The sequence below is a fragment of the Micromonospora sp. NPDC049903 genome (assembly GCF_044460945.1).
Lineage (GTDB): Bacteria > Actinomycetota > Actinomycetes > Mycobacteriales > Micromonosporaceae > Micromonospora.
Map to the genome: position 1 here is coordinate 1 of NZ_JBITKL010000011.1, position 55,706 is coordinate 55,706.

A 55,706-nucleotide genomic window follows, 5' to 3' on the forward strand; every position below is an offset into this window, starting at 1 on the left:
CGGTTGTCCTCACAAACCATCGATGATCAACGCGGTGGCCGTCTCCATGCCCACGCCACGCCCGACGCCCAAGCCAAGTGACGTTGGAGTACTAACCCCGGGAGTGTGCCCATGTGCCGTCTGTTGGGTGTGGTCGGCGCGTCCGCCGGTCGCCTGACCGATCTGCTCGCCACCGAACTGCCCGGATTCACCGCACTGTCGGCCGAACACGGCGACGGCTGGGGCGTGGCCCACTGGCACGACGGTGAACTCCGCGTCGACAAGGAGCCGACGTCGGCCCATACCAGCCAGGGATTCACCTCCGCGCTGAGCCGGATCACCACCGACGCCGCCCTGCTGCACATCAGGCTGGCCAATCCCGGGTCACCGCTCGTCCTCGCCAACACCCACCCGTTCCGGTCGGCGACGGTCGCCTTCGCCCACAACGGTGACTTCTCCCCGGCCGACGCCGTCGACGATCTGCTCGAACCGGCGATGCGCGAAGCCGCGACCGGTACGACCGACAGCGAACGGTTCTTCCTCCTGGTCAGGCAGTTCCTGCGCCGCACCGACCCGGTGACCGCGCTGAGTTCGGCCGCAGCCGAGGTGCGCCGTCGTGCCACCCGGTACAGCGGCCTCAACTGCCTGCTGCTCACCGAGCAGTCGCTGTTCGCCTATGCCGACCACGATCCGGACTCCGCTGTCAGCCGACGCCGCGGCCCCGGGTTCTTCCCCCTCAACTACCTCGTCGAACCCGATCGGGTGGTGGTCGCCTCGACCGGCTGGGACCAGCCCACCCCGCCCTGGCACCACCTGGACCAACGGCACGTGCTCGAGGTCCGTCGCTCCGATCTGCGGGTCTCCCGGCACCTGACGCGGCCCGAACTGCTCCCGGTCGCCGCCGCCGTGCGGGGTCCGAGCGGCATCCTCAGTGGCCCGTCGGCCTCGCCGCGCGGGTGAACACCGTCAACGGCCATCCCTCCACCTGATAGGAGAACCGGCGCTCCCAGCCCGCCCGCTCATAGAGTCGCGCTGCCGCCGCCTCGGGATGGGTGGCCAGCCAGGCAGGGTAGTCACCGACCTGACGCGCCAGCAGCTTCCGACCCAATCCCCGTCCTCGGTGTGCCGCAGGGACCATCAGCTCTGCCACCACCATCGCCGGTGCCACCAGCAGCGCTGCCACGTCCGGCGACGCGGCCTCCCGCACCGCGATGTCGAACGCGTTCGCCGCCGGCAGTTCGGTCGGCGCGGGCCACCCGTACACGACGCCGGTGACCTCGCCGTCCTGCTCGGCGATCCAGCCGTACGCCCCCGGTTGCCCGGCATGCCGGGCGAGCCGGGTGGGAAAGTCCGCGATCTTCTCGGCCGGTTCGTTCCACGGCGGCGCCGCGAAGCACTCTCGGTAGATCGGATGGAGTTGTGCGACCGACTGCTGCAGCCCGACTCCGTCCACCTCTCTGAACACGAGGGACATCTCCACCACCTTATTGCCAAGAAATTGCAACTGCTAGACCGTGGCGGCCAATGTACGCGGCGGTGATCCACAGGACAACCTGCGATGTCGGGATCCGACGGTCCACCCCGGCCCTGGCCCGACCGGGAACCTGCTCGTCGGAGTCGAGGGTGACTGGGCAGAATGATCGGATGTCCGCCGAAGCCGCGCACGCCGCGGAGATCCTCGCCGCGCTCGCCGCCCCCGAGCGCCTGCGGGCGTTGGCTGAACTCGCCCGCCGTGGCGAAGACGGGCTCACCGTCAATCAACTGGCGCAGGCGCTGGACATCCCCGTGTCGAAGGCCGGAGCGGCCCTCGCCCGGCTCCACGCGATCGGTGTGGTCACCGGCACCGGCGTGTACCGGGCCCGGCTCGACGCCCTGCGGGAGACCGCCGCCGACCTGGACCGTCAGCAGCCGATCAGCCGTCTGCTCGTGATCTATCCGGAGCTGCGGAGCGTCTTCTCGCACGGCCGGCTGACCACTCTTCCGCCGACCCTGTCGCGGCGGTGGGAGTTGCTGGCCGAGATGCTCGTCCGCTTCCTCGACCTCGACGGCCCGTGCGACGAGGACGAGATCAACCGGCGGCTGGCTGCGGTCACCGACGACGTGGCCGGCGCGCGACGGATGCTTGTCGACGCCGGCTGGTTGGAACGCGACCGCGCCGGCACGACCTACGGCACGTCCCGCACGGTGCCCGCGCGCGAATCGTCCGCCTGATCGGACAACGCACAGACGTGCGGCCGGGACGGTGCTGTCCCGGCCGCACGGTGCGGATCAGATGTTGGAGATGCGGAAGACCGTGGTGGCGGTGTCACCGCGCGCCGCACGGTCTCCGGCTGCCGCCGACTCCTCCGGGGTCGCCCCACGAGCCATGGCCCTGGCCACGGCCGCGTTGCGCTGCTCTTCGATCTTCCGCCTACGCCGCTGGGTGAACCTGCTCCAGATAGACATGCAGAAGATCTTCCCGATCGCGCACCGACCAAACCGGTGCACGGGCGATCATCGGATCGCCCGTGCACCGTCGACGTCCGGACGGGTCAGGAGACCGCCACCACCGCGTCGTTGCCCGGCATCCGGGTCACGCTCGGCAACTGCGGCGCGGCCTGTGCCGAACGGCTGCTCACGCCGTTGGCCGGGCACATCGCGGTCAGCAGGAACGTCTGCCAGGCGATGTCGACCGGATGCGCGTCGGGCAGCCCGATCTGGTAATGGCTGAGGTTGATCCCGGAGGAGACCTGGCGCCCACTGTCCCGGCTGTGCAGTGAGTACGTCAGGTGACCGATGACCGCGCCGTCGTGACCCCAGAACTCGCCGCACGGGGTGGGCAGCGAATAGATGCCCAGACCGTAGCCACCGGCCTCCGGCAGTTCCGGCACCATCGGCACCCGGGTGAGCATCTGGTCGAGGGTCGCCGGACGGAGCAGGTCACCACGGAGCAGCGCCCGGAAGAACGTGTTCAGGTCCGCCGTGGTGGAGATCATCTCGCCCGCCGCACCTGCCCAGCTCATGTTGAACCCGCTCATGTCGCGGACGCCGAAGGGGGCGAAGTAGGCGCCACCGTGCGGGCCACGGATCGTCGGATCGGTGCCCGGGAAGGACGTGCCGGTCAGCTTCAGCGGTCGCAGGATCCGCCGCTGCACCTCGGCCGCCGTGCTGTTGCCGGTGACCGCCTCGATCAGCATTCCGGCCAGGACGTAGTTGGTGTTCGAGTAGCTGAACCGCTCGCCGGGTGCGTTGGTCGGCGGCATGGCCAGGCCCGTGGCGACCAGCTCGGCCGGCGCGTACGTGGTGACCTGCATCCGGTTGATCGCCGCGTACGAGTCGATCATCGCGTTGGTGTAGTTGCCGATACCGCTGGTGTGGTTCAGCAACATCCGGACGGTGACCTGGGTGCCGAGTTCGCCCGGCACCACGTCGGGTAGCCGCTGCCCGATCGGGTCGTCCAGACCCAGCCGACCGTCGTCGACGAGCTGGAGCACGGTGGTGGCGACGAACGTCTTGGTGATGCTGCCGATGCGGTGACGCATCTGCGGCTGCATCGGTCGCGGCGTGGTCAGGAACGCCTGGCCGGCGGCTCCCTGCCAGTCGTGTCGGCCGTCGCGCACGGCGGCCAGCGCGCCGGGCACACCGGCCTCGGGCACGGCCGCCAGCCCGGCACGCAGCCCGGTGCGGTCCAGCTGTCCGGCGGACGCCCCGGGCTGCGCCACGGCGGAGGCGGGTACGACAGCGATCGTGGCGACCAGCGTGAGGCTGGTGGCCACCACCTTCATTGTCCGAAGAGTACGAGACATGGAAATAGCATCGATGTGTCCTGGTCGGAGTGCATCGTGCTCAGGCGCGAGATTCGCCTCCCACTGCGGAGTGAGCCGCATTCGACCAGCGACCTACCGCAGCACCACCGCCGCAGGTCTTGCGCATGACCCGCCACCCGGCCGGTACGGATGTCCCTGGACGACGGGCGTTCGTCCCTGCCCTCCGGGACGTCCCGCCCACCAGCCTCGGAACGGTCAGGTTCGATGTGGCCCGGCCCGTCCGGTCCCGGTCTTGGGAGGAACACGTGGTGACGACAGCGGCGAAAGGGCCGGGCAGACCGCCCGGCCGACACGGCAGGCCCACGGGCCGCCGGGGCACCCTCGGACGGTGGTGTGCCGTCGGGATCGCGGCGGTGCTGACCGTGACCATGCACCAGACTCCGGCGCGGGCGGTCGAGCAGGTGCCGTTCGACGAGCACACCGTGCACGGTGCGCTCTTCGCTGCCGTGGTGCAGCTCCACGACAACGGTGCCGCCGGGCTCACCGACGCCCTGCTCACCGCCGAACTGCTGGACTGGCGCACGGCGAACCCGAACGCCGACGCCGCCCAGGTGGCGGCACACGCCAACGGCACCCGCGCGGCCGTCGCCACGGTGGCGCCCGACGGCAGCGGGGAGGAGCGGTCCCGCTTCGCTCTGGCGATGGCCCTGCTGGCGCGACTGGGGGAGACCCCGAGCAGCGGCGCGGTGCTCACCGGCCCGGCGCTGCGGCTCTTCCTGGACAGCACCGTCGGCGCCGAGGGCGCCAACGTCGTACCGGACATGCTGAACCTGGTCCGTGGCGGCTACCAGGACGCCGCGTGGAACGCGAAGTCCCGCGACGTCGTCCGCGAGACCTGGATGGAGCTGCACCGACGGGCCAAGGTGGACGACCCGCTGACCGTCGGGTGGGACGCCGCGTTCACCGGCCGCACCAAGACGGCGGTCCGCACCCCGGTGGACACGTTGCTGGCCACCCGCATCCACGAACCGCGTCCGGACGGCAACGCCGGCACGCTCGGCCACTACGTGCCGCTGACCGCCATCCGGGACGAGCGCGACGACCCGGCCGCCTTCCGCGCGTTGGTGCAGGACCGTGCCTACGCGGCGCTGGCCGTGCTGGACGCGGGCGGACGGGCCCGGGCCGACGAGGTGGTGGCCAGGGCGGCGACCTACCCGCTCAACGGCGACCCGAAGCCGACCTCGGCGGTCATCGACGAGGAGAAGCGCAAGACCGCCGAGAACAAGACCATCTTCGAGGGGCTCGGCTCCACGGTCAGCGTGCTCTCCACGGTGATGGGGTTCCACGACAAGAAGTTCGGCAAGCAACTGGAGACCATCGGCAAGGCGATCGTCACCTCGGTCACCGCCATCAACACGTACATGACCACCGTGCTCGGCCAGGGGCTGAGCACCGCCGCCATCGCCATGGGCACCGCGGTGCTCACCGGTAACCTGCTCGGCGCGGCGGTGAGCCTGATCGGTCTGTTCGCCGGTGGCGGGGACCCGAACGCCGCCGTGCAGGCCGAGATCGGCAAGCTCCGGGACCAGATCAACCGCCTGGCCCAGGGCATGGACCGGCGCTTCGACCGGATCGAGGCGGCGCTCGGCGAGATGTACGCCAACCTGGTCTCCCAGCTCGACGCGCTGACCCGGTCGCTGGACCAGGTTCACGCCAACCTGAGCCGGATCGCCACCCAGTTGCAGACCATCGAACGCAAGGTCGACGCGATGGCGCTCGCCACCCACGTGGCGTTGCAGAACATCGCCCGCGACCCGCTGAACACGGTCATCACCACCTACGTGCACCACAAGGAGATCACCGGGGAACCGATCCCGGACTACATCAACACGTACTTCCCGAAGGCCGAGTCGCCGACGTTCGAGTTCGCCACGCTGCGCGCCGCCGCCGAGGGCACCTTCACCGTCCCGGCTGGGACGAGCACCGCCGACCCGGTCTCGCAGCTCGACCTCTTCCTGCCCGAGGGCTCGATCAACTACCTGACCCAGTGGGCCGGTCAGCGGGTCGGCGGCGCCTGGACCACCGGACCGGTGGCCAACGCCGCGGCCTGGAAGACCGCCGCCCGCACCTACAACATCCTGCAACTGCAGAACCCGCAGTACGCCAGGCGGATCGACACCGGGCGGGCCGAGGCGGTGGCGCTGGCCGGTGACGAGATCAACGAGCGGGTCCGGCAGTTCAGCGAGCCGACCGACGACGGGGCCACCAACCCGCTGTTCACCGCGCTGGTCGCCGATTACCGCACCGCCATGAACGGCTGGCGGGACCAGGTCGACAACGTCCGCCGCGCGGTGCTCTGGAACGGCAGCGACGCGATCCCCGAGTACGACATGTGGGGCAGCCCGGACCAGCAGATCGCCGCCGGGAACCGGATCGGCGAGACCGGCTCGATCGGCCCCTGCACCGGCACTCTCGGCAACCGTGCCGTCCCGGCGACCCTGCGGCACAACACCCTGCCGAACCCGTTCCAGTTGGCCGCCCACGGCCTGCCGCCGGCCCACCGTCCCTCCTTCACGAGCTGCTACGAGGCGCAGTTCGTCAACGTGGTGGAGAACGAGGGACCGCGCTTCCACACCACGAGCGGGGACCTGCAGATCACCGTGCGGTCCCGGGTGAAGTGGGCCGGCGGGGACTGGCAGCAGGTCCGCAGCGCCACCCGGGTCTTCCCGATCGGCGTCTACTGCTCCTGGAACGTCCGTTCCCAGGTGCCCGACGGCTACTGCTACGACGAGCGCAAGTTCCTCGACGAGCGGTGGAACACCACCTATCGGACGGCCTTCGAGTCCGCCGCGATCCCGACGGTCGACGCCCAGACGGCGACCGCCCGGGCCAAGGCCGCCAGCATGCTCGCCGGCCGGCAGAAGTACTTCTACCGGGTGATGCTGGCCGGCTCCGGCACCGCCGCGCCGGACCCCGGCACCTGGGACTCGGCCAAGGCGCTGTGGCAGCAGGGCAAGAAGGTCTCCAACGCGCTGCGACTGCTGCAGGCGTACACCGAGTTGGGTTGGGGTTCCGCCCTGGAGTCCGACGACGGCCTGCGCGGTCTGCTCTTCGGCAGCCACGGCCTGCCGGCCGACTGGGCCCGGCCCCGCAGCGACGCCGACCAGTCCGCCAACCGGCACCTGCACAACGCGATGGCGCAGGCGATGGCGAACTACGCCAGCTGCACGCAGGTCGACGGCTGGGACCCGTGCGGCGGCGACCAGTCCGGATTCAACCCCCTGGCCAACCAGGGCCAGTACGGTGCCGGCTGCCCGCAGGCGACGAGCGGGGCACCTCGTGACCCGCTCAGCGCCTGCCTGTTCGGCGCGGCCGAGCTGCGGGCCAACCAGCTCGCCGCGCGATACAGCCACTGGTCCGGGCGGGTGGACGCCGGAGCGCACGTCGAAGGACTGCCGGACGTCACCGCCACGGTCGACATGACCCGCGCGGCCAGCCGGGCGGTCCGGTTGGGCTGACCGGGCGGGCCACGATCCCGCCGACCCGGGACATCCGCCCCGGGTCGGCGGGACACCCGCCGCGCGACGATGGGCAGGTCGGACCTTCGCCGACGAACGCGACACCCGCAGCAGTCCCACTGTGGACCCCCGCGCGTGTCTACGCTTCGCGTGATCCTGAGGAGACCACCATGACCCTGCCCACTCGTGAACCGGACCGCGCCTCCGCCGACATCGACCCGCGCATCGTGCTGGTCGCCGGCGACGACACCTTCTGCCACGTCTACCGCAACCTCGCCGAACTACTCGACGAGCAGAGGCACTACGACAAGCTCGACGGCCCGGTGGAGTTCTTCGACCCCACCGGCCGGCAGTTGATCCCGGTCTTCTCGCAGGACTGGCAGTTGGTGGAACTGCACCCGTCTCCCCGCCCGGCCGCGCCGGAGATCCTGCGCGAACGGTTCAAGGCGGTCCTGGCGCACGTCGAGCGGTTCGTCCGGGAACGCCCGCAGGTGCTCGGCGACCACCGGATCGACGTCGACGAGGTGCTCTCGGAGCTACCCGACTGCGACGCTCCGAACTTCACCGACGTCGTCGACGCGTTGCCGTGGCACTCGCACGGCCATCGGGGCAATCTGCTGCACAACGCCATGCACGCGGCGGGCTGGGCCCGCTGACCCGACACCTTTCCGACCCGTCCCGGAGGCTCCCTTGTCGCCGACCCCGCCACCAGTGACCGTCCGCCGTCGGGCCCTGGCGGTGGCGGGGACGGCCGTCGCGCTGCTCGTGGTGATCGGCCACCTGTGGAGCCGGGACGCCGCCGCCCAGGGCCCGGTCGCGGTGACCGCCAGCATGGCCGCCGCGTTCACCGCGCTCGGCACGCTGGTGCTCGCCGGTGTGCCGGGCCATCCGGTCGGTCGACTGATGACCGCGGCCGGACTCACCGCCGCCGTCGCGGCCCTGTCGCTGAGCTGGACCGGGATCACTCCGGTCGCCTGGGTGGGGCAGTGGCTCTGGTGGCCGCCGTACGGACTGGTCATCCTCGCCCTGCTGGTCTTCCCCGACGGCCGGCTGCCGGGACGGCGGTGGCGTCCGGTCGCGTACCTGATCGTCGTCACCACCGCCGTGGCCACCGTGGCGTTGGCGGTTGCCGCGCTCAGCGACCCCCGCCGGCTGCTGCTCTCGGCCGAGCCAGCCGCCACCGCCCAAGCCCGTACGCTGGTGCAGATCGCCCTGCTGGCGATCGGCGTCGAGGTGCTGGCGCTGCTGGCGGTGCTCTGCTCGCTGGCCGTGCGCTGGCGTCGCGCCACCGGTGAGACCCGCCAGCAGTTGGCCTGCCTGCTCGCCGCCGCGGCGTTGTTCCTGCTCGGACTCGTGCTCGACGCGCTCAACCTCTCCGGGGCCTGGGTGCTCATGGTGATCGCCATTCCCGGGGCGATGACACTCGCCGTGCTGCGCTACCGGCTCTACGGCCTGGAACAGGTGATCAACCGCACGCTGGTGTGGCTGGTGATGAGCCTGCTGCTGATCGTGGCCTTCGTCTCCACCGTGAGCCTGCTGCGTGACCTGGTGCTACGCGGCGACACCTCCAACGCCTCGCTGGTGACCACCGGGCTGATCGCGGTGACCTTCGAGCCGTTGCGGCACCGGGTGCAGCGCGGCGTCAACCGGCTGCTCTACGGCGAGCGCGACGAACCGTACGCGGTCCTGGCGCGCCTCGGGGACCTGCTGGAACGGACCGTCGAGCCGCAGGCCGTGCTGCCGCTGCTCACCCGGACCGTCGCCGGCTCCCTCCAGGTGCCCTACGTCGCGGTCGAGCTGACCGCCGACCACGACCCGGACCGGCCGCCGAGGGTGCACGCCGAACACGGCCGGCCCACCGGTTCGGTCGAACGGTTCGACATGGTCACCCACGGCGAGCGCGTCGGCTCGCTGGTGGTGGCACACCGTACCCCCGGGACCCGCTTCACCTCCGTCGAGCGACGCCTGCTCAGCGACGTCGCCCTGCACGCATCGGTGGCGGCGGCGACCGCACGGTTGATCCGTGACCTGCGGGCCTCCCGCGAGCGACTGGTCACCGCGCGGGAGGAGGAGCGGCGCCGGCTGCGTCGCGACCTGCACGACGGGCTCGGTCCCACCTTCGCCGGCATGTCCATGCAGGTACGGGCCGCCCGCAAGCTCGCCACCGACCGGCAGCGGCTGGTCGGCATCCTCGACGGGCTCGCCGAGGACCTCCGGACCTGCACCGCCGAGGTGCGGCAACTGGTCGATCAGTTACGTCCACCGGCCCTGGATCGTGGGCTGGAATCGGCCCTGCGGGCGGAGTGCCAGCGCTTCGACGGCCCCGGCCTGTCCGTGCGACTGCGGGTGGAGGACGAACTGGACCGGCTGCCCGCCGCCGTGGAGGTGGCGGCGTACCGGATCGTCGGCGAGGCCCTGGCCAACGTGGCCAGGCACGCCCAGGCCACCACCTGTGACGTGGTGGTCCGCCGGGGCCGCGCCCTGGTCGTCGAGGTGGCCGACGACGGCGTCGGCATCCGCGCCCGCCGCCCGGGTGGCGTCGGCCTGGACTCCATGCGCGAACGCGCCGCCGAACTGGGCGGCGAGTGCGACCTGGTCGACCGTGAACCGCAGGGCACCCTGGTACGGGTACGACTGCCGTTCCAGCCGGTCGCGTCGGCCCCCGTTCCGGTGGACGAACCCGGCTGACACCATGAGGCGGGCCGGTCGAGGCGGTCGGGCCGGAAGTGGGGCGAGGAGATGTCCGGACAGGGCCGGGTGCTGATCGTGGACGACCATCCGGTGGTCCGTCGTGGACTACGGATCATGTTGGAGGGGGAGAACTGGGTCAGCACCGTGCTGGAGGCCGCCACCTGTGCGGAGGCGATCCGTCTGGTGATGACCGAGCCGGTCGACGTGGTCGCCATGGACGTGGGTCTGCCCGACGGCGACGGTGTCGAGGCCACCCGCCGGATCGTGCGGGACCGTCCGGCGACGGCCGTGCTCATGCTCACCATGGCCGACGACGACGAGGTGGTGAGCCGGTCGCTGCACGCGGGCGCCCGGGGATACCTGCTCAAGGACACCGACCCCGACGTGATCGTCGACGCGTTGCGCACCGTGGCCGGGGGTGGACTCGTGCTCGGCCCCCGGGTGGGCCCTCGGGTGCTGGCCGGCCTGCAACGCCAACCGGTGGAGCTGCCCGCACCGTTCAACCAGCTCACCCCGCGCGAACGGGACATCCTGCGCTACCTGGCGGCCGGCGAGACCAATGCCCGTATCGCCCGCCGGGTCGGGTTGAGCGAGAAGACGGTCCGCAACCAGCTCTCTGCGGTCTTCGCCAAGCTCGGGGTCTCCGATCGGGTCCAGGCGGCACTCCTCGCCCGCGACGTCGGTCTCTGAGAGCCGTCCTCGGCGGCGGACGAGACCCGACCGACGTTACTCAACCAGCGGGTTGACAATCATCGGGGCGCCCTGCGATGCTCAACCGTGTGGTTGAAATAGCAGGTCACCATGCTTGTCGACGTTGCCGCAAAGGAGAGCACCACCATGACTGCCGGCACCCGTGAGACCCGGATCGTGGCCGACCCCACGGTCCCTCAGGTGATCATCACCCGCGAGTTCGACGCTCCGCCGGACGCGGTGTTCCGGGCGCACACCGATCCGGAGTTGTTCGCCCGCTGGATCGGTCCGCGAGACATCACGACCGTGATCGACGCGTGGGACTGTCGGAGCGGCGGGTCGTACCGCTACGTCCAGCAGGCCGACGGGTTCGAGGGTGGGTTCCGGGGCTGCTTCCACGACGTGCGGCCGGGTGAGCTGATCGTCCAGACCTTCACCTTCGAGGGGATGCCCGACGGCGTCGCGCTGGAACGACTCTCCTTCGAGGACCTGGGCGGGCGTACCCGGCTGACCGCGACCGCTCTCGTCGACTCGTTCGAGGACCGTGACGCGTTCCTGGCCTCGGGCATGGAGACCGGGGTACGTGAAGGTTACGAGCACCTCGATGAGCTGCTCGCCGAGCAGGGCGCATGACCATTCGACGGCGGCGGGCATGAGCACTGACACGCTGTCGCTCGTCTTCTCGGCACTGGCCGACCCGACCCGCAGGCAGATCGTGGCCCGGCTCGCCGCCGGGGACGCCACGCTGACCGAGCTGGCCGAGCCGTTCGACATGAGCCTCCAGGCCGTGGCCAAGCACCTCGCGGTTTTGGAGGACGCCGGCGTGGTGACCCGTGGCAAGGACGGGCGTCGCCGGCCCGCCCATCTCGAAGTGGAGGTCCTGGACCTGATGGCCGGGTGGATCGAGCGGTACCGCCAGCGGGCCGAGGAGCGCTACCAGCGTCTCGACGAGGTCCTCGCCGCGATGCCGGACGCCGAGAAGACGTCCGAGCCCGGCCGCGACGGCCACTGCGGCGTCAGCTCAACGTGAAGGTCACGTCGTCGACGTCGAAGGTCGTGACGCCGTTGCCGGCCGTCTCGCTGGCGAGGAAGCTGACCGTCGCGGTGCGTTCGGTCGTCGCCGTCCCGGTCGACATGGCGTACTCGCGCCACTGCGCCCCACCGTCGAAGGCCAGCGAGAACCTCGTCTTCGGAGGTATCCCGGTGACCGCCAGTCCGACGTTCAGGTAATCGCTCCGGCTGATCTCCGTGGTGGTGGTGCGGACCCAGAAGCGGACCGTCAGGTCGCAGTCGGCCGGCAGGGTCACGGTGGTACGCAGCAGGTCCGACCGCGTGACGTCCAGCCCGGCGAAGGTGGCGTAGGCGCGGCCGGCGTGTGCGGGTCGCGCCGCGTCGCCGAGCACGACGATGCGGGGGCCGGCCGTCCAGCCGGTGGTGCCGCGTTCGAACCCCGGGTTGGCGTGGATCTGCCCGGCGCAGGGCGCGTCGGTCGGCGGCGGACCGGCGGGAGTGCTGCCCGTGGCCAGGAACAGCAGGGCCGCAGCCGAGACGGCGGTGACGAAACCCCTCATGTGTCCTCCCCGTGTCAAGACATCTATAAAATCGACTTTGCTCGATGGCGTGTGGAGCGTCAAGCCCTTCCCGGATCGGCTCCGAGGTCGGTGTCCCGCTCAGCCGCTTACCGCGAGATCGGCCACCTCGGCGGCACATCCCCAGGACAGGGTGACCCCGGCCCCGCCGTGGCCGTAGGCGTGCACGAGCCGACGCCCGGGGCCGGCCGACGGGTCCAGCTCGACCCGGGGGCCGCCGTGCCGGGCCGGACGCAGGCCGATCCGTTCGCCGAGCACCGGGGCGTCGGTGAGTTCCGGCACGAGGGCGACGCAGCGCCGTCGGATCGCCAGCGCGGTGTCCGGGTCGGGCGCGGTGTGCCCCACACCCGGCTGGTACGTGCCGCCGAGAACGACGTCGTGTCGGCGCGGGTGCACGTAGGTGATCCCGGCCGGGTCGTCCTCGTCGCGTACCGAGACGGTCAGGCCCGGGTTCGCCACCAGCACCAGATGCCCACGCACCGGATGGACGGCCGGGTCGGCCGCGAGTCGACCGGCGGCCAGGCCGGTCGCGTTCACGACCGTCGGCGCGAGGTCGAACACATCGGCGAGCCGGTCCACCCGGTGGCGTACCAGCCGCCCACCGTCGGCCTCCAACCGCTGCCGGAGCCAGCCCAGGTACGGCGTCATCTCCACCGTCGGCGCGGTGAACCGCAGCACTGCCGTGTACGGCGGCGTCGCCGGCTCCGCCACCAGGTCCGCGCACGCCGCCGACCACCACGGCGGCCCGGTGTACGGACCGCGCAGCAGCATCCGGGTCGGCCGGTCGACCACCCCCGGCACGCCGTCGGTCGCCTGGCGGCTCAACTCGATCCGGGTCCGGCGTGCCCAGTCCGACACCCGGGGATCCTCGTCGGTGTGGCTCGGATACCAGACCGCGGCGGCCACCGTCGACACCGTGTCCGCCGGATCGCCGGCCGACAGCACGGTCACCCGTGCCCCGCGTCGCGCGAGGGTGACGGCTGCCGTCATCCCGACGATCCCACCGCCGACCACCACCACGTCCGTCGCTGCCGTCATCGCTGGCTCCCGTCTGTCGAACCGCCTGTCTCGAATCGTGGCGGCGACGCTGCGGCGACGTCCAAGACGAAGTGGGACGGTCGGCGATAAGTGGCGCTTATGGTGGCTCCATGTCCGACCCGCCGGCCCGGGAAGCCTGGTCCGACCTGCGCCGACTGCGGTACTTCGCGGTGCTCGCCGAGGAACTGCACTTCACCCGGGCCGCCGCGCGGCTGCGCGTCGCCCAACCCGCGCTCAGCCAGCAGATCCGTGCGCTGGAACGTCAGCTCGGCGTACCGCTCCTGCACCGCACCAGCCGGGGCTGCACGCTGACCGAGGTGGGCGCGCGGGTCGCCGACGAAGCCGTGCGGCTGCTCGCCGAGGTGGACGCGGCGACCGCCCGCATCCGGGGCCTGGCGGGCGGCCGGGGCGGCCGGCTACGCCTGGCGTACACCCGGTCGGCGCGCGGCGGCCGGGTCGACGACCTGGTGGCCCGGTTCCGGGCCGCCCACCCGGAGGTCGAGGTGGTCCCGGAGACGGCCTGGACGGCGCCGAACGTGGCCGGACTGCTGGCCGGCCGGCTCGACGCGGCGTTCGTCCGCCCACCGCTCGACGATCCGGCGCTGGCCTGCCGGACGGTCGACACCGAGGAACTGCTGCTGGCCCTGCCCGCAGACCACCCACTGGCCGCCGGTCGACGCCGGATCAGCCGGGCGGAGGTGGTCGACCTGCCGGCCGTGATGTGGCCCCGGGAGAACGGCCCCGGCATGTTCGACCGGACGATCGCGCAGGTCTGGCCGCGCGGCGGCTTCCGGCTCGTCCGGCAGGAGCCGGACGACGAGCAGTTGCTGCGGGCGGTGGCGCAGGGCGACGTGGTCGCGGCCGTCCCGGCCGGTCGGGCGCGCGCGCTGCGGATGCGCGGGGTACGCCTGCGCCGCTTCACCGCCCCGACACCCACCGTGGACGTGGCCCTGGCCTGGCCCCGGGACAGCACGAACCCGGCCCTGCGCAGGTTCCTCGCGCTGCTGGCCCAGCCCTGAGCCGTGCGAGGATCACGGCTGTCGCGGTATTACGGCACGCTGCAGGTGTAGAGCACCGCGGTCAGCATGCCGAGCGAGCCGGTGACCTGGGTCGACGTCCAACCACCGGGGCCGTTCGCGACCAGTCGGAAGGTGCCGGTGCCGATGGAGAGTAGTCCGCCGGGGACGGTGACGCTGGTGGCGGTGGGGCCGAGTGTCCCGCCGCCGGTGAAGCTGCCGGACAGCGACCACGTGAAGCCGCTGCGGGTCAGGCCCCCGACGGGCAGCGTCCAGGTGAAGGTCGGCGGGGTGAGCGCACCCGCGCTGCACTGCAGGTTGGTCGGTGGACTGACCGTGCCGGCCTGGAGGGTTCCTCGGCCGTACTCGGTGTCGGTCCAGGCGGCCAGCGTCGACCGGGGCGGTGCGAGCACCCCGACCGTGAAGGCGAGCAGCGTCGCACCCACGAACCAGCGCCGTCCGGTCCTCGCCCAGGTGTGTCGGGCCGGCCTCCACCGACGCCTCACGGTTGCTCCACCCGGACCCGACGCCTGCGTACGGCGAGCACGAGCAGCAGGCCGGCGAGCAGCGCACCGGCCCCGACGGCCAACGGCGTCCGCAGATCCGGCCCGGTACGCGGAAGCGGCCCGACCGTGCCGCCGGCCGAGGCCCGGTCACCGAACCCGGTCGCGGTGACGACCAGGTCCGCCGACCCGGAGGCCGTCGAACCCGCGAGCAGACTCGCGGTGACCAGGACCCACCGTTGCTGGTCGGCGCGCATCGAGCTGACGGTGATCGGCTCTGCGGTCAACCTGGTGGCCGGACCGTCGGCCAGCACCTGCTGCTCCTGGCCGGTGGGGCAGGCACCCTGCACCCACCGCTGCGGGCAGACGGCGGCCGTCACCTGGAGTCCGTCCGGCCTGGCGGCGAGCGGACCGGAGGCCGACAGCGAGATGGTCACCGTGCCGGGCTGCGGCGCGTGTGCCGAGACGCCCACCTGCCAGGGCACCGGTTCCTCCGGCGCCATGGTGGTCATCCGCGCCTCGTCGCCGATCGAGACCAGGGTGAGGAACCGACTCCGGATGACGTCCTCGGACGGTTCGGCGCGGGCCGTGCCGGGTGCCGCCAGCACCGCAGCGGTCACGCCCGGCAGCACCGCCACGATCAGGAGCAGGCATCGCAGGGTCGAACTCGGGTACGCGTCCGTCTCCCGGTCCGGCGTCGACCCGTCCGGCCCCGACCGGCCCGGCCGCCGATGACGCCCCGACGGCTGCGGCTCACTGCGCGGCCAGAAGGCCCAGGTGACGATCGCGGCGGTGCCGATCGTGATCACGCTCATCGCGTACACGTTCGACACGGTGCGGACCGCGTACCCGAGCCGGGGCACCGACCACTCGACCAGCCGCACGTGGGTCACCGCGTACGGCGCGGCATCGTTGGACTCGTTCGCGTCCCCGCGCATGGTGAGCAGCCGCGTGGACCCGCCGCCGTCGGCGACGTCGACCACCCGGTGGGTGATCGGTGCCAGCGGCGTACGGTCGACGGTGACGACGTCTCCGACGGCGACCTCGGACGCGGGGATCTCCCGTACCACCGCCAGCGATCCGGCAGGGATGGTCGGGCTCATCGACCCGGTCTTGAACAGGATGAGCGAGATGTCGAAGAAGAACGCCAGCGGGACGAGGACGACGCACACCGTCCCGCCGACGGCGAGCAGGGTCAGCACCAGGTCACCGACCCGCGCGAGGAGTCCGCGCCGCTGACGCCCTCGTCCCATCATCCGACCGGTCCTTTACGTAGACGTGGCAGTGAATTCCCAGGTGACGACACCGGTGGTGCCCTGGTACGAGTTGCTGGCGCCGGACTGGACGCGTACCTCGAAGCAGAACCGCAACTGCGGCGTCGCGCCGGCCGGCGCCGTGATCGCCGACGACACCGGCGACCCGGGGACCGATGTGACGCCCAGATAGCTGGGCCCGACGATCCACGTCGGGGTACCGGTGAAGGCGGCGGCGGCACAGGTGGTGCTGGTGGTGGCGGTCCGCACCGCGCGGTACTCCAGCGCCGGCAGCAGGGCACCGGCGTTGTTGGACGAACTGGTCAGTGCGACCGTGCCGCCGACGTTCGTCGTGGCGGTGGTGCGGATGTCGAGGTAGGCGTAGAACGAGACCGAGGGGGACATCGCCGTCGCGTTGAACGCCAGCGTCGCGGCGTTCGCCGCCGGGGTGTGACTGGCCCAGCTATTGGACGCGGTCTGCGACTCGGTGCCGAAGACACTGGCCGCGAACGACCCGGTGCCGTACTCGCCGTCCGTCCACGCGGCGAGCGTGGAGGTCGTGCCCAGGCCGAGAACCAGGGCACCGGCGAGTACGGCACGGGTCCGGCGGAGCCGTGGTGTCCCGGCCGGCTTTCGACGGTTGACCACGGCCACCACCTACACGGATTCGGCGAGGAGCTGCCAGGTCTCCGTGACCGACGTGCCCTGCACCAGACCGGCGTCCGCCGTGACGACGAAGCACAGGAACACCGGAGCGCCGGGTGTCGTGGGCGGAGTGCCCTGGGTCAGGTTGAACGACACCGCGCCGGCCACCGAGTCGAGTGCGGTGCCCTCGGCCACGATCCAGGTCGGAGTCGTGGGTGTCGGAGCACAGTCGCCGAACGTCGGGACGGTCGCGATCCCGTACGTGAGGCCGGCGAAGGCGGGCGGCGCGGGGGTGGCCGACGCCACCGTGACGGTCGCGTCGTACGTCGTCGCCGCGGTCAGGCGCACCGCGAACGGTGCGGCGACCACGTCGTCCGGGCTCATGTTGTCGAAGCCGGTGCTGAAGGCCAACGACGCCGCCGTGCCGGCCGTGGGGTGCTCGGCGTAGGTGGTGCCGTCCGTGCTGCCCTCCATGCTGAAGCTACCGGCGGTGAACGTGCCCGAGGCGTACTCGGAGTCGTTCCAGGCGGCGAGGGTGATCGTCGCGCCGAGGCCGAGCGCGATCCCTCCGGCCAGAATCGCCTTGAGCTTGCGACGGTTTCCTCGACTGCTCGACTCGCCCGTCGTCATCCCTGTCGGTCCATTCACCTTGTCCTCCTCGTGCAACCCCGTTGGCGTGCTGTCACGCAGGGACACGATAGAACTCCAATGCGGACAACCCAGTCATAACGCCCAAAACTTCACGGAGGTGTATCGGCCAGCATCAAGTGAATCGAATTCGTGTCGCGTTGCCGCTAGCATCGCCGGATGGCAACACGGCTCGTACAGATCAACATGAAGGCCCGGGACGACTCCGCGCTGGGCGGTTTCTGGGCGGAGACGCTCGGCTGGGGGATCTCCAGCGAGGAGCCCGGCGTCACCAACCTCGAACCCGAGGGCGTCGCCTATCCCGACCCGATCGCCGTCTTCGTCGACCTCGTCGTCTCCTCGGAACCCAAGACGGTGAAGAACCGCGTGCACCTCGACCTCGCCACCACCTCGGCGGACCACCACGCCGAGACGGTCGCGCGCCTGAAAAATCTCGGCGCCACCCTCGCCGACGTGGGACAGGGCGACGTCCCGTGGACGGTCATGGCCGACCCGGAGGGCAACGAGTTCTGCGTCCTGGACCCGCGACCGGCCCACCGGGACGTCGGACCGGTCGCCGCCGTCGTGGTCGACTGCGCGGACCCGCGCGCCATGGCCGACTTCTGGAGCACCGCCATGGACTGGCGTCTGCACGAGGTTACCGACCGCGCAGCGGTCCTGCGCTCCGCTGCGGACGTGGGTCCGTACCTGCAGTTCCTGCGTACGCCCGACGTGAAGACCGGCTGGAACCGGGTCCACCTCGACGTCCGCCCGTACCCCGGTGACGACCCGCAGGGCGAGGCGGCCAGGCTGCGGGCTCTCGGCGCCTCCACCGTGGACGTGGGCCGCGACGATCTGCCGTGGACGGTCATGGCCGACCCGGAGGGCAACGAGTTCTGCCTCCTCGCCCCGAGCTGACGCACCCTTACGCCGTCGGGGTCAGTGGCCCGCCGGCTCCCAGCGGTCCCGGTGCACCGCTGCCCGCCAGGGACGGCGCTGCCGCCAGCCGTGTCGTTCCAGGTCCGGCACCTGCTCCAGGTGGGTGACCGGACCCAGGCACAGCCAGGCCACCGGGCGGACACCCGCCGGGATCCGCAGCAGGTCCCGCACGAACGGTTCCCGGTAGAACGACACCCAGCCCACGCCGAGCCCCTCGGCGGTGGCCGCCAGCCACAGGTTCTGGATGGCCAGACACACCGAGTACAGGCCGGCGTCGGCGATGGCGTGCCGACCCAGCACCGCCGGGGACCCCCGGTCCGGGTCGTACGTCACCACGACCGACAGGGTCGACTCCAGCACCCCGTCGATCTTGATCGTGCCGAACCGGCGCGCCTCCTCCCCGTCCAGGGTCGCGGCGAAGACGTCCCGCTCCTGCTGCACGTGGCGGTGGAACTCCGCCCGCAGCGCGGAATCGCGGACCAGGATGAAGTCCCACGGCTGCGACAGGCCGACGCTGGGCGCGGCGTGCGCGGCGGCCAGCACCCGATCGAGGACCTCGGCCGGGATCGGCGCGCCGGTGAACTGACCGCGTACGTCCCGACGGGCGTGGATGACCTCGTACACTTCGTTGATCATGGGCAGGCTCCCGCTGCGCTCCAGGCCCTGGCCACAGCGCAGGGCAACCAGGCGCGAGGCCGGTCTTCGGACTTCCGGATCGTCACCTCACCGCCCGCCTTCCCAGCCCGGCAGGGCCAGTGGCTGCGCGTGACGCGCGTGGGCGGCAGCTCCCCGGTCACCGCGGCGGGCCCGTGCCGGACTCTCACCGGCTTCCCGATTCTCCCCACCACGGGTGGGGCACCTCGCAACAGTTCGTGCCGCCGAGCACCCTACCGGACACCGTCGTCCGTCGGCGCTGCCGGAAGATCGAGTCACTAGTCTCGGTGTCGTGACCTCCGAGACCACACCCCTGCGGCAGCTCACTCTGGACCAGCTGCGGAAGCGGACGAGCGAGAAGTGGCGCGCCTACCCGAGCGACGTGCTTCCGATGTTCGTGGCGGAGCTGGACGCGCCGCTGGCCGGGTCGGTCGTCGACGCGATCACCGAGGCCGTCCGGCGCGGCGACACGGGCTACCCCACCGGCACCGACTACGCCGAGGCGCTCGCCCACTTCGCCCGCGACCGGTGGGACTTCGACGGCATCGCGGTGGACCGCACCACGATGGTTCCGGACGTGATGAGCGGCATCGTCGAGGTCCTCGACGTGATCTGTGGTCCGACCGACGCCGTCGTGGTCAACTGCCCGGTCTACGCGCCGTTCTACCAGGTCGTGGGGCGTACCGGTCGATCCATCGAGGAGGCCCCGCTCGGCGAGGACGGCCGGATCGACATGGCGGTCCTGGACGAGGCGTTCCGGCGCGCGGCGGAACGTGGCTCCCGGCCCGCGTACCTGCTGTGCAGCCCGCACAACCCGACCGGCACGGTGCACACCGCCGACGAACTCGCCGAGGTCGCCGCGCTGGCGGGCCGGCATGGTGTCCGTGTGGTGGTCGACGAGATCCATGCGCCGCTGGTGCTGACCGGGGCCGGGTTCACGCCGTACCTGAGCGTGCCCGGCGCCGAGAACGCCTTCTCGGTCATCTCCGCGTCCAAGGCCTGGAACCTGGCGGGGCTCAAGGCCGCCGTCGCCATCGCCGGACCCGCTGCGGCCGACGATCTCGCCCGCATCCCCGCCTGGGTCAACGAGGGGCCCAGCCACGTCGGTGTGCTGGCCCACGTCGCCGCCCTGCGAGACGGCGTCGGATGGCTCGACGCCCTCGTGGACGACCTCGACGAGAACCGTCGCCTCCTCACCCGGCTGCTGGCCGAACACCTTCCGACGGTCCGTTACCGCCCTGGCGAGGGCACCTACCTGGCCTGGCTCGACTGCCGCGCCCTCGGTCTCGGCGACGACCCCGCCGCGACCTTCCTCGATCGCGGCCGGGTGGCGCTCAGTCCCGGCCCTGTCTTCGGTACCGGGGGAGCGGGACACGCGCGATTCAACCTCGGCACCACCCCCGAGCTGATCACTGAAGGCGTGCGGCGGATGGCCGAGGCACTGACCTGACGCCGGTGCCACTGCCGGCCCGTTCGCACCGCACGCCGGGATTGCTACTGTGGTGAACATGTATGCACCGGAGGATCGCACCGCCAAGGCGATCATTCGGGACACCGCCCTGGAACTCTTCGGCGAACAGTGGCCGGCGGCCGCGTCGCTCAAGCAGGTAGCGGAGCGCGCGGGAGTCTCGCAGTCGCTCATCATCAAGCACTACGGGTCGCGTGAGGGCCTGGTCGCCGCCGTCGACGCGCACGTGCTGGGCGTGTTGGGCAACGCACTGGAGGCACTCGCCGAGACAGCCGGTTCCGGCCCGCCCGACCGTTTCCTCGCGTCGGCCGACGCGCTGTCCTCCCCGTCGGCCACCCGGTATCTCGCGCACCTGCTCGTCGGCACCACGTCGCGCTCGGTCGAGGCGTACCGGATGCTGCAGGGGTTCGCCGACTCGCTCATGCACCGGATGGCCGACGCGGGCGCGGTCGCCCCGGACGTGGACCGGGCACAACTCGCGGTCGTGCTGCTGGCCCATGAGCTCTCCATCATCCTGCTGCGCGACCGCATCACCGACGTGCTTGGTACCGATCCGATGGGTCACGACGGCCTGCGGCGCTGGTGGGACACCATCGATCGGCTCTACTCCGGCACCGCGATCCAGGAGCCCGTCCCGGCCGAGGGCTGAGTGACGTCGCCGACTCGGGCTCCTTCGAGCAGGCCCTCGACTCGACGGGTGCACAAACGTTCACTATGCTGAGCGATAGTTCACCAATCGTCTCCGAGCGAACGGCGGCCATGCCCACGACCACGTCCCCGAGTCCGCCGCGCGGTCCGGTCTCGCGGCTCAACGACCTGCTCGTCGCGCCCGGGGCCACGCGGGCGGAGAGTCGGCTCAGCTACCTCACCGCAGGTGTCGGCGCGACCATCGCCGGGGCCGTGGGCGCCGCTGCCGGCTACCCGGTGCCGATCGTCCTCCTGCTGACGGTGCTCGGATTCGACCTGTTCGGTGGTGCCGTCGTGAACGCCACCGTGTCCGCATCGAGGCGGTTCCACACCGGCGCCGACGTCGTCCGACGACAACTGGTCTTCGTGGCGGCCCACGTCCACCTGCCCGTCGTCGCGTTGGTCCTGCCCGCGTACCCGTGGTCGACCGCGATCGTGCTCTACGCCGGCACCCTCGCCGCCGCCGTGCTGATCGCCACCGCCGCACCGGCGCTGAAACGCCCACTCGCGTTCGCGGCCTCGACCGTGCTGCTCGTCGCGGCGGTGACGCTGTCGCCGGTCCCGACGGCACTCGCCTGGCTGGCACCGATGCTCATCCTCAAACTCCTGCTCGGACACCTGCTGCCCGGCTCCGCGACCACGGAAGGGACGTCATGACCGAGACCGGGAAGACCCGCACGCGCACCGATGACGTCGCCGTGTCCGAGCGCGCCCTGGCCCGTACCGGGACCCTCGTCCTCGCCGGCTTCGCGCTGCTCTGGGCGGTCTCCGGCCTACACGTCGTGCCCGCCGCCGCGCGCATCCCGCTGCTCGTCGCCGCGACCGTGCTCACCGCCATCGTCCTCGCCGTCGGGTTGGTCCGACCCCGACCGCAGGTCACCCGGCGCCTGGCGGCGTCCTGGATGCGCCGGTTCAACCGGGTCGGCGCCGTGCAGGGACTGCTGATCGGCGGCGTCTGCCTCGTCGCCATACCGACCGGACACCCGAGGCTGATCCCCACTCTCGTCCTGGTCGTCGTCGCGGCGCACTTCGTGCCGCTCGTGGCGATCCTTCGGCAACGCGAGTACGTGGCCACAGCGCTCGCGCTCGCCCTGGTGGCCGTCGCGTCCCTCGTCGCGTACGTCATGGGAATGCCGGAACTCGCGGCGGCCGTCACCTCGCTCGGCGCGGCCGTGGTGCTCTGGGCGACCGCGGTGGTGGTCACCCGACGACCGTGACGTCCTTCCAGAAGGCGACCCGGTCCCGGACCATCTCCGCCTCCGGCAGCGGCTCCGGGTAGAACCAGACCGCGTCCACGCTGCTCTTCCCGTCGTGCTCCAGCGTGTAGTACGACGCGGTGCCCTTCCACGGGCAGAACGTGTGCGTGTTGGACTCGCGCAGCAGGTCGTCGCGGAGCGCCGTACGGGGGAAGTAGTGATTCCCCTCGACCACGACGGTGTCCGTGCTCTCGGCGACGACCAGGTCGTTCCAGATCGCTCTCGGCATGTGCCCAGACTATGCCGATCCGACCGCCGGTCCACCCCTCGTCATCGCGGCACCTCGTGCAGTGTCACGGCGTCGAGCCGACCGTCGCCGATCTCGGCGGTGAGGTACGTCGCGTACGGCTGACGCCGCCGGTCGGTCGGCGAACCGGGGTTGAGCAGCCGCAGGCCACCGGGGGCCTCGCTGTCCCAGGGGATGTGGGAGTGCCCGAACACGAGCAGGTCGCAGTCGGGAAACCGGGCCGCGCACCGCCGCTCCCGACCACCGGCCGGACCGGTCTCGTGCACCACCGCGATCCGCAGACCGCCGACCTCCGCGCGGGCGATCTCCGGCAACCGGGTACGCAACTCGGGGCCGTCGTTGTTGCCGAAGACACCGACCAGTCGGGCACTGCGTCGCTCCAGGTCATCGAGCAACGAGGCGTCGACCCAGTCCCCGGCGTGGATGACGAGGTCGGCCGCGTCGACGTCCGCCCACAGCCCGGCCGGCAGGTCCCGGGCACGTTTCGGCAGGTGGGTGTCCGCCATGATGACCAACCGCACGCGGCCAGCGTATCGTCGTCCGCACACGGTGATCGGCCAGAGCGGCTAGGCGAAGCGGTCGGCCAGTCGCGTCAGCTTGGCGAGATACTCCGGCCACGGATAGTCGGTCGGAATGTTGGTGTTGTCCTGCCGTAGGCCGATCGCCGTGTCGAGCTGCTCGCGGATGATGTCGGCATGACCGGCATGACGCGTGAGGTCCCAGGTCACGTGGATGATGACCCGCTGCAACGTCACCGCCTGCCGCTCCGGGCTCCACCACGACACCCGTCCGGGCGCGTCGAGCGGCAGCTCGGTGATGGTCTGATCCGCGAAGGCTGCGACGCGGCGATACAGGTCGATCAGGCCGTCCTTCGTCTCGTCCGCACGCGCGTACCAGTCCGCCTGCGGGTCCTCGTCGAAAGCCGACTCGGAGACCAGATCCTCGGGGGTCGGGAACGCGCGACCGAAGGTGGGCCCGAAGTAGCCGGCTTCGGTGTTCAGGGCATGCTTGACGATCCCCAGCAGATTGTTGCCGGTCGGCGTACGGGGGAGTCGGGCTTCGCGTTCGCTGAGTCCGTCGAGCTTCCAGATGAGGTCGTCGCGCGTCGCCCGCAGGTAGTGCAGCAGCGCCGACTTCGCGTCGTCTTCGTCAGTCATACCCGCAGTCTTCCTCGTCCGGGCCACCACTGCGCGGCCGGCGAGTGCGGATGTCACGTCTGTTCGAACCGGCGGCGGGAGGCCAGGACCTCGTCCAGATGACGGCGGCTCCACCGGCAGAATCCGTTGATCGTCTGATGGAGTTCCAGGCCGGCGGCGGTGAGCCGGTATTCGGTGCGGGGCGGCACGGTGGGGTGGAGCGTCCGGTCGACCACTCCGTTCCGTTCCAACTGCCGCAGCGTCGCGGTGAGCAGCCGATGGCTGATCCCGGCGATGGTCCGGCGCAGTTCGCCGAAGCGACGCGTGTCGGCGCCGATGGCCTCGATGACCGGCAGGGCCCATTTGGTGCCGACCACGTCGAACACCTCGCGAGCCACCAGGTGCACCTGGTCCACCTTCGCCGCCGTCGGAGTGCCGGGCTCGTCCACGTGCCGCTGCTCCCTCACCCGCACCGGTTACCGAAAGGTGCGTACTTACCCATTCCTGCTGCTGGCCCTACGGTCTTGTCGACGACCCAACGTACAGGAGTGGATATGACCGTTTTGAAGACGTACGCCCGGCTGTGGGTGGACGACCTCGACGCCTCGCTGCCGTCGTTGCGGACCCTGGTCGGCGCGGAGCCGGATCTGCGATTCGCCTTCGACGCGATCGAGTTGGCCGCGCTCGGCGACTTCCTGGTGATCGCCGGCCCACCGGCGGAACGCGCCCGCTACGCGCATGCCTCGGCCACCGTCGTCGTCGACGATCTGGACGCCGTCGTGGCCGCACTGACCGCCGAGGGCGGGGTGGTCACCACCCCGGAGGCGACCAGCCCGACCGGCCGCTACCTGTACGCCCGGCATGCCGGTGGGGCCGAGGTCGAGTACGTCGAGTGGGTGCCGGAACTGGTCGACCGGATCATCACCGCCCCGCCTGCCCAAGCTGGTTGAGGCCGACCGCCCGTTCGGCAGGGCGTCAGCGGGGGAGGGGCTGCCGGGGGACCTGCCCCGGAGACGGTGGGTCGATCGTCGCCGTCACCTGTCCCGCGGACTGCGTGAGCCTGCGGTGCTCGCTGGGGCTCACCCCGTGGACCCGTTTGAAGGCCGTGCTGAAACCGAAGGCGTCCGAGTAGCCGAGCCGACGCGCCATGGCGGCGACCGTCGCGGTGGTGTCGGTCAGCATGTCGGCGGCGAGGGTCATGCGCCAGTCGGTCAGATAGGTCAGCGGCGGCTCGCCCATCAGCTCGGTGAATCGTTTGGCCAGCGTCGTGCGGGACACCCCGGCCCGGGCGGCCAGGGAGGCGAGCGTCCAGGGCTCACCGGGGGCGTCGTGCATGGCGCGGAGCACCGGGCCCACCGTGTCGTCGCCGAGCGCCCGATACCAGCGGGGAGCCTCGGCGCCCGGCTGGTCGAACCAGTCCCGGATCGTGCAGACCAGCAGCCAGTCCAGCAGACGGTCCAGCACGACCTGCCGTCCCGGGCGGCACCCGCCGAGCTGGAAGTCCAGGTAGTCACGGAGCGACGAACAGTCGTGCTCGTCCGGCACGACCAGCACCGGCGGGAGCGCCCCGAGCAGCCGCTGCGGGGCCTGACCCCGGACGTGGTAGGCGCCGGCCAGGAGCAGCATCTGCTCGGCGGTGCCCGGGACCGGTGGCCGGGAGTCCGACGACTGGCGGCAGTCGACGTCGCGCAGCTCGTCGGGTCGGAAGGTCGACCGGGGCTCGGCGGAGAGGACGAAGGGTTGCGGCCCCCGCACCACGACTGCCTCGCCGACCCGCACCCGAGTCGGCTCGTCGCGTTCCGGATGGACGATCCACGCCTCGCCGCGCAGCGGCACGCAGAGTGTCAGGGGTGCGCCGTCGGTGAACCGCAGCGCCCACGACGGCGAGAGTACCGACCTGCCGAAGGCGGCGCCCTCGGCGCGTACGTCCCGCAGCAGGGTGTCGAACGGGTCCATCGCCTCACCCTAGGGGTGCGGACGATCGCGCATGCCGGGCGTACGACGAGCCATGTCCTGCCGGCGGCCGGGCGGGTTGACTCGTGGTCATGACGAAAGAAGCGAACGAGATCCTCGTCATCGGGGGGACCGGGAAGACCGGACGTCGGCTGGTGCACGCGCTGCGGGCGTCGGGCGAGCGGGTACGGCCGGCTTCCCGTTCAGGCGAGGTGCGTTTCGACTGGACGGAGCCGGCCACCTGGGAGCCGGCAGTGGCGGGAGCCGCGGCTGTCTACCTGACCGCCCCGGCGGACCCGGCAGCGGCCGACGCCTTCGTGGCGTCGGCGGTGAAGTCGGGCGTCGGCCGATTCGTGGCGCTCTCCGGACGCGGGATCGACAAGATCGACCGCGACTTCTCGCCGAGCATGCTCGGCGCGGAACAGGCGGTGCGCGACTCCGGCGTGGAGTGGACGATCATCCGCCCGAACAACTTCCACCAGAACTTCGACGAGGACCTGTGGCGCCAACCGCTTGTCGACGGTCGCCTCGCCCTGCCGATGGACGCCACACCGGAACCCTTCATCGACACCCAGGACATCGCCGACGTCGCGGCGGTCCTGCTGACCGAGGAGGGCCATCACGGGCAGGTGTACGAGCTGTCCGGCCGACGGGCACTCACCTTCGCCGAGGCGGTGGCGACGATCGCCGAGGCGTCCGGCCGGTCCATCCGGTACGTGGAGTTGACGCCGGAGGAGTACCGGACCGAGGTGCTCGCCGAGGGCTGGTCGGAGGCGGACGCGACGGCGCTCAACCTCATGTTCGCCGGCATGCGGGCCGGATACCTCGCCGAGCCGACCGACACGGTGCGGCGGCTGCTCGGACGCGAACCGATCGACTTCGACACCTATGCCCAGCGGGCCGCGGCGGCCGGCGCCTGGTCGTGACGCAGTGCCGCCGCCCGCTGTCACCGGTGCCATCAGCAGGCGGCGGCGATCCGTCGCCGTGATCAGAAGGGGGGTGCGTCCTCGCCCATCAGCGCCAGGACGACGCCCCCCTTGCCGCGCTTGAGGCTCTGGACCACGACCGTGCCGGTGCTGCCGTCCGGCAACTCCAAGGTGAAGGTCTTCCCGACCGCGTTCTTGGGGCCGTTGCCGGCGCTGTTGGCCGGCCGGAAGTCACCCGCCCACGGCGGGATCCCACCCTTGCGGGCCGGCTCGGCGAAGAGTGCGGCGGTGCCGGGGGTCCTGGTGCCGTCGGCGGAAAGGAGCACTGAGGCGCTGCGATAAGTAGCCATATGCGGCAAGGGTATCCGGGACTGGTACCGATTGCGCCCCGACGCTCGTGCCGGTGGCGTCGACGACGAGAGGACCGACCGGTCCGACGCCGACCTCTCGTCACCGTCTGCGTGGCACTACGCCTCGGCCCAGACGCCCAGCTCGTTTCCGCTCGGGTCGGTGAAGTGGAAGCGACGACCGCCCGGGAACGCGTACGGCCCCTCGATCACCTCACCGCCGGCCTTCCGGACGGCCTCGACGCTCTCGTCCAGGTCCGTCGAGTAGAGCAGCACCAACGGACCGCCGGTCCGCACCTGCTGGTCCAGGCGTAGACCGCCCACCTCGGACCCGGGCCTCGAACCCTGGATACCGGCGTAGGCCGTCCCGTAGTCGGTGAACTGCCACCCGAACGCGTCGGCGTAGAAGCGCTTGGCGTCGGCCAGGTCGGTGACGGTGAGCTCGACGTAGTCGAGAGCATGGTGTCGGTGCGAGGTCTGCTGAGCCATGCCCACCATTCTTCACAGGGGTACGACTCAGGTGTCGGCTTCCGGTCGACGCCGGTACTCCTCGTTCTGCCGGCGAGCCTCCTCGAGCTGATCCTCGAGGATGATGATCCGGCAGGCGGCCTCCAGTGGAGTGCCCTGGTCGACCATCTCCCGGGCTCGGGCGGCCAGTCGCAGCTGGTACCGGGAGTATCGGCGGTGCCCGCCGGCCGACCGGGACGGGGCGATCAGCTTCAATTCGTCGAGCCTACGCAGGAAGTCCTGTGACGCGCCGGTGATCTCCGCAGCGCGGCCCATCGTGTAGGCGGGGTAGTCATCGTCACCGAACATGTCATCGGGTTGGGCCATAAACGAATCTCTCCATGACGAGGGCCCCGGCACACAAGCGCCGGGGCCCGGGGTTACGGGTTGGAAACACCATCTACCGACTGGTTCGTCGGGTTCTCGTATCCGCACCTGCCGCCGTCGGCGTCGGGCGCGAGGATCGCATAAGCGTGACCGGAGACCACCTTTCGTTCGATGGAAACTGCGGTGTCCGCGCCAGTGGTGCAACCGCGTCCTGGCAGCGGGCGATCCAACGGTGTTCAGCCCTCCCTTTCCTCTGCTTCCACCATGTGTCGTGCTGCCCGCCGGTGTCGAGGCCCACGCGACTTCATGGCCTCGCACACGTGTGGCGAGCTGTCCTGCCGGGCTGGGAAACGCCCCGCCCGTGTTGCCCCTGACCTTGGAAAATCCGTCAGGTCCTGCTGCGGTGATGTGTCGTAGCACCGCTCTGCCGAGCGGGCCGCGATGGTTCCGGGCCCTGCTTGATGCTCGGTCTTACTCGTCTGCGTCTTCCTCGGACCTCATCTGTCAACACCAGGAACGCTAGTCGGGCCAGGTGCGAATGTCTAGTGCGTCGAGCATAGATTTCCTCATTCACCCTCCGAGATTGTCAGGTCGCGGTCAGTGCGGAGAGGCTCTGGGGCGCGGGAGTGGAGGAGTTCGTCGCGGAGCGAGTGGACGCGGGTGATCACCTGCCACCCACCGGTGGTGGCCGACGACGCGGCCGGATCCGTCAGCGCCCGATGATCGACCATGCGGCGGATCCGTGCCGCGCCCGCTGACGACACGTCCTAACAGGAATCTGATGAGTGGTCCGGATGATGCTTCTACGTCTTGATCGTCTGATGTGGAGGTCTGATGAGGGGACTCAAACGGATCGGTGCGGCCGGGCTGGCCACCGCTCTCGTGCTGGGGCTGGGGCAACCTGGCTGGTCTGCGCCGAGCGGCGGTACGCCCGGTGGCGGCGGACCCGGCCGCAGTGGCGGGACGCCCGCCAGGGCCGACCACCAGCCGGCCACGGTCACGCTGATCACGGGGGACCGGATCACCGTGGACCGGGGCGGTCGGGTGACGATCCGTCCGGCGAAGGGTCGCGCGGACATGCGGTTCCGCTCCCACGAGATCGGCGGCGAGTTGCACGTCGTGCCCGTGGACGCGGTGCCGCTGATCGCCTCCGGCGTGCTGGACCGTCGACTGTTCAACGTCAGCAAGCTGATCGAGTACGGCTACCACGACGCGGCCCGTGACCGGCTGCCGATGATCATGGCGTACCCGGACGGGGTGGCGGCCCGGCGGGGTGGCTCGCCGGTGCCCGGTGGCGAGGTTCGGGTGGACCGGGCGCTGCCGGCGATCGAGGGCGTCGCGGTCAGCGCGGACAAGGTCGACCTGGCCGACGTCTGGACGGAGCTGACCGGGGGCGGACCGGAGGCGGCCGACCGCATTCCCGGCGTCGAGCGGATCTGGCTCGACGGGAAGCGCCGGCCGGCGGTGGACCGGGGCGTACGGCAGATCGGGGCGCCCGCCGCGTACGAGGCGGGCTTCACCGGAGCCGGAGTGACCGTGGCGGTCCTCGACAGCGGCGTCGACCTGACCCACCCCGACCTGGCCGACGCGGTGAGCGAGGCGGTCACCTTCGTGCCGGACACCGATCCGGTCGACCGGTACGGGCACGGCACGCACGTGGCGTCGACCATCGCCGGCCGGGGTACCGCCTCCGGCGGCACGTACCGGGGTGTGGCCCCGGACGCCGACCTGGTCTCCGCCAAGGTCTGCGACGACTGGTGCGAGGACTCGGCGATCCTCGCGGGGATGCACTGGGCGGCCGTGGACAAGCAGGCCACCGTCATCAACATGAGCCTCGGCGGGTGGGACGGGCCGGAGATCGACCCGATGGAGGAGGCGGTGAACACGCTCACCGCCCAGACCGGCGCCCTCTTCGTGGTCTCCGCCGGCAACGACGGGCCGGGCGACCGTACGGTCGGCTCGCCGGGCAGCGCGGACGCCGCGCTCACCGTCGGGGCGGTCGACCGGGACGGAAGTCTCGCGGACTTCTCCAGCCGGGGCGCGCGGGTCGGTGACGACGCTGTGAAGCCGGACATCACCGCTCCGGGCGTCGGCATCGTCGCCGCCCGGGCTGCCGAGGGCGTGATGGGCGTACCGGTCGGCGAGCACTACGTCGCCGAGTCCGGCACCTCGATGGCCGCGCCACACGTGGCGGGCGCGGCGGCACTGCTCGCGCAGCAGCACCCCGACTGGGACGCGACGCGCCTCAAGTCCGCCCTGATGGGCTCGGCCAACCCACGGCCGGGGGACACCGCATACCAGCAGGGGGCGGGCCTGGTCGACGTGGCGCGGGCCGTCGGGCAGGCGGTGACCGCCGATCCGCCGAGCGTGTCGTACGGCCGCACCCAGTGGCCGCACCACGACGACGACCCGATCACCCGGACGGTCACCCTCCGCAACGACGCAAGCGAGCCGCTCACCCTCGACCTGACCTGGCAGATCATCGGGCCCGACGGCAAGGCCGCCCCCGCCGGCATGTTCCGCACCGCCGCGCCGCAGGTCACCGTGCCGGCCGGTGGCACCGCCGAGGTGGCCGCCACGGTGGACACCAGCGTCGACGGGGTGGACGGCTACTACAGCGGGCACCTGGTCGCGACCGCCGGTCAACGCCGCACCGTCGTCCCGGTCGGGGTGCACCGCGAGGTGGAGAGCTACGACCTGACCGTCCGACACCTCGACTCGACGGGGGCGGCGGCCGACACGTACTGGACGCTGGTCAACGGGATCGACGGTCCGGCGTACGAGGCGCTCGACGGCACGTCCGGCGGGCCCACCACCATCCGGATCCCCACCGGCCGCTACGCCGTGACCGGCCTCGTCGAGGAGTTCGGCGAGCGGGAGCGCAGCACCGTGCTGAGCCGACCGGAGATCGACCTGGACCGGGACCTGACGGTCACGCTGGACGCCCGGAAGGGCAAGCGGATCACGGCGACGGTGCCGGAGCGCACCGCCCGCCCGGTGCTGGTGCAGGCCGGGGTGCTGGTGGACATGTACGAGAACTCACCGGCGAAGATCGACGTGTGGGCCGGCGACTTCGGCAGCCTCTACACGGCCCAACTCGGTGACCGGGCGACCCACGACCACATCAGCGGCTTCGTCGCACACCAGTGGGCCAGGCCGGACGGCGACGGCGGTTTCGTAGGTAGCCCGTACATCTATCACCTGGGTGAGGGATTCCCCGGCCGGTTGCCCACCGGCTACCGCAAGGACGTGCGGCGCGCGGAGTTGGCCACGGTACGGCACGAACTGCGCGGCGAACGCCTGGGCGACGTGGTCGAGCGGAGCATGTCGGCGGAGTTCGACGGGGTGTACGGCTGGACCGCGAGCGCGTCGGTGCTGGTCGGGGACGCCTGGACCGAGTACCACAGCACCACGGACACCGCCTGGTCGGGTGCGGTCAGTGTCGCGCAGAGCGGCGACGGAGAGCTCGACGAGGAGTTCCGGAAGATCCTCTACGGCGCGTCGGAGCGATACCGGGCCGGCCGCAGCTACCGGGACGTCTGGAACGCCGCGCCGATCGGGCCGACCCTGCTGCGCAACGACACCCCGTACAGCAGCGCGAGCCGGTTCGAGGACTTCATGCGGATCGACATTCCGCTGCACGGCGACGCGGCCGGGCACGGTGGCGTCTCCAACGGGGACACCGGTCGGACCGCGCTCTACCGGGGTGACGAACTGGTCGAGGAGTACACCGGGGCGCTCGACGCCGGTTTCGGCTTCTTCGAGGTGCCGCCGGAAGCGGCGTCGTACCGACTGGAGACCTCCTCCCGGCGCAGCTTCACCGAGTTGTCCACCGAGGTCGCTCTGACCTGGCAGTTTCGGTCCGCCCGGCCGGCCGGGGACGACTGGGAACGCCTGCCGGTCATGGTGGTGCGGTTCGATCCGAAGCTGGACCGCGACGCCACTGCGCCGGCCGGTGGGCGCCTCGACATCCCGCTGCGTGTGCTCGGCAACGAGGGGGCCGCGGTGACGCCGAACAAGGTCACCGTGCAGGTCTCCTACGACGACGGAAAGACCTGGCAGCCGGCCACGGTCCGGTCGACCGGCACGAAGTGGACCGCGACGGTCCAGCACCCCCGCTCCGGCGGGTTCGTGTCGCTGCGTGCCTCGGTGACCGACCGGGCGGGCAACAGCCTCGACCAGACGATCATCCGGGCGTACCGGCTGCGTAACGGGTGATGCTGGGCTGACCTCGGCTGCCGTGCCGGGCCTCACCGCCCCGGCACGGCAGCCGAGAGCGACCCGTGCTGCCCGGTCGATCGGACCGGGCAGCACAGTGCTGCTGCTTCGGGACCACAGCGGTGCGATCAGTGGGCGGACAGCGTCCCGCTGATCTCGTTCGGGGCCGACGGGAGTTCCACCGAGCCGACGATCGTGCCGGTGGTCAGGTCGAGCCGGTGCACCTTCCTGCTCACGGGCTCGGTGACGTAGGCGGTGTCGCCGCGCACGAACAGGGCGGGACGGGGCTCCTGCCAGTTCATCGGCTCCTTCCACGCGGCCACCACAGGCCACGAGGCGGCGAAGGTGCCGGTGGCCGGGTCGACCACGTGCAGCTTGCCGTCGGTGCCGAGGATCAGGCCCTCGCCCTTCGGGCCCCGGGCCAAGGAGCGGAAGCTGTAGCTGACGCCCTCGGGCATCGGCACCACCGTCAGGGCGTTCGCGACGGTGTCGATGAGCGCGAACTGCTCCGGGAACTCTCGCTCGGCATCCGGATCGATCTTGTAGTCGCCGAGCAGGACGGGCGAGTCGCCGCTGCCGACCTGGGTGCCGACGGCTCCGTACGCCCGGTCGCTGGGAACCTTGACGAACGCGCCGTTCTTGAACAGCAGGACGCCGTCCTTGCAGCCGAACGCGACGACCTCGCCCTGGGCGACGGCCTCGCCGTGTACGCCGGGGCACTCCTCGCTGCGGGCGATCTCCTTGCCGTCCTTGTCGAGCGCGATCGCGCCGGGCCGGGACTCCTCGGTGCCCAGGGTGACCACGAGGGTGCCGTCGCGCAGTTCGACCGCCACGCCGTGGTGCGGCTGTGCGGTCTTGTACTGCCGCCCGGCGGGCTTGCCGTCGGCGAGGTCCGCCGACACGAAGCTGTGCACCTCGCCGGTGCCGTCGGTGAACAGGATGGTGCGGTCGCCGTGCAGGACGACGTGGCCGGGCTTGGCGCCGGGGTAGGTGATGTCGGTCATCGTGCCGGTGGCGGCGTCGAGCACCTGGAAGCCGGCCTCGGTCGAGACGAAGACACCGGTGGCGTTGCCGGCCGGGTTGACCCGGTTGAACCCGTCGAGGGTGACGGTGTGCGCCACCCGAAGGGTCTCGCCGTCGAGCACGTAGATGCCGCCCTCGTAGGTGATCGCCACCGGATCCTGCACCGACCCGTTGCTGGGCGACGGTGCGGGCGATCCGCTCTCATCCGTGGTCTCGGAGGCGCATGCGGCGAGCGCCAGCGATGCGGCCATCAGCACGGCCAGACCACGGCTACTGCGTCGAGTCACGACGATTACTCTCCTTCTGAAACTGACAACCATTTTCAATTACGATACAGAGGGGCCCCGGACGGGTCGCGCCGGGGGGTCAGCCGCTCAGGCCACCGATGATCGCGTCGACGTTGAAGCGCATCATGTCCAGATAGGTCGGCGCGTCACCGTCGGAGTCGCTGAGCGACTCCGAGTACAGCCCGACGACGCGTACGGAGATGCCGGCCTCGCTGGCGAGGACCTCGGCGAGGCGTGCGGGTTGCGCGGTGTCGGCGAAGATGGCCGGTACCCGGTGGGTCTCGATGGCGGTGACCAGCGAGGCGAGGTCGGAGGCGCTCGGCGAGGCCAGGGTCGTCCCGCTCGGAATGATCGCGCCGACGACCGTGAGGTCGTAGCGCGCGGCGAGGTAGCCGAAGACGTGGTGGTTGGTGACCAGGACGCGGCGCTGCTCCGGCACCCCGGCGAAACGCGCCGCCACCGTCGCGTCCAACTCCCCGACCTGCTTCGCGTACGACTCGGCGCGCCGCCGGAGGGCGTCGGCGTCCACGCCGTCGACGTGCGTGACGATCTCCTCGGTCAACATCCGCACGGCGGTGACGACGCGAACGGGGTCGGTCCAGAAGTGCGGATCCGGAAGACCGGCGGCGTCGCCGTCCCGATAGTCCATCGGCTCGACCCGGGCACCCACCTCCACCGTGGGCACTCCCTCGGATCTCGCCGCCTCCACATGGTGCAGCACGCCCTCCTCGAGCCCGAGGCCGTTGTAGACGAGCAGGTCGGCGGTCTGCATGGCGTGCGCCTCCCGGGCGGAGACGGCGAACGAGTGCGGGTCGGCGTTCGGTTTCATGAGCACGCTGACCTGCGCCTGGTCGCCGACGATCTCGCGGACCACGTCGCCGAGGATGTTGGTGGTGACCACGATGCGCGTCGGCTGCGGTCCGGTGCAGGCGATGCCGCCGGCCAGCAGGACGGCCGCCGTGGCGAGCGCGGTCAGGAGTCTGGGTGCCTTCATCGGCCGACCTCCACCACGAGATCCGGTCGTTCGGTGACCCGCAGCTTCCGGGCGGTACGCAGCCCGTCGCGATAGTCGATCTCGTGGATGACCCGGGCCGCCGGCTCGGTGAGGTAGGCGCGGTCGACGTCGAGCGTCAGGTTCGTCGCCGGTACGGTCGACTGTGCCAGGACCTTCCCGGTCTCCAGGTCGTAGCTGACCAGGGTGCCGGTGTCGTCCAGGGCCAGCACCGTGCTCCCGTCGGCCGGCGAGGCCGCCACCACGAGCCGACGATCGTCCACCGGCAGGTAGCGCAGGGTGGCCTTGGCCGCGTTCACCGACCAGATCCCGTCGTGGTCCGCGACTGCCGCCTCGTTGCTGCGCGGTCGGTATCCGAACGCCTCGGTGGCGACCGGCGCACGGGGGCTGGCCAGCGTGGTGGCGGTGAGCCGGTCACCGTCGAGCTTCACCCGGACGAGACCGTCCGCACAGGCGATGACCGCGCCGCCGCGTAACACCGCCCACCCGCGCGGGTCGACGCAGGCGACGTCGAGTCCGCCGGTCGGCTCGCCCCGCTCGTCCATGGCGACGATCCGGTCCGCCGGCCGACCCGGATCGTCTCCGACGGCGACGAGAAGGTGCTCCGCGTACGGCACGGCGAGCGCCGTGGCACTGCCGGAGGGGATCGCGGCGAGCCGGGTGACCTGGCCTGCTTCGAGCGCACGCCGGTCGAGCACGGTGACCGTGCCATCGGCGGTGCCGATGGTGGTGTGCGCCTCGACGCCGGCGACCGTCGTGATCGGCGCGTCGAGCGTCAGCGAACCGACCGGCCGTGCCGGTGCCCGGTAGTAGTGGACGTGGTCGGTGTGGTCGACCGTCCAGACCCCGGTGTCGACGATCTCGACCCGCCGGTCACCGTCGTCGACGTAGACGAATCGGCCGTCCTCGGTGATCCGCTCGGCACCGAACGGGAGGTCGATCCCGCTCTCCGACTCGGTGATCAGATCGAGCAGTTGCAGTCGCCCGGCGCCACGGGTCGCGTACGCAATGGCCGACTGGGCCTCGGTCATCTCCTCGGCACCGGCGACGTAGCCGTGCGGTGTCTCCTCGCTCGTCGGGGGATCACTCGATCCACAGGCGGACACGGTGAGCGCGAGGCTCAGGGCGACGACACAGGCCAGCAGCCTGTCGGTTGGTGTCACGGACGTCCTTCCAGCGTGGGGGTGGCGACGGATGCGGGCACCGGGGACCGGAGACGCCGCACCCCGGTGGTGACCCACCGCGCGCCGAGAATCGTGAAGAAGATCAGTACGGTGACGGCCGCGATCGTGGCACCGGCGGCGGTCGCGGCGTACCAGGAGATCCAGAGGCCGACCACGGTGGCGGCGGAGCCGATCAGGAAGCTGGTCAGCATCAGCGCGGGTAGCCGCCGGGCGACGAGCATGGCCGCTGCCGACGGTGCGATCAGCATGCCGAAGGCGAGCAGTGTGCCGACGACGCTGAAGGCGACCGCCATCGTGATGGTGAGCAGCGCGAGCATCGCCGCATTGGCCAGGTCGGGGCGCAGCCCGAGGGTCCGGGCCTTGCGCGGGTCGAAGGTCAGCGCGAGGAACGGCCGGTAGCACGTAGCGGTCACCGTGGCGACCACCGTGACCGCGACGCCCAGCATCACCAGGTCCGACCAGCGGATCGCCAGCACGTCGCCGAACAGGAACGCCGTCAGGTCGGTGGCGAACGACCGCGAGTGCGACACGATGATGACGCCGACCGAGAGCATCCCGACGAACAGCAGCCCGATGGTGGTGTCGCGTCCGAACTCGCGGCTGTGTCGGAGTGCGTTGACCCCGGCCGCCATCGCGAAGGCGCTGGCGGCGGCGCCGACGACGAGGTTGCCGCCGAGGAGCGACGCGATCGCCACGCCGGGCAACATGCCGTGGCTCATCGCCTCGCCGAGGAAGGTCATCCCACGAGCGATCACCCAGACGCCGACCAGCGCGCACGCGCCGGCCAGCAGCACGCCGCCGACGAGCGCGCGGACGACGAAGGACACCGTGAACGGTTCGACCAGGGACGACATCACCCGGCCGACTATACTGAAACGAAAATCGTTGCCGTTAAGGGGTTGCTGTGGGTTCCGACATCCTGACCGCCGAGAACGTCGGCTTTCGATACGCCGACGTTCCCGTCCTGCGCCATGTCGACCTGGGCGTCGCGTCCGGAGCCGTGATCGCGCTGACCGGTGCCAACGGCTCCGGCAAGAGCACGCTGCTGCACCTGCTGGCCGGCGTCGCGCAGCCGGCCGAGGGGTGCGTCCACCGTCGGCCCGGCACCCGCCTCGCCCTGCTGCCGCAGCGCACCAGCGACATCGACGCCACTCCGCTGACCGTCGCCGAATGCGTTCAGATCGGGCGGTTCACGCTGCGTCGCCGTCTCAGCCGCGACGACCGTGCGGCGATCGCGCAGATCATGCAGCGACTGGACATCGCCCACCTGGCCCGCCAACGGCTGCGCGAACTCTCCGGCGGTCAGCGACAACGCACGCTCATCGCCCAGGCGCTCGTCCAGGACGCCGACGTCTATCTCCTCGACGAGCCCACCGCCGCCCTCGACACGCACAGCCGACAGCGGGTCCACGAACTGCTCGCCGAGCGCGTCGCCACCGGCGCGGCCGTGGTCGTCGCCAGCCACGACCCCGCCGAGACGGCGCTCGCCGACCGCACGTTCCACCTCGACGGCACCATGACCAGCACCGCCATCGCCCGGTGACGACCCCTCCCCGGCCCTCAGTGGCCCTTGGTCACGTCCAGTCCCTTCGGAGTCAGGGCGAACACCACGACCACCGACACCAACATGATCGCGGCACCGATGCCCCCGACCAGCATCAGTCCGTGGGTGAAGGCGTCCTGGGCCTGGGCGGCAGCCGCGGCCCCGGCCGGACCCAGGCCGTCCAGCACGTGCAGGGCGCCACCGAGCGACTCCTGGGCCACCCCCACCTGCTCGGGGCTCAGCCCCGCGGCGGCCAGATCGGAGGCGGGGAGTTCGGCGCGGTACAACGCCGCCGCCGTGCTGCCCAGCAGGGCCACGCCCAGCACCGCGCCCAGTTCGTAGGAGGTCTCCTCGATGGCGGCGGCGCTGCCCGCGTGCTCGGCCGGGGTCCCCGACATGATGATCGCCGAGGCGATGGCCAGCGAGCCCATCCCGGCCCCGAGCAGGGCCAGGAAGATCCCGACCGGGGTGTACCCGAGCGGCTCGGGGGCCACGGCCAGGACCGCGAAACCCAGACCCGCAAGCGCCAGGCCGCCCACCAGGACGGTACGGGCACCGATGCGCTGGGCCAGCGCCGGTGCCAGCGGCGAGACCACCGCCGCGGCGATGGCCATCGGCAGCAACGCGACACCGGCCTGCAACGGCGACATGCCCCGCACGAGTTGCAGCCACTGGGCCGAGAGCAACAGCGCCGACCCCATGGCCAACATGGTGAACAGCGCCGCCAACGTTCCGGCCGTGAACGAGGGGACGCCGAACAGGCGTACCCGCAGCAGCGGCGAGTCGCTGCGCAGGCACCGCAGCACGAACCACACCAGCAGGGCGAGCCCCGCGGTCAGGGCCGCCAGCGCCAGCAGGTCGGTCGGCCCCTCCTTGGCGATGCGCTTGATGCTCCACACCAGGGCGGTCATGCCCGCGATGGACAGCACGGTGGCCAGCGCGTCCCAGCGGCCCGGGTTCGGGTTGCGGGCCTCCGGCAGCAGCAGCACCGCCGCGACGATCGCCGCGACCATCCAGGGCACGTTCAGCAGGAACGCCGCCTGCCAGGCGAAGTGCTCCAGGAGTAATCCACCCACGATCGGCCCCACGGCCGCACCCAGGGAGGCGACCGCCGCCCAGATGCCGAGCGCCTTGGCGCGTTCGGCCGGATCGGTGAAGAGGCTCCGGATCATCGACAGGGTCGCTGGCATGATCATCGCCCCACCCACGCCCAGCAGGGCGCGCACCGCGATCACCATCGGGGCCGACTCGGCCACCAGGATCAGCAGGGACGCGCCACCGAAGACCGAGAATCCGGCCAGGAGCAACCTGCGGCGCCCCCACCGGTCGCCCAGGGTGCTCATGCTGACCAGGAGCCCGGCCAGGACCAGCGAGTAGATGTCGACGATCCAGAGCTGCTGGGCGGCGGTCGGCGACAGTGCCGCGGCCATGTCGGGCAGGGCGACGTTCAGGATGGTCATGTCCATGACCACCACCAGCAGGCTGGTGGAGAGCACGGCCAGGGCGGCCCACCGGCGCCGGGCGGACAGGTGCCCGGCGGTGGCCCCGGGTGCGTCGGAGGTGTGCGTCGTACTCACTGGTTCTCCGGGAGGGACGTGCCCATCAGGGCGGCGATGGCCATGCGCAGGGCCCGCTCGTCGACGGGCCGGTCGTGCAGCAGGGTGTAGAGGATGACGCCGTCGAGGTAGACGGCCGTGGCCTGGGCGGCCTCCGGGGTGGCGTACGCCGAGAGCATCTCCGTCGTGCCCCGGATCCAGCGCTGGGCGTACGGACGCAACTCGGGCTGCTGGACGCCGGCGTAGTAGAGCAGGTTCTCGGCCTTTAGCCGCGCGCGGTCGCTCAGGTAGTCCATGAACAACGCGGCTAGACCTTCGGGGCTTCCCGCGCAGGCGTGGACGGCCTCCGCGACCTGCCGGATCTCCTCGTCGGCCTGGGCGACGACGATTTCCAGGGCGCTCGTACGCAGGTCGTCCAGGGAGTCGAAGTAGTAGGTGGTGGCGCCCAGCGGCACCTGGGCCAGCTCGGCTACCCGGCGGTGGGTCAGCGCCTCCCAGCCGTTGTCGATCATCTCTTTCGCGGCGACGTCGAGCATCGCGCGCCGACGCCCCTCGGGATCCCGGCGGGGGGTCATGGGCGTTTCCCGCGTGCGGGCCGTCCGGTGGTCATGCTCAGCCTCTCGATCTAGTACGTCCGTACAAGTACAAACGTACTAGATGCCGAGCGTGGGTCGGCGTGACCTACGTCACCGCGCGCCCCGCGCCCGGTGCCCGTGTGGGTGGGCGCGCCTGTCCGTCGAGGCCCCCTGCTTGCGCGGGGGTGGTCGGGCGTCTGGGTGTCATTCGACTATCGGTCGCCGTCGACGTCTCGCGGCTGTGGCGTCGGTTTGTTTGTCGGTGTGGACACATGGACCGAAAAGAAGTGGATAGTATCGACAGGCATCATTAAATAGTGATGCGTTCAAGTGATGACGAGGGGTGTTTTGCCTGTTCAACTGAGGTTGAACACCGAGAATTGTGCGGCAAAGATACACGTCAACGGTGGTTTACCGTCCTGTTACCTCTCTTGAATGGAGCGACTTTGGGAGCGCTCCCTACACTCGTCGCGATGATCACCTCACCCGAAGGGAGTTTGTGATGAGTGGAGCATTGGATCTGTCCGACCTGGACGCCACCGACATCTCGTGGACGGACGGCGACGACCAGTCGACCGGCCTGTACGCGGTGGCACCGGTCGGCAGCGTCGTCCTGACCGAGGGCGCGAGCGACGGTAAGACCTGCGGCGGCGGTTCCTGCGGCTGCGGCGGCCGACCGATCAGCTGGTGCTGCGTCAACTGCCACTGATCGGGTAGCGGGCGCTGGTCAGCCGCGACGCGGTGTTCCAGCGCCTGATTGGGGCGTCGGCGTCGGCGTCGGCGCCCCAATCCCTGCCACAACGTGCGGATCCGGGAAGGGATTCAGGAATGGCCTCCGAGGTGAACACCGGTGTCGAGATCAGCGTGGTGATCCCCACGCACGAGGACGCCCAGTGTCTGGAACTGACGCTGCGGTCGCTGCGTCGGCAGAGCTTGGCACCGGAGCGGTTCGAGGTGATCGTGGTGCGCGACGGCGGTGACGGCGGGGACTACACCGACGTGGCCGACGCCGGCAAGGGGCTGAACCTACGGCTGGTCGAACTGGCCGAGCGGCAGGGTCGGGCGGCGGCACGTAACGCGGGGGTACGGCACGCCTCGGCCGGCCTGCTGCTCTTTCTCGACTCCGACTCGTACGCCACACCCGAGCTGGTGGAACGGCACCTGATGCACCACCTGGGCGCCGGCCGCCCCGCAGTCCTGCTGGGGCGACGGGACGAACTGGGACTGCCGTACGTCAACGCCGCGCTGGCCGGCGAGCCGACCATCCCGGTGCCGCGCCGACGTGCCGCCGGGGGCGGTGACCTGCGCTTCCCGGCCGGGGTGGCCCCGTCCGGGGAGGAATGGCTGCAGGCGGGATGGATGTTCGCCTACACCCACAACATCTCGGTCTCCCGAGCTCTGTTCGACGCGGTCGGCGGATTCGACGAGCGGTTCGGCCTGCGCTGGGGGCTGGAGGACATCGAGCTGTTCTACCGGGTGCACGAACACCTCGGCCTGCACGACCGCAACTTCGCCTTCGACGAAGCGGCTGCCGCCTACCACCTGCCCCATCACCGTAACGTCGACCGGAACTGGCAGGAGTTCTCGACCAACCGCAGCCTCGCCGCCGAGAAGTATCTCATCCTGGAGTGGGAGTTCTTCGGCATGTTGGACGTCTACGACTCGGCGGAGCGGGTGGTGGGCTACCGCGCGGCGATCGCCGACTGCCTGGCCCGGTCCGCCTGCCGCATCGAGTCCGCCGTCGCGCTTCTCACCCCGCACCTGCCGGGCGAGCGGGTGCTCTGGGTCGGCACGGGCAGTGACCGGACGATGCTGCCCGAGGGGGCCGTGACCTTCGACTTCTCCGTTCCGGCCAGCGCCACCAACCACCACCTGATCGGCATGGACCCGCCGATCGCGCCCGGCAGCCTCGACGCCGTCGTCAGCGTCGACTTCTGGCGCTACCTGAGGTGGGAGGAGTTCTGCCAGTTCGTCAACGTGGCCGGTGCCCTCGCCGGGGAGGTCCACCTGGTCGACACCGGAGCCGAGCTCGCCAACGCGGTCGACCCGGACATGTCGACCTTCGGCTATCTCACCCGCGTCCTGCGGACCGCTTTCGACAGCACCGTCGGTGAGGTCGAGGGACTGGGTACGGTGCTGCGCCTGCGCCCGCGTGTCCCACCGGCCCTTCCGACCGAGTGACGCCGACCCCACGACGCCGATGACACCCAGCACCGTGATCGAGGCCCGTGGCCTGACCAAGACCTTCCGGACGCCCGACAAGCAACCGGGACTGACCGGGTCGCTGCGCCATCTCGTCCGGCCGAGGCACCGCTCGCACACGGCCGTGAACGGCATCGACCTGACGGTCGCGGCCGGGGAGGCCGTTGCCTACGTGGGACCCAACGGCGCCGGCAAGTCGACCACCGTCAAGCTGCTCACCGGAATTCTCCAGCCGACCTCGGGACAGGTCGAGGTCTGCGGCATCGTGCCGCACCGCAACCGGTTCGCCAACGCCCGCAACATCGGCGTGCTCTTCGGCCAGCGCAGCCAGCTCTGGTGGGATCTCCAGGTCCGCGACTCTCTCGCGCTGCTGCGCGACATCCACCGGATCCCGCAACGACGGTACGCGGAGCGGCTCGACGAGTTCGACGCCCTGCTCGGCCTGGGGGAGCTGCTGTCGGTGGTGACGCGCCGACTCTCCCTCGGCCAGCGGATGCGGGCCGACCTCGCCGCCGCCCTGCTGCACTCGCCCTCGGTGGTGTTCCTCGACGAACCCACGATCGGGTTGGACATCATCGCCCGCCAGGCGGTCCGCGACTTCCTGCGCGCCCAGTGCCGTAACGGGACGACACTGCTGCTGACCACGCACGACATCGGTGACATCGAGCAGGTCTGCCAACGCCTGATGATCATCGACGGTGGTCGGGCCATCTTCGACGGACCGATCGACGCCGTACGCGCACAGGTCGCCCGGCAACGCACGCTGCACCTGACCCTGGACGCCGACTGGTCCGCCGCCCACGATCCCGACCTGCCGGGCACCCGCCTGTCTCCGGGCACCTCACCGCGACACGTCTCGATCGCCTTCGACCACGCGACCTACGGCGCGGGCGAGATCGTGGCCGCGGTAGCAGCCCGCGTGCCGGTGGTCGACCTGCGGATCGACGAGCCCTCCATCGAGGACGTGGTCCGCCGGGCGTACGCGGGCGAACTCGGTCAGCCGACGGTGGGAAGACCGGCATGAGGGCGTACCGGACGCTGGCCCGGATGGCCTGGTCGACGGTCCTGGTCTACCGGGGCGAGTTCCTGCTGCAACTCGCCGGGGTCGCGGTGCAGACCGTGGCGCTGTTCGCGGTGTGGCGCGCGTTGTTCGCCGCCGACCCCGGCGGCGAGATGGCCGGTCTGACCTGGGAGCAGATGAAGGCGTACCTCTTCGTCGCCTTCCTGGCCGGCACCCTGCTGTCCAGCTTCACCGACGGGCAGGTCGCCCTGCGGGTGCTGGACGGCTCGGTCGCCATCGACCTGCTCCGCCCGATCGACTACCAGTTGGCCCGGTTCGCCGAGACGATCGGCTATCTCGTCGGCGAACTGTTGGTGGTCGCGGTGATGGGCTCGGTGCTCCTGCTGGCGTTCGGCGGGATGCCGCTGCCCGACCCCACCCAGACCGGGCTGTTCCTGCTCAGCCTGCTCGCCATGGTGCCGCTGAAGTTCGCACTGGTCTACCTGGTCGGCCTGGCCTGCTTCTGGACGGGCAACTTCCACGGGTTGAGCATGTCCCGCATCGCGATCACCAACATCCTCTCCGGCGCGCTGGTGCCGATCGCCCTGTACCCCGGCTGGCTCCAGACGATCTGTGCCTGGTCACCGTTCCCCGGCATCGTCTCTACCCCGGCACTGATCTTCCTCGGCCAGGTCCGGGGCACCGAGTCGCTGCACCTCATCGGCCTTCAGGTGCTCTGGGTCGCAGTGCTCTGGATCGGCGCCCGGCTGCTCTGGCGCGTCGCCGTACGCCGACTCGTGGTGCACGGAGGCTGAGATGAACGGGACGATCGAGGCGGTACGGATCTACCGGCGGCTGCTCGGGGCCCACCTGCGGGCCGTCCTGGAGTACCGGGCCGACGCGATGCTCACCATCGCCGCAGCCGTACTCGGCCAACTGGCCGGGCTGATCTTCGTGGCCACGATCTTCCGGCAGGTGCCCGTCCTCGAAGGCTGGACACAGTGGGAGGTCCTCTGCGTCTGCGCGATGGTGATGCTCGCCGAGGGGATCGGCTCCCTGTTCTTCGAGGGCACCTGGCACCTCAGCGGCATGGTCAACCTCGGCGCCCTGGACTACCTGCTGGTCCGCCCGTACCCGGTGATCCTCCAGGTGACCGGCGCGGCGGTCGGCGTCAACGGCCTCGGCAACGTCGTGGTCGGCACGGTGCTGCTGGTCGCGGCCGTCGGACGGACGGACGTGGCCTGGTCGCCGGTCACCGTGCTGTGGGCGGGGCTGCTGCTGGCCAGCGGACTGCTGGTGAAGATCGCCGTCAGCCTGGCCACCAACGCGCTGACGTTCTGGCTGCTGAGCCCGTCGAACTCCGTCGCGGTCAGCGTGCACATGCTCGGTGACCTGGCCCGGTACCCACTGACCGTCTACGGCACCGGCGTACGGGCGCTGCTCGTCGTCGTCCCGGTCGCCTTCGTCGGCTACTTTCCCGCCGCGGCCCTGCTGGACAAGGGCGTCTCGGCCACGATCGGCCTGCTGACCCCGGTCGTCGCGCTGGCCTGCGCCCTCGCCGCCTGGCGGATCTTCGAGGCCGGGCTGCGCCGCTACGAGAGCGCGGGGACCTGAGATGACACCCGAAGCACCGGGCGACGTCGTGGCGCGCTACCTGGACGCGGTCGACGCCCAGACCGGCGCGGCACCCGCCGCCTACCTGCCGCCGCAGGGCAAACGCTACCCGGGCAGCCCGCGTACACCGCTGCCCTGGCCGGGACCGGGCGCGCCACCGCTGACCGACACCGGCCTCGACCGGATCAGCGCCCTGCTGCTGGGCTACGGACCGCGCCGGGTGGAGATGCTGACCCAGGCCGGGATGTCGGCGCTGACCGGCACCCCGTCGAGTGGGCCGACCTTCACCCGCGTCCTGCCCGCCTGGTTCACCCTGCGCTGGACCGTGCCGTCCGGCGGCGCCTACTACCCGGGCGAGGTCTACCTCGTCTGGACCGGGTCCGGGGACCTGCCTCCCGGCGTCTACCACTACGACCACGTCCACCACTGCCTCGAACTGCTGCGCGACACGAACCCCGCCGCCGACGTCGACCGGCTGCTCGGCCCGGCGACGACCGCCACGGCCGGCGCAGAACGTAGCGCTCTGCTGCTGGCCTGCCGGCCGTGGAAGAACGGCAGCAAGTACGGCGCGTTCGGTTACCAGCTCGGCACCGTCGACGTCGGCGTGCTGCTCGGCCAACTGCTCACCTGGCCGCAAACCGGCACCGCCCACCTGGCTCCCGATCCCCGGGCCGCCGACGACCTGCTGGGACTCGACGGCATGCTGGAGACCGTCTACGCGGTGATCGAGATCCCCACCGGCACCACGCCGGACACCCCGCCCGGAGCCGGCACCCCGCCCGGTCGGACCGCGCCACCGGAATCGGTCGGCCTGACCCACGACCGGCTCGTCCTGGCCGACGCCGATTCACACGCGGTGGCCCTGCACCGGGCCGCCTGGGCCGGGACCGACATGCCGCAGCGCACCGCGCCACCACCTGCACCGCAGGCGCCGCCACCACCTGCACCGCAGGCCACGACACCGTCGGACGCGGCCCCGGTCCACCTGCCCGAGGTCACGGCGCTGGACCTGACCGGCGCCGCCGCCGACCGGGCGTCGGCCTGCGACCTCGCCCCCGGCCTGCGCCTGCCGCAGCTCGCCGACGTCCTCGCGTACGCCGGTGGCCACCGGACCACCACTCCCGCCCTGGCCGAGCTGGCCCGGCACCCGTTGCACCCGGCACTGTGGTGCCTGGTCAACCAGGTGGACGGATTGCCGCCCGGCGCCTACCGCTACGACCCCCGACACCACCTGCTCCGGCCGTCGACCGGTGTCGACCGGCCGGGACCGCCCACCACCGTGGTCGCGCACCGCATGGCGACCGCCGGCGTCAGCATCGTCGTCGTCGCCGGGGGAGAGCGACCCATGACCGACCTGACCCCCACGGAGTTCCGCCGACTCCACCTGCTCATCGGGACCGTCGTGCAACTGGCCGCCCTGGCCGCGCAGGCGGTCGGCGCGGCGATCCGCCCGATCGGCGGGTTCTCGGCCCCCGACATCGCCGCACGACTCGGCCTGCCAGCCGGAGACACCCCCGTCCTGCAACTCCTGCTCGGCGCGCCCACGTCGCGTGCCGGACTGCTGGCCGTGGCACTCACGGAAGGAACCACGAATGGATGACCAACGGATCCCGGTGCTCACCGGTCGACCTGCGCCGGAGACGGTCCTGGCGACGGTGGCTCGGCACGGGGCGGCTCTGCTGCGCGACCGCGACCGGCAACGCGAGGCGTTCGTCCGGCTCGGCGACGCGGTGATGTCGCCCCTGCCGTACGACGGCGCCTTCCACGACGAGCGGGACGTCGTCGACGACGACCCGACCACCACCACGGTCACCCGTGGCACCCGAGGGATGCCGCTGCACCGCGAGGCGTCGTACGCCCCGGGCTCACCGGATCTGATGACCTTCTTCTGCGAACGGCCCGCGGCCGACGGCGGGGGTGGCACCACGCTCTGCGACGGGGTCGCGTTGCTCGCCGCGCTGCCCGCGCCGGTGCGCGAACGGTTCACGCAGATGGAGATCATCTGGGAGAGCCGGATGTCCACCGCCGACTGGCAACGGATGCTCGGCACCACCGACCCGGCCGAGGCGCGGGGCGCTCTGCGACGGTGGGAGCCGTACCTGCACCCGTGGGAGTCGATCCACGTCGACGTCACCGACGAGGGGATGACGACCGGCTTCGGGACCCACTGCACACCGCCGACCAGGTTCGGCGCCGTACCCGCCTTCTGCAACTCGCTGTTCATCAGCCGCCCCCGCGACGACGAGTACCACGATCGGCGGCTACGGGTACGGACCCCGGACGGGCCACCCGTCGACGACGACCTCGTCGCCACCGCCGCCGAGACCGCGGCCGGTCTCACCGTCGCCGTGCCCTGGCAGGCCGGTGACGTCCTGGTCGTCGACAACTCGCGGTACCTGCACGGCCGCCAGGCGTTCCAGGACACCGGCCGCACCGTCCTGGTCCGGATGGGCATGCTCGACCGGGCGGTGGCGGCATGAGGGCCAAACTGCGCGACGACCTGATGTACGTGCCCACCGAGGACGGCGTCTACCTGGAGACCGGCACCACCAGCACCGAGATCAGCGGCGGATCCGCGTACGGCCTGATCCGCCGGATCGCCCCGCACCTGGACGGCACCCGCACCGTCGCGGACCTGACCGCCGGCCTGCCCGCCCCGCAACAGCGACTGGTCACCGACCTGGTCACCATGCTCGTCGACCGGGGCATCGCCCGCGACCTGGACCGGGACCCGCCACACGGGCTCCAGGACTGGGAGCTGGACCGGTATCGCCAGGCCATCTCCTTCGCGGAGCACGCCGCCGACGCCCCGCCGCACCGCTTCGAGTCCTTCCGCAACAGTCGCGTCCTGCTGATCGGCGCCGGTCCGGGCCTGGCCGCACTGGTCCAGACCCTGTTCGACCTCGGACTCCGGCGGGCCACCCTGGTCCCGACCGCCGAATCGCCGACCGACCCGGCGGCCTGTCGGCGGATCCTCGACCGCCACCGCGCCGACGACCCCACCGTCGAGCTGGACCTGCGGCCGGACCTCGCCGTCGCGCTCACCGACGACGCTGCGCTCGCCGCCCTGATCGGTACGCACGACGCCGTCCTGCACTGCACCGACCGGCTGATGGCCGGCCGGGCGCTGACGCTGAACCGGGTGGCCCGCGCACACGGCGTCGCCGCCCTGCACGCGCTGGCCACCGGCGGCAGCGCGTGGGTCGGCCCCACCGGCGGCGGGGCCGCCGGCGGCTGCTGGGAATGCGTGGTCTGGAGCCTGCACGGCACCAGCCGCTCCGGCGACGCCCCGTGGCAGGACGACCAGCCAGACCATGTCCCGGAGTACCTGACCGCCCCGGTCGGTGCCCTCGTCGGCACGGCCCTCGGCTTCGGCTACTTCCGGCACGCCGTCGGCGCCGAGACCGTCACCACCAACCGCATGACCCACATCGACCTGGCATCGGCCGTCACCAGCGAACACCTGCTCACCGTCCACCCCCGCTGCCGACCCTGCCGCAGCGACCGATCGGCCGGCGACCTCGCCGAGCGGATCGTCACGGTGACCCGACGTCCGGCGGTCGACGCCGAGACGTTCGCCACCCGGGTGGCCACCCTGATCGACCCGCGACTGGGTCCGGTGCTCGACATCGGCACCGGCCGGCAGTCGCAGACATCGGTGAGCTGCATCGAGGCGACCGTCGCCGACGTGGCCGGCACCGGGACCGGACCGACGACCGTGACCGCCATCGGCGACGACCGCCGCCAGGCGCTCAGCCGCGCCGCGGTGGCCGCCGTGGAGTCGCTCGCCGGGCAGGCGGCCACGGTCGCCGACACCACCCCGACCCGCTGGTGGGACCCGGTCGCCGGGGAGGTCGTCCCGGCAGAGTCCACCGCCGCGCTGCTGGCCGCCGGTCTCAGCTGGACCGAGGCGGTGGGCCGGGCGCTGCTCAGGCTGCGTCGCACGACCGCGACGGCACCGGACGCCGGTCACCTGGCCGACGCACCCTCCGACGCGACACACCCGGCCGGTTCCGCACTGGACCCCGCCGACTGGCCGGAACCGGTCCGAACCAGGGCAGCGGACATGAGCGTCCTCGGGCACGACCTCACCGCCTGGTGTGACACCTCCAGCACGCCGACCGTCTTCGTCGGCACCACCGACGGCTGGCTCGCCCACAGCACCGCCCCGGACACCGCGACCGCCCTCGAACAGGCCATGCAGACGGCGGTCGCCGCCCTCACCGGACGCGAACCGGCCGGTGCGGATGTCGGCCCGGACCTCGGAGCCGGAGAGTGGGACGCCTGGCTCCCGCCACTGCTCAAGGAGGTGGACGCCGCCGGGCAGCGACTTCTCCTGCGGCCGGTCGACCACCTGCCCGACACCCGGGACGTGCTCCCGTTCCTCGTCGAAGCCATGCTCACGCCACGACCCGGAGGCGCTGGATGACCGACACGACCACGCTGACGCACGCCGTTCGCGTCCACGGCGACGGCGCCCTGTTCCAGGCCGTCGCGGACGCGACGGCACCGATCCGGACCGACCGCCCGGTGGACCTGTTCGTCGTCGACGATCAGACCGACCGGGTGCAGGACGCGGCCCGCCGCGCCCACCAGGAGGGACGGGACTTCCTCCCGGTCTACCCGACGCCGCGCGGTGTCCGGGTCGGCCCGTACGTCACGGCCGGGCGACCCGGCTGCCACCACTGCGTACGCGTCCGCGAACGTCGGGCCCGCGTCACCGGGACACCCCAGCGCTCGGCGCTCTGGCGTGCCCTGTACGAGGGATCCGTCACCGCGCCGACCCCCGTCCTCGGGCCACCGGTGCGCACCACCGTGGCCGCGCTGGTCACCGACGAACTCGCGGGGGTGGCACGCGGTGCCACCCCCCGGTGCGCCGGCGCGGTGCTGGAGGTCGGCACCGCCACCCTGACGGTCAGCCGACACCGGTTCATCGCCGACCCCGAGTGCCTGTCATGTGCGACCCTGCCCGACGACGCTCCCGAGGCGGGCACCTTCACGTTGGTGTCCCGGCCCAAGTCGGCGCCGGACAACTACCGCGCCCGCAGCCTCCCCGCCGAGCACGAGCGGCTGCTGGAGACCATGGTCGACGTCGAGACCGGCCTGATCTCGTCGATGACGCTCCACCACAACCACCCGATGATCCTGGCCGCCGCCATCGGCGGCCCGGCCTGCTGCACCGAACTGTCCGGATACGGGCGCACCTTCAGCTTCCCCGCCAGCGTGTCGGTCGCCATCGCCGAGGCACTGGAACGGCTGGGCGGCACCCTGCCCCGGGCCCGCCGGACCCGGGTCCGCGCCTCGTTCCGCGAACTCGGCCCGGACCGCGCCGTCGCACCCCCGGCGCTGGGCCTGCCCGACTCGCCGCCGCACCCCAACGCCGTGCGATACCACCCGGACCTGCCGGTGGAGTGGGTGTACGCGTACTCCTTCCGCCGCGACGGCCCGGTCCTGGTCCCGGAGAGCACCGCCTACTACGGCTCACACGCCACGGCCTTCGGCCTGGAGAGCTCCAACGGCTGCGCGCTCGGCGGCAACCTGGAGGAGGCAATCCTGCACGGCATCTTCGAGGTGGCCGAGCGCGACGCGTTCCTGGCCACCTGGTTCGCGCGGCTGCCGGTGCCCCGGATCGACCCGCTCACCTCGGCGGACCCGGCGACCCGGCTGCTGGTGCGCTGGCTGGAACGCACCACCGGCAGCCGACTGCACGTCTTCGACATCACCATGCCGGAGGGGATCCCCGCGCTCTGGCTGATGCTGGTGGACGAGGACGACCGGGCCGGCGAACCCAAGGCGTTCTGCGGCGCGGGCGCCCACCTCGACCCCGAGCGGGCGCTCTGGTCCGGGCTGGTCGAACTGGCCAGCGTCGCCGACGCCACGAAGGAGATGGTGGCCGCCGACACCACGGCGCCCGACCTGGTCGCCGACTCCGACCTGGTCCGGTCGATGGAGGACCACGCGCTGGTCGCCGCCGCCCCGCAGAGCTGGGACCGTTTCGCCTTCCTCTACCAGCGCGACGAGATCCTCTCGATGGAGACCGCGTTCCCGCACGCGAAGCGGTACCGACCCGCCACCGACCTGCTCGACGATCTGCGCTGGGTCGTCGACCGGTACCTCGACAGCGACCTGGACGTGGTCGTCGTCGAACAGACGGCCCGGGAACAGGCCACCGTCGACCTCACCTGCGTCAAGGTCATCATCCCGGGCACGCTGCCGATGGTCTTCGGGCACCAGAACCGCCGGGTCGACCTGCCCCGGCTCAGGGAACTCCCGGTCCGGCTAGGCTACCGGTCCACGCCGCTTCCGCCCGAGGAGATCAACCCCTACCCGCACCCGTTCCCCTGACCCGCACCGCGACGGTCGGCGGTGACGGCTGATCCCGGCGGGCAACAGGTCACTCCGACGCCTTCGCGGCCCAGTAGTACTGCTTGTGCCCCCTGGCCTTGATCACTGCCACGAGATCCTCGGCGTCCGCGCGGGACTCCGTGCGCGCCACCTCGTACCGGTTGCCGTTGTCGTCCTGTCGCCACACGATCCACCGCGCCGACCGGTCGGCGTCGGCGGTGGCCTCCGGCGGCAGGTCGACCTTCAGCATCGCCGCGCCGACCCCGGTGGGTGCGGCCGGATCGGCGACCACCTCCGGGTCGAGGAAGCTGTCGTGCTCACCGTACTCCGGCGGGTCCGGGTCGGTGGGACGCGCCGATCCGTACGATCGGGTACGTCTGCGCACGGGACACGGCGTCGTGATCGGTGACCGCGCCGACGCGGTCGGTGCGCCGCTCGACCCACACCACGGTGGACGGCTGGGCCTCGTCGCTGCGCATGGGCATCATTGTGTTGCGGCACTGTGGCGGCTGTCATCTAGGCACGCGGCGACACTCGGCCCGATCAGCCGCTGCGGCCGATTGCGCCGCAAATGCGGCGACGACCGTCAGCGACTCCGGTGGCGGACACTTTTTCGTCTTCGCTCCGCCGGCACCGATGGGGAGATCGGTGACCGGACGTCGATGCGATTCATGCACCACCGGTCAGATTCGTGCACGACCGGTAAAAGGCCCGTCACGGTGCGCGTGACCCCGGCGGGCAGAGGCTTCACGGCACCGGAACGAGCGTTTCGTCGAGCCGCGCCAGATGAGCCGTGCGGCCGGTCAGCGACCGGCTTTCGCGTGGTACTCGTCCACGATCTCCTGCGGAATCCGGCCCCGGTCGGAGATGTCCTTACCGGCCTTCTTGGCCCACTCCCGGATCGCCTTGTTCTGCTCCCGGTCGGTGCTGGCGGAACCCTGACCACGGGCAGCCCGGCCGCCCACGACCACGCCGCCGCGACCCACCTTCGTGCCGTGGGCGACGTAGGAGGCGAACGCGTCCCGCAACTTCGCGGCATTGCTGCTGGACAGGTCGATCTCGTACTGCACGCCGTCGAGAGAGAACTTCACGGTCTCGTCGGCGTCGCCGCCGTCCAGGTCGTCGACCAGCTTATGAATGATCTGCTTAGCCACGTCTGAGCACATTCCCTTCCAGTGAGGACAGTTCCGCGAACGTGGTAGTCACAATAGCGCCTGCGTTACTTGCCGCGTCAACGGGATCCGCATAACGGTCCAGGCATTGACCGATCCGATCGTCCGGGCGGATCTGCCCGTCCCGAGAGCGCCGAAAATGTTCGGTGCGGTAAGTGGATGGCGACTATGTGTCGCGGCGAAGAGGTGACCAGTCGCCCGTCGCCGTCGCGCGAATCGGGCTCCGGCCGAGCCGGGTGGTGTTCGCCCGGCTCGGTCCCGGATCGTCGCGAGCGATTCCGGTCGGGCGGGTGCGGTCCTAGCCGTGCGGGGCGCCCGACGCGGCCGACGGCGGTGCTCGGGGCCGGTGCGGTTCCGGGCCGCCGGGTCGCTGCCGCCGCGCGATCGGCAGGCATTCGACCCCGATCTCGCGGAGGGCGACCGGAGAACTGTTCGCGGAGCGGCCGGTCGAGTCGGCGGGGCGAATTCGTGAGAACGCCATTCTCGACTGCGCTCGACGCCGGACGCACCGCTGCTCCGGTCCGGAAGAGGTTCGGACCGGAGCAGCGGCGTAAATGCCGACCTCGCGGATCAGACGATGTTGATGTCGCTGCACCACATGTAGGTCTGGTCCATGTGCGACGCCTTCCAGATCACGAAGAGGACGTGCTGTCCGCTACGGCCGGAGGTCGAGACGTTGAACGAGATGTTCTGCGTCGGCGCGTACCGCCCGGTCGTCTGGATCAGGTCGATGTTTCCCCATCCGACCTGCTGGGTCGCCGGGTTGAACCCCTGCCGGGTCAGGTAGACCCGGAAGTAGTCGGCGCCGTGGCTGGCCTGGTCGTAGAACTGGAGCGTGAAGCTGCGGCTGACGGTGGTCGCCTTCCAGGCGCCCGGCTGGTTCAGGGCGTTGTTCCGGGAGAGGGCGTTGCTGCACAGCTGACCGTCAGGCGTACGAGCCTGGAACTGCCCGCCCAGGCCGTCGCGCAACTGGCTCATCCAGTTCCACATGGTGTCGGGGTTGGCCTGGAAGGCCCGGTAGCACATCGGGTCCTGCGTCTGCATGGCCGGATCCATGTGCCGGTGGCCCCAGTTCTGCCAACACTGGTAGGCGCGGGTCGCCGGGTTGATCACGGTGCCGTGGGCCTGGGCGGCGCCGGCCCAGGGCAGCATCGCGACGACCATGGTGAGCGCCAGGGCGAGTGCCTGGAGAGGTCGGCGGACGACCGACCGGGATTGAGGGGGGTGGTGTGAACGCACGGTGCATCCTCCGTTCCGAGCGCTCCGGGACGGTGTGGGAGCGCTTCCAACGAGTGTTGCATCGAGGGTACCCTATATCAATGATCGTCTATTGAAGTCGATGTTCTGGAGCCGCGACATTCACCCCGGCACTGCGAATTCGTCGATTCGTGTCGCCACTCGTCGCAGGTCGTACGGGGAATCGGATCTTCCCATCGTCCGCGTCGGTCCCGGGACAACTTCCGCAGTCGGGGCGACGGTCCGGCGGACCACCGCCCCGACTCCGGTCAGTTCAGGGAGCCGCTGTCGATCGGGGGATCGCTCGGCGCGCCCGGTCCCACCGGATCGAGGCCGGGTAGACCGGGGGTTTTCGAGGAGCGGCTACGTGCCGTCTTCGCCGCTTGCGTCGCGATCGACCTTCCACTGCGCCGCCGGTGCCTCCGGTACCGAGGCGGCAGCAGGGCCACGACCGGTGAGCGGACGCGTCGTCCCGTAGGTTGATAGCGCACGAACGGGATCGACGGCGAGGGGCGGACCACACATCATGACGGCGGTATCGGGCGGGCGGCCTGCTGCTGCGGGTCCGGCAGTGACCACGCCCGCGGCAGAGGACGACCTGCGTACGTTGTTCGGCCAGTCCATCGCCGTGTTCGCCTCGCTCACCGGGCCGACGCATCTGCTGGAGGCGGCGAACCCGGCCTTCTTCACCACGATCGGCCAGGAACGCGCACGCACCGGGGTCCCGCTGGCGGACCTGATGCCCGAACTCGCCGGTCAGGGCTTCATCGACCTGCTGGATCAGGTCTACCGCGCGGGGGAGTCCTACACCGGACGGGACGTCCGGGTCGTGCTGGGCACCGGCCCGCAGGCTCGGGAGACCTTCTTCGACTTCACCTACGAACCACGCCGCGACACCGACGGTACGGTGATCGGCATCCGGGTGATCGGTGTGGAGACCACCCAGGTCAAGCACGCCCAGTGGCTGATGGCCGAACACCGCGCACTGCTGGAGCAGATCGCCCGTCAGGCACCGCTGACCGAGGTGCTCGACGGGATGGCCCGCTGCATCGAGAACCTCGCTCCGCAGGAGGTGTTCGTCTCGGTCCTGTTGGCCGACCCCGACGGCCGGCACCTGCGCCACGGTGCCGCGCCCAGCCTGCCGGACTTCTACAACGAGGCCATCGACGGCATCGCCACCGGTGAAGGCGTCGGTTCCTGCGGCACCGCAGCCCATCGGCGGCTGCCGGTCGTCGTCACCGACATCGCCACCGACCCGTTCTGGAGCGACTTCCGTCCGTTGGCCGACCGGGCTGGGCTGGCCGCCTGCTGGTCCACGCCGATCCTGGCCCGCGACGGTGGGCTGCTGGGCACCTTCGCGATGTACCACCGCACCCCACGCGTCCCGCAGGACACCGACCTCGCCATCGCCCGGCTGTTCGCGGGCACCGCGGCGCTGGCCATCGAACGCCACCACATCGAGCAGGCGCAGAAGGCCGCCGAGGAACGCGCCGCGGCAGCGCACGACGAACTGGCCAAGGCGATCCGCGCCGAGCGCGAACTCCGCGCCGAGGCCGAGCAACGCGCCGCCGCCGCCGCGGAACTCAACGCCCGGATGCGGTCGGCCGCCGCCGCGCAGGTCGCGGTGCCGCACCCCGATCACTGCCAACTCGGCGGTACGGCCGGATGCACCGCACCGGCCGAGATCAAGATCGCCGACTCCTGGGGCGACGCCGCGTGGGGCTGCCCCACCCACGTCGAGGAAGCCATCATCAACGTCCGTTCGGTCTTCATCGCCAACGAGGAGCTCGGCGGCCTGGCCGCCTACCTGCACCGCTGAACCCGCCGGGCCGGACGGGAACGACCCGGGTGGCGACGACGACGCGCAGCCTGCCGTGTTGGATGGGGTGATGGCAACCATCGCGCGCCTGGCCGCAGGCTCCCGGATCGGGCTCGGACTGGCGGCCGTCGGCCGTCCGGGCTACATCAATCTCGGACGCGCCGCGGACCTGCCGGCCGATCGGACCGTCGAGGCGTTGCGCGCGCGTGCGGCCGAACTCCTCGATCAGGCGTACGCCGCCGGGGTCCGCTACGTCGACGTCGCCCGCTCCTACGGCCGGGCCGAGGAGTTCCTCGCGCACTGGCTGCGGAGCCGGCCGGACGTCGACGACGTGGTCGTCGGGAGCAAGTGGGGCTACACCTACACCGCCGGCTGGCGCGTCGAGGCCGAGACGCACGAGGTCAAGGACCATCGCCTCGCGACCTTCGAGCGGCAGTACGCGCAGACCCAGGAGTTGCTCGGCGACCGCCTCGACCTCTACCAGATCCACTCGGTCACCCCGGACAGTCCCGCGCTGCACGACGTGGCCCTGCACCGTCGACTCGCCGGCCTCGGCCGGCAGGGCGTGCTGGTGGGACTGTCAACCAGCGGGCCGAGGCAGGCCGAGGTCATCCGCGACGCGCTCGGCGTACGCGTCGATGGCGAGCCGCTGTTCCGCAGTATGCAGGCCACCTGGAACCTGCTGGAGCCCAGCGCGGGCCCGGCCCTGGCCGAGGCGCACGACGCGGGATGCGTGGTCATCGTCAAGGAGGCCCTCGCCAACGGCCGCCTCGCCGCACGCGAGGACGTCGGCGACGCGACCGCGCTCGCGGCGGCGCTGCACCAGCCGTGGGCGACGATCGTCCTGTCCGGAGCCGCCACCGGCGACCAACTGGCCTCGAACCTGCGGGCGCAGACGCTCACCGTCGACCCGGCCCAGTGGGCGGAACTGGAGATGCCGGCTGACCGCTACTGGCAGGAGCGCGCCGCGCTGCCCTGGACCTGAGGCCGTCGAACGCGTCGACGGTCCCGTCGAGGTGATCCGGCTGGCGGCACCGTGACGTCAGCTCATGTCGACCGCGTACGCCTCCTCTCGGACGTCGGCGTCCGCGTGCCGGCGCAGCCGCAGTAGCAGGTCCCGCCACGGGGTCTTCCAGCCGAAGCTGCTTCCATGCCGCACCAGGGCCACCGCGAACAGG

General features: G+C 71.2%; 57 protein-coding genes and 1 riboswitch (1 of these 58 running past the window's edge). Of the genes, 29 read left to right on the top strand and 28 right to left on the bottom strand.

The window, feature by feature from the left end:
- Positions 1-111 precede the first annotated feature (111 nt).
- The gene (locus ACIBO1_RS18245; RefSeq protein WP_396747823.1) at positions 112-939 is read left to right on the top strand and encodes a class II glutamine amidotransferase; all 828 of its coding nucleotides are present in this window, start codon (positions 112-114) and stop codon (positions 937-939) included.
- Here ACIBO1_RS18245 and ACIBO1_RS18250 read toward each other — a convergent pair.
- Positions 908-1,453 carry a GNAT family N-acetyltransferase gene (locus ACIBO1_RS18250; RefSeq protein WP_396747825.1) on the bottom strand — a complete coding sequence of 182 codons (546 nt, stop codon included), beginning with the start codon at positions 1,451-1,453 and terminating at the stop codon, positions 908-910. The genes ACIBO1_RS18245 and ACIBO1_RS18250 overlap by 32 nt on opposite strands.
- A 170-nt stretch (positions 1,454-1,623) precedes the next feature.
- On the opposite strand from ACIBO1_RS18250, the gene ACIBO1_RS18255 reads away from it, so the two are divergent.
- Positions 1,624-2,190: a DUF2087 domain-containing protein gene (locus ACIBO1_RS18255; RefSeq protein WP_396747828.1), complete on the top strand. Its 567-nt coding sequence runs from the start codon at positions 1,624-1,626 to the stop codon at positions 2,188-2,190.
- Positions 2,191-2,247: 57 nt separating this feature from the next.
- Here ACIBO1_RS18255 and ACIBO1_RS18260 read toward each other — a convergent pair whose 3' ends face one another.
- Together ACIBO1_RS18260 and ACIBO1_RS18265 are read right to left on the bottom strand one after the other, a co-directional pair.
- Complete coding sequence (locus ACIBO1_RS18260) at positions 2,248-2,424, bottom strand: hypothetical protein (protein ID WP_396747831.1); 177 nt, start codon at positions 2,422-2,424, stop codon at positions 2,248-2,250.
- Between the two features lie 86 nt (positions 2,425-2,510).
- Entirely contained in the window at positions 2,511-3,734 is a 1,224-nt protein-coding gene (locus ACIBO1_RS18265) for a serine hydrolase domain-containing protein (protein ID WP_396748235.1), read from the bottom strand.
- Positions 3,735-4,147: 413 nt separating this feature from the next.
- Here ACIBO1_RS18265 and ACIBO1_RS18270 point away from each other — a divergent pair, with 413 nt between their 5' ends.
- The 6 genes from ACIBO1_RS18270 (at position 4,148) to ACIBO1_RS18295 (ending at position 11,654) form a co-directional block, all read left to right on the top strand.
- Entirely contained in the window at positions 4,148-7,243 is a 3,096-nt protein-coding gene (locus ACIBO1_RS18270; RefSeq protein WP_396747833.1) for a hypothetical protein, read from the top strand.
- Positions 7,244-7,413: 170 nt separating this feature from the next.
- On the top strand, positions 7,414-7,899 hold the full coding sequence (locus ACIBO1_RS18275; RefSeq protein WP_396747835.1) for a hypothetical protein: 486 nt from the start codon (positions 7,414-7,416) through the stop codon (positions 7,897-7,899).
- 55 nt (positions 7,900-7,954) lie between these two features.
- Complete coding sequence (locus ACIBO1_RS18280) at positions 7,955-9,931, top strand: histidine kinase (RefSeq protein WP_396747838.1); 1,977 nt, start codon at positions 7,955-7,957, stop codon at positions 9,929-9,931.
- 51 nt (positions 9,932-9,982) lie between these two features.
- On the top strand, positions 9,983-10,624 hold the full coding sequence (locus tag ACIBO1_RS18285) for a response regulator (protein ID WP_396747841.1): 642 nt from the start codon (positions 9,983-9,985) through the stop codon (positions 10,622-10,624).
- A gap of 147 nt (positions 10,625-10,771) precedes the next feature.
- Positions 10,772-11,257 carry an SRPBCC family protein gene (locus tag ACIBO1_RS18290; RefSeq protein WP_396747844.1) on the top strand — a complete coding sequence of 162 codons (486 nt, stop codon included), beginning with the start codon at positions 10,772-10,774 and terminating at the stop codon, positions 11,255-11,257.
- Between the two features lie 19 nt (positions 11,258-11,276).
- Positions 11,277-11,654, top strand: a complete 378-nt coding sequence (locus ACIBO1_RS18295) for an ArsR/SmtB family transcription factor (RefSeq protein WP_396747847.1) — start codon at positions 11,277-11,279, stop codon at positions 11,652-11,654.
- On the opposite strand, the gene ACIBO1_RS18300 is transcribed toward ACIBO1_RS18295, so the two are convergent.
- Positions 11,641-12,195 (bottom strand): hypothetical protein, encoded by a 555-nt coding sequence (locus ACIBO1_RS18300; RefSeq protein ID WP_396747850.1) that lies wholly within the window; start codon positions 12,193-12,195, stop codon positions 11,641-11,643. The genes ACIBO1_RS18295 and ACIBO1_RS18300 overlap by 14 nt on opposite strands.
- Before the next feature lie 99 nt (positions 12,196-12,294).
- Positions 12,295-13,251 (bottom strand): FAD-dependent oxidoreductase, encoded by a 957-nt coding sequence (locus ACIBO1_RS18305; protein WP_396747853.1) that lies wholly within the window; start codon positions 13,249-13,251, stop codon positions 12,295-12,297.
- 110 nt (positions 13,252-13,361) lie between these two features.
- On the opposite strand from ACIBO1_RS18305, the gene ACIBO1_RS18310 reads away from it, so the two are divergent.
- Positions 13,362-14,270 (top strand): LysR family transcriptional regulator, encoded by a 909-nt coding sequence (locus ACIBO1_RS18310; protein WP_396747856.1) that lies wholly within the window; start codon positions 13,362-13,364, stop codon positions 14,268-14,270.
- 29 nt (positions 14,271-14,299) lie between these two features.
- Here ACIBO1_RS18310 and ACIBO1_RS18315 read toward each other — a convergent pair whose 3' ends face one another.
- The 4 genes from ACIBO1_RS18315 to ACIBO1_RS18330 are packed head-to-tail and all read right to left on the bottom strand — an operon-like array spanning position 14,300 to position 17,316.
- Positions 14,300-14,713 carry a hypothetical protein gene (locus tag ACIBO1_RS18315; protein ID WP_396747859.1) on the bottom strand — a complete coding sequence of 138 codons (414 nt, stop codon included), beginning with the start codon at positions 14,711-14,713 and terminating at the stop codon, positions 14,300-14,302.
- 56 nt (positions 14,714-14,769) lie between these two features.
- Complete coding sequence (locus tag ACIBO1_RS18320; protein ID WP_396747862.1) at positions 14,770-16,026, bottom strand: signal peptidase I; 1,257 nt, start codon at positions 16,024-16,026, stop codon at positions 14,770-14,772.
- A 12-nt stretch (positions 16,027-16,038) separates the two neighbouring features.
- Complete coding sequence (locus ACIBO1_RS18325) at positions 16,039-16,671, bottom strand: SipW-dependent-type signal peptide-containing protein (protein WP_396747865.1); 633 nt, start codon at positions 16,669-16,671, stop codon at positions 16,039-16,041.
- 9 nt (positions 16,672-16,680) lie between these two features.
- The gene (locus ACIBO1_RS18330) at positions 16,681-17,316 is read right to left on the bottom strand and encodes a SipW-dependent-type signal peptide-containing protein (protein ID WP_396747868.1); all 636 of its coding nucleotides are present in this window, start codon (positions 17,314-17,316) and stop codon (positions 16,681-16,683) included.
- A gap of 159 nt (positions 17,317-17,475) precedes the next feature.
- On the opposite strand from ACIBO1_RS18330, the gene ACIBO1_RS18335 reads away from it, so the two are divergent.
- Positions 17,476-18,213, top strand: a complete 738-nt coding sequence (locus ACIBO1_RS18335; protein WP_396747871.1) for a VOC family protein — start codon at positions 17,476-17,478, stop codon at positions 18,211-18,213.
- A 21-nt stretch (positions 18,214-18,234) separates the two neighbouring features.
- On the opposite strand, the gene bluB is transcribed toward ACIBO1_RS18335, so the two are convergent.
- Positions 18,235-18,870, bottom strand: coding sequence for a 5,6-dimethylbenzimidazole synthase (gene bluB / locus ACIBO1_RS18340; protein ID WP_396747874.1), 636 nt, complete (start codon positions 18,868-18,870; stop codon positions 18,235-18,237).
- A gap of 39 nt (positions 18,871-18,909) precedes the next feature.
- Positions 18,910-19,112, bottom strand: a riboswitch (cobalamin riboswitch).
- 68 nt (positions 19,113-19,180) lie between these two features.
- On the opposite strand from bluB, the gene ACIBO1_RS18345 reads away from it, so the two are divergent.
- The 4 genes from ACIBO1_RS18345 (at position 19,181) to ACIBO1_RS18360 (ending at position 22,260) form a co-directional block, all read left to right on the top strand.
- The gene (locus tag ACIBO1_RS18345) at positions 19,181-20,338 is read left to right on the top strand and encodes a MalY/PatB family protein (RefSeq protein WP_396747877.1); all 1,158 of its coding nucleotides are present in this window, start codon (positions 19,181-19,183) and stop codon (positions 20,336-20,338) included.
- Between the two features lie 58 nt (positions 20,339-20,396).
- Complete coding sequence (locus tag ACIBO1_RS18350) at positions 20,397-21,005, top strand: TetR/AcrR family transcriptional regulator (RefSeq protein ID WP_396747880.1); 609 nt, start codon at positions 20,397-20,399, stop codon at positions 21,003-21,005.
- A gap of 110 nt (positions 21,006-21,115) precedes the next feature.
- Positions 21,116-21,700, top strand: coding sequence for a hypothetical protein (locus ACIBO1_RS18355; protein WP_396747883.1), 585 nt, complete (start codon positions 21,116-21,118; stop codon positions 21,698-21,700).
- Positions 21,697-22,260 carry a hypothetical protein gene (locus ACIBO1_RS18360; RefSeq protein WP_396747886.1) on the top strand — a complete coding sequence of 188 codons (564 nt, stop codon included), beginning with the start codon at positions 21,697-21,699 and terminating at the stop codon, positions 22,258-22,260. Before ACIBO1_RS18355 ends, ACIBO1_RS18360 begins: the two co-directional genes overlap by 4 nt.
- Here the strand turns inward: ACIBO1_RS18360 and ACIBO1_RS18365 are convergent.
- From ACIBO1_RS18365 to ACIBO1_RS18380, 4 genes are read right to left on the bottom strand one after another with little or no spacing between them, the layout of a single operon-like run.
- Positions 22,244-22,528, bottom strand: coding sequence for a DUF427 domain-containing protein (locus ACIBO1_RS18365; protein WP_396747887.1), 285 nt, complete (start codon positions 22,526-22,528; stop codon positions 22,244-22,246). The genes ACIBO1_RS18360 and ACIBO1_RS18365 overlap by 17 nt on opposite strands.
- A 41-nt stretch (positions 22,529-22,569) precedes the next feature.
- Entirely contained in the window at positions 22,570-23,067 is a 498-nt protein-coding gene (locus ACIBO1_RS18370) for a metallophosphoesterase family protein (RefSeq protein WP_396747890.1), read from the bottom strand.
- Positions 23,068-23,112: 45 nt separating this feature from the next.
- Positions 23,113-23,703, bottom strand: a complete 591-nt coding sequence (locus ACIBO1_RS18375) for a DinB family protein (RefSeq protein ID WP_396748239.1) — start codon at positions 23,701-23,703, stop codon at positions 23,113-23,115.
- Between the two features lie 53 nt (positions 23,704-23,756).
- On the bottom strand, positions 23,757-24,149 hold the full coding sequence (locus tag ACIBO1_RS18380) for a winged helix-turn-helix transcriptional regulator (RefSeq protein ID WP_396747893.1): 393 nt from the start codon (positions 24,147-24,149) through the stop codon (positions 23,757-23,759).
- Positions 24,150-24,236: 87 nt separating this feature from the next.
- On the opposite strand from ACIBO1_RS18380, the gene ACIBO1_RS18385 reads away from it, so the two are divergent.
- Positions 24,237-24,632 (top strand): hypothetical protein, encoded by a 396-nt coding sequence (locus ACIBO1_RS18385; protein ID WP_396747896.1) that lies wholly within the window; start codon positions 24,237-24,239, stop codon positions 24,630-24,632.
- 25 nt (positions 24,633-24,657) lie between these two features.
- Here the strand turns inward: ACIBO1_RS18385 and ACIBO1_RS18390 are convergent, their stop codons facing one another.
- Positions 24,658-25,638 (bottom strand): AraC family transcriptional regulator, encoded by a 981-nt coding sequence (locus ACIBO1_RS18390; protein ID WP_396747899.1) that lies wholly within the window; start codon positions 25,636-25,638, stop codon positions 24,658-24,660.
- 89 nt (positions 25,639-25,727) lie between these two features.
- Here ACIBO1_RS18390 and ACIBO1_RS18395 point away from each other — a divergent pair, with 89 nt between their 5' ends.
- Positions 25,728-26,561: an NAD(P)H-binding protein gene (locus ACIBO1_RS18395; RefSeq protein WP_396747902.1), complete on the top strand. Its 834-nt coding sequence runs from the start codon at positions 25,728-25,730 to the stop codon at positions 26,559-26,561.
- Positions 26,562-26,623: 62 nt separating this feature from the next.
- On the opposite strand, the gene ACIBO1_RS18400 is transcribed toward ACIBO1_RS18395, so the two are convergent.
- From ACIBO1_RS18400 to ACIBO1_RS18410, 3 genes are all read right to left on the bottom strand, one after another.
- Complete coding sequence (locus ACIBO1_RS18400; protein ID WP_350699536.1) at positions 26,624-26,911, bottom strand: hypothetical protein; 288 nt, start codon at positions 26,909-26,911, stop codon at positions 26,624-26,626.
- 117 nt (positions 26,912-27,028) lie between these two features.
- Entirely contained in the window at positions 27,029-27,397 is a 369-nt protein-coding gene (locus ACIBO1_RS18405) for a VOC family protein (RefSeq protein ID WP_396747905.1), read from the bottom strand.
- A 27-nt stretch (positions 27,398-27,424) separates the two neighbouring features.
- Entirely contained in the window at positions 27,425-27,742 is a 318-nt protein-coding gene (locus ACIBO1_RS18410; RefSeq protein ID WP_396747908.1) for a MerR family transcriptional regulator, read from the bottom strand.
- Between the two features lie 834 nt (positions 27,743-28,576).
- Here ACIBO1_RS18410 and ACIBO1_RS18415 point away from each other — a divergent pair.
- Positions 28,577-31,960 carry a S8 family serine peptidase gene (locus ACIBO1_RS18415; RefSeq protein WP_396747911.1) on the top strand — a complete coding sequence of 1,128 codons (3,384 nt, stop codon included), beginning with the start codon at positions 28,577-28,579 and terminating at the stop codon, positions 31,958-31,960.
- Between the two features lie 128 nt (positions 31,961-32,088).
- On the opposite strand, the gene aztD is transcribed toward ACIBO1_RS18415, so the two are convergent.
- From aztD to aztB, 4 genes are all read right to left on the bottom strand, one after another.
- Complete coding sequence (gene aztD, locus ACIBO1_RS18420; protein ID WP_396747914.1) at positions 32,089-33,270, bottom strand: zinc metallochaperone AztD; 1,182 nt, start codon at positions 33,268-33,270, stop codon at positions 32,089-32,091.
- Positions 33,271-33,349: 79 nt separating this feature from the next.
- Positions 33,350-34,264, bottom strand: a complete 915-nt coding sequence (aztC, locus tag ACIBO1_RS18425) for a zinc ABC transporter substrate-binding protein AztC (protein ID WP_396747917.1) — start codon at positions 34,262-34,264, stop codon at positions 33,350-33,352.
- Positions 34,261-35,445, bottom strand: coding sequence for a hypothetical protein (locus tag ACIBO1_RS18430; protein WP_396747919.1), 1,185 nt, complete (start codon positions 35,443-35,445; stop codon positions 34,261-34,263). Before ACIBO1_RS18430 ends, aztC begins: the two co-directional genes overlap by 4 nt.
- Entirely contained in the window at positions 35,442-36,320 is an 879-nt protein-coding gene (aztB, locus tag ACIBO1_RS18435; protein WP_396748241.1) for a zinc ABC transporter permease AztB, read from the bottom strand. The genes ACIBO1_RS18430 and aztB overlap by 4 nt, the downstream gene beginning before the upstream one ends.
- Before the next feature lie 50 nt (positions 36,321-36,370).
- Between aztB and aztA the strand changes: the two genes are divergently transcribed.
- Positions 36,371-37,009 (top strand): zinc ABC transporter ATP-binding protein AztA, encoded by a 639-nt coding sequence (gene aztA / locus ACIBO1_RS18440; RefSeq protein ID WP_396747922.1) that lies wholly within the window; start codon positions 36,371-36,373, stop codon positions 37,007-37,009.
- Between the two features lie 17 nt (positions 37,010-37,026).
- On the opposite strand, the gene ACIBO1_RS18445 is transcribed toward aztA, so the two are convergent.
- Both ACIBO1_RS18445 and ACIBO1_RS18450 read right to left on the bottom strand, forming a co-directional pair.
- On the bottom strand, positions 37,027-38,586 hold the full coding sequence (locus ACIBO1_RS18445; protein ID WP_396747925.1) for an MFS transporter: 1,560 nt from the start codon (positions 38,584-38,586) through the stop codon (positions 37,027-37,029).
- A complete protein-coding gene (locus ACIBO1_RS18450; protein ID WP_396747928.1) occupies positions 38,583-39,140 on the bottom strand; it encodes a TetR/AcrR family transcriptional regulator in 558 nt (185 codons plus the stop codon). Before ACIBO1_RS18450 ends, ACIBO1_RS18445 begins: the two co-directional genes overlap by 4 nt.
- A gap of 502 nt (positions 39,141-39,642) precedes the next feature.
- Between ACIBO1_RS18450 and ACIBO1_RS18455 the strand changes: the two genes are divergently transcribed.
- From ACIBO1_RS18455 to ACIBO1_RS18495, 9 genes are all read left to right on the top strand, one after another.
- Positions 39,643-39,849 carry a hypothetical protein gene (locus ACIBO1_RS18455; RefSeq protein WP_396747930.1) on the top strand — a complete coding sequence of 69 codons (207 nt, stop codon included), beginning with the start codon at positions 39,643-39,645 and terminating at the stop codon, positions 39,847-39,849.
- A 119-nt stretch (positions 39,850-39,968) separates the two neighbouring features.
- On the top strand, positions 39,969-41,321 hold the full coding sequence (locus tag ACIBO1_RS18460; protein ID WP_396747933.1) for a glycosyltransferase family 2 protein: 1,353 nt from the start codon (positions 39,969-39,971) through the stop codon (positions 41,319-41,321).
- Positions 41,322-41,340: 19 nt separating this feature from the next.
- On the top strand, positions 41,341-42,366 hold the full coding sequence (locus ACIBO1_RS18465) for an ATP-binding cassette domain-containing protein (RefSeq protein ID WP_396747936.1): 1,026 nt from the start codon (positions 41,341-41,343) through the stop codon (positions 42,364-42,366).
- Entirely contained in the window at positions 42,363-43,157 is a 795-nt protein-coding gene (locus ACIBO1_RS18470; RefSeq protein ID WP_396747938.1) for an ABC transporter permease, read from the top strand. The genes ACIBO1_RS18465 and ACIBO1_RS18470 overlap by 4 nt, the downstream gene beginning before the upstream one ends.
- 1 nt (position 43,158) lies before the next feature.
- Positions 43,159-43,956 (top strand): ABC transporter permease, encoded by a 798-nt coding sequence (locus tag ACIBO1_RS18475; protein WP_396747941.1) that lies wholly within the window; start codon positions 43,159-43,161, stop codon positions 43,954-43,956.
- Between the two features lies 1 nt (position 43,957).
- Positions 43,958-45,556, top strand: a complete 1,599-nt coding sequence (locus tag ACIBO1_RS18480) for a hypothetical protein (protein ID WP_396747944.1) — start codon at positions 43,958-43,960, stop codon at positions 45,554-45,556.
- Positions 45,549-46,436 carry a TauD/TfdA family dioxygenase gene (locus ACIBO1_RS18485; protein WP_396747947.1) on the top strand — a complete coding sequence of 296 codons (888 nt, stop codon included), beginning with the start codon at positions 45,549-45,551 and terminating at the stop codon, positions 46,434-46,436. Before ACIBO1_RS18480 ends, ACIBO1_RS18485 begins: the two co-directional genes overlap by 8 nt.
- Positions 46,433-48,385: a TOMM precursor leader peptide-binding protein gene (locus tag ACIBO1_RS18490; protein WP_396747950.1), complete on the top strand. Its 1,953-nt coding sequence runs from the start codon at positions 46,433-46,435 to the stop codon at positions 48,383-48,385. The genes ACIBO1_RS18485 and ACIBO1_RS18490 overlap by 4 nt, the downstream gene beginning before the upstream one ends.
- Entirely contained in the window at positions 48,382-50,301 is a 1,920-nt protein-coding gene (locus ACIBO1_RS18495; protein WP_396747953.1) for a TOMM precursor leader peptide-binding protein, read from the top strand. Before ACIBO1_RS18490 ends, ACIBO1_RS18495 begins: the two co-directional genes overlap by 4 nt.
- A gap of 49 nt (positions 50,302-50,350) precedes the next feature.
- On the opposite strand, the gene ACIBO1_RS18500 is transcribed toward ACIBO1_RS18495, so the two are convergent.
- The 3 genes from ACIBO1_RS18500 to ACIBO1_RS18510 form a co-directional block, all read right to left on the bottom strand.
- Entirely contained in the window at positions 50,351-50,686 is a 336-nt protein-coding gene (locus ACIBO1_RS18500; protein WP_396747956.1) for a hypothetical protein, read from the bottom strand.
- Between the two features lie 418 nt (positions 50,687-51,104).
- Positions 51,105-51,455, bottom strand: coding sequence for an Lsr2 family protein (locus ACIBO1_RS18505; RefSeq protein WP_396747958.1), 351 nt, complete (start codon positions 51,453-51,455; stop codon positions 51,105-51,107).
- Positions 51,456-52,043: 588 nt separating this feature from the next.
- Complete coding sequence (locus ACIBO1_RS18510; RefSeq protein WP_396747961.1) at positions 52,044-52,625, bottom strand: lytic polysaccharide monooxygenase; 582 nt, start codon at positions 52,623-52,625, stop codon at positions 52,044-52,046.
- A gap of 655 nt (positions 52,626-53,280) precedes the next feature.
- Here ACIBO1_RS18510 and ACIBO1_RS18515 point away from each other — a divergent pair.
- Positions 53,281-54,528, top strand: a complete 1,248-nt coding sequence (locus ACIBO1_RS18515; protein WP_396747964.1) for a GAF domain-containing protein — start codon at positions 53,281-53,283, stop codon at positions 54,526-54,528.
- Positions 54,529-54,598: 70 nt separating this feature from the next.
- Complete coding sequence (locus ACIBO1_RS18520; RefSeq protein WP_396747967.1) at positions 54,599-55,513, top strand: aldo/keto reductase; 915 nt, start codon at positions 54,599-54,601, stop codon at positions 55,511-55,513.
- Positions 55,514-55,570: 57 nt separating this feature from the next.
- Here the strand turns inward: ACIBO1_RS18520 and ACIBO1_RS18525 are convergent, their stop codons facing one another.
- On the bottom strand, positions 55,571-55,706 hold the 3' portion of the coding sequence (locus ACIBO1_RS18525) for a hypothetical protein (RefSeq protein ID WP_396747970.1). It continues 3,137 nt past the right edge of the window; the window shows 136 of its 3,273 coding nt (coding positions 3,138-3,273); the start codon falls outside the window, past its right edge; it ends in the stop codon at positions 55,571-55,573.

Excerpts from the sequence above, each read along its gene's own strand:
- ACIBO1_RS18245 (WP_396747823.1), top strand. The coding sequence starts at position 112 with ATGTGCCGTCTGTTGGGTGTGGTCGGCGCGTCCGCCGGTCGCCTGACC.
- ACIBO1_RS18250 (WP_396747825.1), bottom strand. The coding sequence starts at position 1,453 with ATGTCCCTCGTGTTCAGAGAGGTGGACGGAGTCGGGCTGCAGCAGTCG.
- ACIBO1_RS18255 (WP_396747828.1), top strand. The coding sequence starts at position 1,624 with ATGTCCGCCGAAGCCGCGCACGCCGCGGAGATCCTCGCCGCGCTCGCC.
- ACIBO1_RS18260 (WP_396747831.1), bottom strand. The coding sequence starts at position 2,424 with ATGTCTATCTGGAGCAGGTTCACCCAGCGGCGTAGGCGGAAGATCGAA.
- ACIBO1_RS18275 (WP_396747835.1), top strand. The coding sequence starts at position 7,414 with ATGACCCTGCCCACTCGTGAACCGGACCGCGCCTCCGCCGACATCGAC.
- ACIBO1_RS18285 (WP_396747841.1), top strand. The coding sequence starts at position 9,983 with ATGTCCGGACAGGGCCGGGTGCTGATCGTGGACGACCATCCGGTGGTC.
- ACIBO1_RS18290 (WP_396747844.1), top strand. The coding sequence starts at position 10,772 with ATGACTGCCGGCACCCGTGAGACCCGGATCGTGGCCGACCCCACGGTC.
- ACIBO1_RS18295 (WP_396747847.1), top strand. The coding sequence starts at position 11,277 with ATGAGCACTGACACGCTGTCGCTCGTCTTCTCGGCACTGGCCGACCCG.
- ACIBO1_RS18300 (WP_396747850.1), bottom strand. The coding sequence starts at position 12,195 with ATGAGGGGTTTCGTCACCGCCGTCTCGGCTGCGGCCCTGCTGTTCCTG.
- ACIBO1_RS18305 (WP_396747853.1), bottom strand. The coding sequence starts at position 13,251 with ATGACGGCAGCGACGGACGTGGTGGTGGTCGGCGGTGGGATCGTCGGG.
- ACIBO1_RS18310 (WP_396747856.1), top strand. The coding sequence starts at position 13,362 with ATGTCCGACCCGCCGGCCCGGGAAGCCTGGTCCGACCTGCGCCGACTG.
- ACIBO1_RS18320 (WP_396747862.1), bottom strand. The coding sequence starts at position 16,026 with ATGATGGGACGAGGGCGTCAGCGGCGCGGACTCCTCGCGCGGGTCGGT.
- ACIBO1_RS18335 (WP_396747871.1), top strand. The coding sequence starts at position 17,476 with ATGGCAACACGGCTCGTACAGATCAACATGAAGGCCCGGGACGACTCC.
- bluB (WP_396747874.1), bottom strand. The coding sequence starts at position 18,870 with ATGATCAACGAAGTGTACGAGGTCATCCACGCCCGTCGGGACGTACGC.
- ACIBO1_RS18350 (WP_396747880.1), top strand. The coding sequence starts at position 20,397 with ATGTATGCACCGGAGGATCGCACCGCCAAGGCGATCATTCGGGACACC.
- ACIBO1_RS18355 (WP_396747883.1), top strand. The coding sequence starts at position 21,116 with ATGCCCACGACCACGTCCCCGAGTCCGCCGCGCGGTCCGGTCTCGCGG.
- ACIBO1_RS18360 (WP_396747886.1), top strand. The coding sequence starts at position 21,697 with ATGACCGAGACCGGGAAGACCCGCACGCGCACCGATGACGTCGCCGTG.
- ACIBO1_RS18365 (WP_396747887.1), bottom strand. The coding sequence starts at position 22,528 with ATGCCGAGAGCGATCTGGAACGACCTGGTCGTCGCCGAGAGCACGGAC.
- ACIBO1_RS18375 (WP_396748239.1), bottom strand. The coding sequence starts at position 23,703 with ATGACTGACGAAGACGACGCGAAGTCGGCGCTGCTGCACTACCTGCGG.
- ACIBO1_RS18385 (WP_396747896.1), top strand. The coding sequence starts at position 24,237 with ATGACCGTTTTGAAGACGTACGCCCGGCTGTGGGTGGACGACCTCGAC.
- ACIBO1_RS18390 (WP_396747899.1), bottom strand. The coding sequence starts at position 25,638 with ATGGACCCGTTCGACACCCTGCTGCGGGACGTACGCGCCGAGGGCGCC.
- ACIBO1_RS18395 (WP_396747902.1), top strand. The coding sequence starts at position 25,728 with ATGACGAAAGAAGCGAACGAGATCCTCGTCATCGGGGGGACCGGGAAG.
- ACIBO1_RS18400 (WP_350699536.1), bottom strand. The coding sequence starts at position 26,911 with ATGGCTACTTATCGCAGCGCCTCAGTGCTCCTTTCCGCCGACGGCACC.
- ACIBO1_RS18405 (WP_396747905.1), bottom strand. The coding sequence starts at position 27,397 with ATGGCTCAGCAGACCTCGCACCGACACCATGCTCTCGACTACGTCGAG.
- ACIBO1_RS18410 (WP_396747908.1), bottom strand. The coding sequence starts at position 27,742 with ATGGCCCAACCCGATGACATGTTCGGTGACGATGACTACCCCGCCTAC.
- ACIBO1_RS18415 (WP_396747911.1), top strand. The coding sequence starts at position 28,577 with ATGAGGGGACTCAAACGGATCGGTGCGGCCGGGCTGGCCACCGCTCTC.
- aztC (WP_396747917.1), bottom strand. The coding sequence starts at position 34,264 with ATGAAGGCACCCAGACTCCTGACCGCGCTCGCCACGGCGGCCGTCCTG.
- aztB (WP_396748241.1), bottom strand. The coding sequence starts at position 36,320 with ATGTCGTCCCTGGTCGAACCGTTCACGGTGTCCTTCGTCGTCCGCGCG.
- ACIBO1_RS18450 (WP_396747928.1), bottom strand. The coding sequence starts at position 39,140 with ATGACCCCCCGCCGGGATCCCGAGGGGCGTCGGCGCGCGATGCTCGAC.
- ACIBO1_RS18455 (WP_396747930.1), top strand. The coding sequence starts at position 39,643 with ATGAGTGGAGCATTGGATCTGTCCGACCTGGACGCCACCGACATCTCG.
- ACIBO1_RS18460 (WP_396747933.1), top strand. The coding sequence starts at position 39,969 with ATGGCCTCCGAGGTGAACACCGGTGTCGAGATCAGCGTGGTGATCCCC.
- ACIBO1_RS18465 (WP_396747936.1), top strand. The coding sequence starts at position 41,341 with ATGACACCCAGCACCGTGATCGAGGCCCGTGGCCTGACCAAGACCTTC.
- ACIBO1_RS18470 (WP_396747938.1), top strand. The coding sequence starts at position 42,363 with ATGAGGGCGTACCGGACGCTGGCCCGGATGGCCTGGTCGACGGTCCTG.
- ACIBO1_RS18475 (WP_396747941.1), top strand. The coding sequence starts at position 43,159 with ATGAACGGGACGATCGAGGCGGTACGGATCTACCGGCGGCTGCTCGGG.
- ACIBO1_RS18480 (WP_396747944.1), top strand. The coding sequence starts at position 43,958 with ATGACACCCGAAGCACCGGGCGACGTCGTGGCGCGCTACCTGGACGCG.
- ACIBO1_RS18485 (WP_396747947.1), top strand. The coding sequence starts at position 45,549 with ATGGATGACCAACGGATCCCGGTGCTCACCGGTCGACCTGCGCCGGAG.
- ACIBO1_RS18490 (WP_396747950.1), top strand. The coding sequence starts at position 46,433 with ATGAGGGCCAAACTGCGCGACGACCTGATGTACGTGCCCACCGAGGAC.
- ACIBO1_RS18495 (WP_396747953.1), top strand. The coding sequence starts at position 48,382 with ATGACCGACACGACCACGCTGACGCACGCCGTTCGCGTCCACGGCGAC.
- ACIBO1_RS18510 (WP_396747961.1), bottom strand. The coding sequence starts at position 52,625 with ATGCTGCCCTGGGCCGGCGCCGCCCAGGCCCACGGCACCGTGATCAAC.
- ACIBO1_RS18520 (WP_396747967.1), top strand. The coding sequence starts at position 54,599 with ATGGCAACCATCGCGCGCCTGGCCGCAGGCTCCCGGATCGGGCTCGGA.